Source organism: Tropicibacter sp. Alg240-R139 (assembly GCF_900537075.1).
Taxonomy (GTDB): Bacteria; Pseudomonadota; Alphaproteobacteria; order Rhodobacterales; family Rhodobacteraceae; genus Falsiruegeria.
In genome coordinates this window covers 115,344-163,826 of the sequence record NZ_UNRA01000007.1, presented here as the reverse complement: position 1 = coordinate 163,826, position 48,483 = coordinate 115,344, and the positions used below count along the sequence as shown (strand labels likewise).

The following is a 48,483-nucleotide window of genomic DNA, read 5'->3' as shown; positions in this document are numbered from 1 at the left end:
ACCGTGAACCTGCCCGAGGGCACCGAAATGGTTATGCCTGGCGACAACCTGAAGTTCGACGTTGAACTGATCGCACCGATCGCAATGGAGCAGGGTCTGCGCTTCGCGATCCGCGAAGGCGGCCGCACCGTAGGCGCCGGCGTTGTGTCGAAAATCACTGAGTAATCAGAGCTCTGCTCTGATAGTGGCGACAGGGGCTTTTGCCTCAGGCAAGAGCTCCCGAAAGCCACACCGGTGAGACAAACAAAGAAGGCCGCTCCAATCGGAGCGGCCTTCTTCTTTGTTTCCTTCTACCTGCAGTCATTCCGTGCGTTGCGTGTAACTTGGCTAGTTGGTTCGCCGCTGCACGAGGCAATATAGTGGAACTGGTCCGAGCCCGGAGTTTTTTGGACGTTGACTGGATGCAAGCCAACCGAGCTTTGCAGTTTAATGAGACACAAGGCAGAACTGAGCAAAAGCGCAGCGTTAAAGGCGTCGTTGCGGCCTAAATTCTTAGAGCGAATTTCAATTTCAAAAGGCTCATTGGCGGCCAGCTTAGTGTGCCTGAATGAGAAATGTTTGCCCAGAATTTCGCCGTCGCCCTCAGGCCGCTGCCCCTGACTTGTTTGTGGAACGACGAATTTGAAGCTGTTCATTATGTTTCCAGCCGGGATTTTGCCCTCGCTGGAATAAGCTGTAGAATTCAGGCAGCAGATGGTGGCGGTCACGGCGAGTAATTTTGAAATCGTCAAATGTATCTCGTTAGCTTGGGCTGTGGGTTCGGTTCGTAGCGCCAGAAGTGGTGGGAACACTACGGCTTTTGAACCGGAATTCATTAAATTACAACTCTCGCACAGTCCGACATGGGTTTCCCGCCGCAAAGACCCGCGCAGGCAGGGACTGTGTCACAATTGACCCCGCGCCAACTGTGGTGCCGTCGCCGATCTCAACCCCGGGCAGGATAATCGCATCCCCTCCGATCCAGACGCGCTTGCCGATGGTCACGGGCTGGGCGGACGTGCGATACTTGGGCAGACTATCTTCGATATAGATGCGCTCCTCGGCTTGGATCAGTTGGGAGGTGGCGTAGATATGAATCGACGGACCCAACAGGGTGTCTTCGCCGATGAGAATTTGATCGCCGTCCAGCATGGTGCAGTTGAAGTTGACGAACACGCCCGCATCCAGGTGGATGTTGTCGCCATAGTCGCAACAGAACGGCGGTTCCATCCAAGCACCTGGGCCGCAGGTGCCGAGCAAGTCGGATAGTATCTGAACGCGTGCTTCAGGCTCTTCGGTATCCGAAGCATTATACGCCTTGAGAAGGCGGCGCGCTTTGGTGTGGCGCGCCATGGTTTGATTGGTGCGGGTGTCGAATGTGTCTGTGACGGGTGGCCTTGGGTGTGGTGTTCTACTCGGCCGGAGCAAAGCCGGTGATCAGCTGCTTCAACCCAATGGCCGCGCCTGCGAAAATCGCCACAAACGCCACTGGCGCACTGTAGGCCAGCACCGAAAAGGCCGAGACGCCTTGACCCAAGCTGCATCCAACGGCGAGGATTGCACCGGGGCCCATGATGACGGCGCCCAGGATCTGACGACGCAGTTCGCGAGGGTCTTCGCAGGCTTCCCACCGGAAATGGCCCTTGGAGAATGACCCCAGACACGCGCCCAGGATGACGCCAACAACCGAACCGACGCTAAACGACAGTGTGTTCCCTGATGCGGTCATGCCGTAATAAATCGTGTCGCCGATCGGGGCGACAAAGCTGTGGGTTTCAATTGGTTCAGCGTCAAACCCAGTGTTGGCGACCCAATAGGTTCCAACCCAACCCGATACGACGGCCAATCCTACGACAGTGCCCCAGAAGATGTGTTTTGGAGAGGCGCGCAGGGCTGAATTGGATAGGGTGAGCCCGAGTATTGCTCCGCCGATGCCAAGTCCCGTGACGAGAGGCGATATGCCCCAAAACTTTTGTGCGTAAGCGCTGAAACCTTGTGGGGTTTCGGCGTTGAATTCGACAGGAAAGATCATGACCCGTGTGTGGGCCAAGGGGCCGGACATTACAAAATAGGCCGACAGGCCCATGACGATCACGATCACAAAGGCGCGCAAGTCGCCGCCGCCCAATCGGGCCAGCGCGCCGTAGCCGCAATTGCCGCTCAGCGCCATGCCATAGCCGAACATCAGCCCGCCGATGATTGTCCCCAAAGGGCTCCAGACGCGGTCCAGATAGGTGGTCTGGGCCAAATCCAAGGCGCCATAGGACATGGCGACATGTACGCCGATGATGGCCACGCCAATGGCAATGCCCCACATGCGCAGTCTACGGTCATCGGCGCCATAGAGAGCATCCTCTATCGCGCCAAGAGTGCAAAAACGGCCAATGCGGGCGGCCAGGCCAAGGGCGATTCCCCCGATAAGCCCGATCAGGGCCGCGGTGTTGGCCTCTCCCAGATATTCGAGCATGTCCGGCCTCCTCCCAAAAGGCAGACCAGCGATGGCCTTGATTCAGTCTTGCCTGCAAAAGAGGTCATAGACCACTTCCATGATTTGTTTGGGGCGGTCGTCTGTCAAGGAATAGTAGATCGTTTTGCCATCGCGACGGGGGGTGACCAGCCCTTCGAGCCGCAAGCGCGAGAGCTGTTGTGACACCGCGGCTTGACGGGCCGACAGCAGTTCTTCCAATTCGGTGACCGACTTCTCGCCAGTTGCGAGGTGGCACAGAATCATCAACCGTCCCTCGTGGCTGATGGCCTTCAGAAAGTTCGATGCCAGCTGAGCGTTGGTCATCATGCGTTCCATGTCTTCGGCGCACATGTTGGGGTCGAAAACGGGCAATCGCGGCGCAGCTTCGGGGCGGGTTTCAGGTGTCATGGTGCTCATCCTGTTGTGTCCAGGGGGATCCTTGCCTGTTCAAACATTTGATTGAGTAGGCCCCAGAAGAAATCTTCGCCCGGGTATCCTTCGACGCGGCCAACCTCGGCCCCATCCTGCACAAGAATGAAGGTAGGCGTGAAATGGACGCGGCTTACAAAGGCGACGCCGGGCGTGTCGCTGTGCAGATCGTAGCGCCGTAAAGGCGCAGTCCTGCCTTCGACCGTCTTGGGGTAGATGTGGGCAATTTCCTCGTTCCACTTGGCGCACCAATAGCAGCCATCCTCTTCTGCCATTAGCAGATAGGTCTCGGCGGTGGCAGCAATTGGCAGCCAACCCAGGGTTGCGATAAGAATGGTGCCCAGCAGTTTCACGTGGATTCCCAATTGACGAGTCATCGATTTACATCATAATCCTATGTTTGAATATTACAAGCGCGACGATTTGAGGTGCCCATGTTCGACGTCACGTATTTTGGAGCGCTGATCGCCGGACTTCTGTCCTTTTTGTCGCCCTGCATTCTGCCCATCGTTCCTTTCTATCTAAGTTACTTGGCTGGTGTGGGCATGAACCAAATCTCGGCAAATGCGGCAATCACGTCAGACGTGCGGCGACGCGCCTTTATGGCGGCGTGCTGCTTTGCGCTTGGGGTGATCACGATCTTTATGGGGCTGGGGGCGACTGCCAGCGCGTTTGGGCAGATGGTGCGTGAATATTTCGATATCCTGCGGTGGGCGGCTGCGGTGCTGATCATCGCGATGGGTTTGCATTTCCTGGGCATAGTTCGGATCGGATTTCTTTACAGGCAGTTTCGCACGGATGCAGGTGACACAAACAACGTCGGTTACGTCGGGGCCTATGTTATTGGGCTGGCCTTTGCGTTTGGGTGGACGCCCTGTGTTGGTCCAGTTCTGGCAGCGATCCTGTTTACGGCGGCGGGCCAGGAATCGGCCACGCAAGGGGCGACGCTGTTGTTCGTTTATGGGCTGGGGATGACCCTTCCGTTTGTGATCGCCGCGCTGTTCATCGGGCCGTTCATGTCGTGGATGTCCCGGTTCCGTCGCCATCTGGGGACGGTGGAAAAGATAATGGGTGGGATGCTGGTTCTGTTTGGCGTTCTGATCGCAACCAATTCAATCAACCTGATTGCGCAATGGATGCTGGAGCACATTCCGTGGTTCAGCGCCATTGGGTGATCCAACGGGAGTAAAGTCATGTTTCGTGCGATTGTAATAGCTTTGGCAGTATTTATCGCTGCACCACTTGCGGCAGAAGTGGGGGACGACGGCCTGCACAAGGCCCCTTGGATGCGCGACACCTTCAAAGACCTGCGCGAGGATCTGGATGAGGCCAACGCCGAAGGCAAGCGCTTGATGCTAATCATCGAGCAGCGTGGGTGCATCTATTGCAAGAAAATGCACGAAGAAGTCTTTGTCGTCGAAGAGATTGCTGACTACATCGACGCCAATTATTTTGTGGTGCAGATCAACATGTTCGGGGATGTCGAAGTGACCGACTTCGACGGGACAGTGCTGCCGGAAAAGGACATGGTGAAACGCTGGGGTGCCTTGTTCACGCCTAACATTTATTTCCTGCCGCAAGAGGTGCCCGACACCGCCACTGCCGCGCAGGCTGCAGTGGCCAACATGCCCGGAGCCTTCGGCAAAGGCACAACCTTCAATATGCTGAACTGGGTGGTTGAAAAAGGTTACGAAGAAAGCGAAGCTTTTCAGAAGTACCACGCGCGCAAGCTGCAAGAGCAGGGTGGCTGAGATCATTCTGCGGGCGCGAAAGAAATGTTCAGAATATTCTGCCAATGCGAACAGATATAAAAATTCATGTAGTTGAATTTGATATTGCGAAGACGCCTCGGTGTGCACTAGTGTGCAACAGACGACGGATAAGAATCGTCTGAGGGAGGACATATGAAACGCGCACTCATCTTGACGCTTTGCACCGCTTTTGGCGCGACTGCGGTTGCAGCCGGTGACGTAAAGCCTGCGGACGTCGTATATGAAGACGGGGTGGTGAGCGCCTCGTTGACGGGACAGGCCGGCGACGCAGTAAACGGCCGAATGGTCTTTGCCAATCGCAAACAGGGCAACTGTTTGGCGTGCCACGCGAACTCTGACATGCCGGAAGAGGGGTTCCACGGTGAAGTTGGCCCCATGATGGACGGCGTCGGTGAACGCTGGACCGAGGCGGAACTGCGCGGCATCGTATCCAATTCCAAGATGGTCTTTGAGGGCACGATCATGCCCGCCTTTTACATCGACAGCGGCTATGAACGCCCGCTCGATAAATTCGCAGGCCAAAGCATTCTTTCGGCGCAGCAGGTCGAAGATATCATCGCCTACCTGTTGACGCTGAAAGACAGCTGACGCCCCCGAACCTAGGAGAAACTCATGAAACTAACTCGGCGCAATCTGCTGATCCTGAGCTCGGCCGGTGCTGCGGCTACGGCGATGGGGTCCCTGCCTGCATTCGCCACGCTGACGGATGATGAAATCGGCAAGCTGACTGGCGGTGCGGATCTGGGCGAGGGTGCAATCACCATCACCGCGCCCGAAATCGCGGAAAACGGCAACACCGTTCCAATCGAAGTAGACGCACCCGGCGCGGTCGCGATCACGCTGTTTGCTGACGGCAATCCGGTTCCGAATGTGGCGACCTTCAACTTTGGTCCTTTGGCTGCTTCGCGCAGCGCATCGACCCGCATTCGTCTGGCCTCGACGCAGAACGTTGTTGCGATCGCGAAGATGGAAGACGGCTCGTTCCAGAAGGCATCGGCCAACGTCAAGGTAACCATCGGCGGCTGCGGCGGCTGACCCGGAACACGAGGAGAAATAACATGGCATCTGGTGTAAAACCCCGCGTCAAAGTCCCCAAATCAGCGGCGGCTGGTGAAGCGATCACCATCAAGACCCTAATCAGCCACAAGATGGAAAGCGGTCAGCGCAAGGACGATGATGGTAACGTCATTCCGCGTTCGATCATCAACCGTTTCACGGCTGAATTTAACGGCGAAAACGTGATTGATGTGACGCTGGAACCGGCGATCTCGACCAATCCCTACTTTCAGTTCGAAGCAATCGTGCCTGAATCCGGTGAGTTCAAGTTCACCTGGTATGACGACGACGGCTCTGTCTACGACACAAGCAAGAAGATCAAAGTCCAATAAGAAAATGGACGATCTCGCCAGGGAGGAGGGACGGGAATGACCAATACACTGTGGACAACACTTGCGCTGATCGGGCTGGGAACGGCCGTTGGCGCACAGGATAGCAACTCGCTGTCTATCGAAGGTGAAAGCATCGTGACCGAGGTCGCGGCACCGGCGCATATGGAAAACGTCGACACGATCTATTCGGGTTGGCGCTTCCGTTCGGCGGAAACGCAGGCGTTGGAAATGGACGATTTCGACAACCCCGCGTTTGTCTTTGTCGAACAGGGCATGGACCTGTGGGACAAGGTGGATGGCGCGGCTGGCAAAGCCTGTTCGTCCTGTCACGAGAACATCGAGGATTTCGCAGGTCTGCGCACACAGCTGCCTCGCGTCGATGACGGCGAGTTGGTCACGATGGAAAATCTGATCAATGAATGCCGGACCGACCGGATGGAAGCCGAGCCTTGGAAATGGTCCAAGGGCAAGATGACTGCGATGACCGGTTTGATCGGGGTGCAATCCCGCGGCATGCCGATGAACGTGGCCATCGATGGCGATGCGGCGCCCTTCTGGGAAAAGGGCAAAGAGCTCTATTACACCCGGGTAGGCCAGTTGGATATGGCCTGTTCGAACTGTCACGAAGACAACTATGGCATGATGATCCGTGCGGACCATCTGAGCCAGGGGCAGATCAACGGCTTTCCGACCTATCGTCTGAAGAACGCCAAGCTGAATTCGATCCACGGACGGTTCAAGGGCTGCATGAAAAACATCCGTGCAACTCCGTTCAAAGAGGGAGGCGATGAATTCAAGGCACTGGAATTGTACCTCGCATCGCGCGGGCAGGGCCTGTCTGTCGAAACCCCGTCGGTGCGTAACTGACCTGACTGTGGCCCCGCGCCTTACCGGTGCGGGGCTCTTTTCCACATATTAAATTCATACATGCGCATATGAATGAAAAGAGGTGCACATGATTTCGCGGCGGGATTTCCTTCAGGTTGGCATGGCGGCTTCAGCCATTGTCGGGGCTTCGGGTTTTGGCAACTGGGCCAGGTTGGCGGCACAGCAGCGTTTGACCCAGGATCAATTGCTAGAGTTTGACACCTTCGGGAATGTCTCTCTTATCCACATCACCGACATTCACGCGCAGCTCAAGCCGATCTATTTCCGCGAACCCTCGGTCAACCTGGGCGTTGGCGGCAACAAAGGTGCTGTGCCCCATGTGACGGGTGCCGATTTCCGCAAGCTCTATGGCATCGCGGATGGCTCGCCTAGCCACTATGCTCTCAGCTCTGGCGACTTTTCGGCGCTGGCGGACATGTATGGCCGCGTTGGTGGGTTGGATCGAGTGTCTACGGTGGTCAAGGCGATCCGCGCGGATCGACCCGACGCCATTCTGCTGGACGGTGGTGACACCTGGCACGGCTCCTACACCTGTTATCACACCCAAGGGCAGGACATGGTCAATGTCATGAACGCCCTGAATCCCGATGCCATGACCTTCCACTGGGAATTCACGCTGGGATCGGATCGGGTCAACGAATTGGTCGAAAGCCTGCCGTTTGCCGCCCTGGGTCAGAACATCTTTGACGCCGAATGGGACGAACCCACAGACCTGTTCCCACCCTACAAGATCTTTGAGCGCGGCGGATCCAAGATCGCCGTCATTGGTCAGGCTTTCCCCTATATGCCGATCGCGAACCCGGGTTGGATGTTTCCGGAATACTCTTTCGGCATCCGGGACGAGAACATGGCTGCGATGGTCGCAGAAGTGCGTTCCAAGGGCGCCGATTGTGTTGTTGTTCTCAGCCACAATGGCTTTGACGTCGACAAGCAGATGGCAAGTGTTGTTCCGGGCATTGATGTCATCCTGTCGGGTCACACACATGATGCGCTGCCGGAACCGGCGGTGGTTCGGAATACGATCATCGTGCCGTCAGGGTCGAACGGCAAGTTCGTGTCGCGGGTCGATCTCGATGTTCGCGATGGCCGGATGATGGGTTATCGCCACAAGCTGATCCCGATCTTCTCGGACGTGATCACGCCGGACGCGGACATGACCGCTCTGATCGACGAGCAGCGTGCGCCCTATCTGGATCAGATGACCGAGGTGATCGGCCAGACCGACAGCCTGCTGTACCGTCGCGGCAATTTCAACGGCACCTGGGATGACTTGATCTGTGACGCGCTGCTGTCCGAGCGTGAGGCCGAAATCGCACTCAGCCCCGGCGTGCGCTGGGGGCCGTCGCTGGTGCCCGGTCAGGACATCACGCGCGAGCACATTTGGAGCGTTACTTCGATGAGTTATGGAGAGGCGTACCGCACGGAAATGACAGGCGAATTCCTGAAAGTCGTGCTTGAAGACGTGGCCGACAACATTTTCAACCCCGACCCCTATTACCAGCAGGGCGGTGACATGGTGCGCACCGGTGGCCTGGGCTACCGCGTGGATGTGGGCCAGCCGCAAGGTTCGCGCATTTCCAACATGACCTTGCTGAAAACCGGCGAACCAATTGATCCGGCACGGTCTTACGTCGTGGCTGGCTGGGCCTCGGTCAATGAAGGCACCGAAGGGCCGAAGATATGGGATGTGGTGGAAAACCACGTGCGCAAGCTGGGCACCGTCCGGGTCGAAGACAACAACAGCGTCGAAGTGATCGGCGTTTGACGATGGAGACGATGAGAGATGGATGAATCCGTGAAACCAACCTCTCGCCGCGCCTTTCTGAAAGGCACGGCAGCAGCGGCGGTGGGCTCGGTCGCTGGTGCGGCGGCTGCTGGTACCCCGGACCCGCTGATCACCGAATTGCAGGATTGGGCCTCGATCACAGGCGCGGGCGTGGACGAAACCCCCTATGGCCTGCCGATCCGGTTCGAGGCTGACGTGATCCGGCGCAATGTGGAATGGCTGACCGCCTCGCCCATTTCGTCGATCAACTTTACCCCCATTCACGCGCTGGATGGCACGATCACGCCGCAGGGCTGTGCGTTCGAACGGCACCATTCCGGCGCCATCGAGCTGACCAAGGGCGACTATCGCTTGATGATCAACGGGCTAGTCGACCGGCCCTTGGTGTTCACGTATGAGGATCTGGAGCGCCTTCCGCGCGAAAACCACGTCTATTTCTGCGAATGCGCCGCGAACACCGGCATGGAGTGGGCAGGTGCTCAGCTGAACGGTGTGCAGTTCACTCACGGCATGATCCACAACATGGAATACACCGGCGTCCCGCTGCGCACGCTGTTGAACGAAGCGGGCTTGGGTGCGACCAGAGATTTCGAGGACAAGTGGGTCTATGTCGAGGGGGCTGATGCCTCGTCGAACGGGCGTTCGATCCCGATGGAAAAGGCGCTGGATGATGTTCTGGTGGCCTTCAAGGCCAATGGCGAGGCGCTGCGGATGGAGCACGGATACCCCGTGCGCCTGGTCGTTCCCGGTTGGGAAGGCAACATGTGGGTCAAATGGCTGCGCCGGATCGAAGTGACCGATGCTGCCGTCGAAAGCCGCGAAGAGACCTCCAAATACACCGATGTGTACGCCGACGGTACTGCGCGCAAATGGACATGGGTGATGGATGCCAAATCAGTCATCACCTCACCCAGCCCGCAGATGCCGATCACCCATGGAAATGGGCCGATGGTCATATCCGGTCTGGCGTGGTCAGGCCACGGGCAGATCACCCGTGTTGATGTGTCCAAGGATGGCGGCATCACTTGGGAAACCGCGCGCTTGGGTAAGCAGGGCGACACCAAGGCGCTGGCCCGCTTTTATCTGGACACCGTTTGGGACGGCGCGCCGATGCTGCTGCAATCGCGTGCGATGGATGAAACCGGATATGTCCAGCCGACCAAGGACCAACTGCGCGAACAGCGCGGGGAAAACTCCGTCTACCACAACAACTGTATCCAGACCTGGTACGTGAACGCAGAAGGGATCGCCGAGAATGTCGAAGTCTCCTAACCTTGTGCTCCCCGCAATCGGCGGGATCGCCCTGATGCTTGGGGTGGCCTATGGGTTTTCGTCTCGCAACTATGGCGCGGATACCTTCGCACTGCTCGAAGATCGCGTGGAAAAGGCCGAGGCGCGTATGTCATCCGCCAGCGATCAGGCAAAGGCTGCAGCCGAGCGCGTCACGGCGCTGGAACTCGCCGTGGCCGAGGCGCAGGAACAGGGGGCCAAGGGCACAAACCTGACCGCCCCTGCGCCCCAAATGGAAGGCACCTATGGCCTGGGCCGCGTGGCCATGACCGAAGAGATCGCCGCCTGGGACGTCGACGTTCTGCCCGATGGGCGGGGCCTGCCCGAGGGGGCCGGAAACGCCTTTGTCGGCGAAGAGGTTTTTGCAGACAAATGCGCCTCTTGCCACGGTGATTTCGCCGAAGGTGTGGACAATTGGCCGGTTTTGTCGGGCGGGTTTGACACGCTGGCGGACAAAGACCCGGTCAAGACCGTGGGCTCATATTGGCCGCACCTGTCAACGGTCTATGATTACGTTTACCGTTCGATGCCCTTTGGCGAGGCCGGAACACTGACCCCGGATGAAACCTATGCCATCGTTGCCTACATTCTGTATTCGAATGACTTGATTGATGACGAGTTCGAGCTGACCCACGAAAACCTGGGTTCCTTTGAAATGCACAACAAGTATGGCTTTGTCATCGACGACCGGCCCGAGTTGGAATACGCAGCCTGGCGGGCCGAGCCGTGCATGGAAAATTGCAAGGATGCCGTTGAGATCACCATGCGCTCTGTCTTTCTGGTAGAAACCCCGGCTGAGGGTGGCACCAACTCTATGATGAATCCGGCTAAGGTCGAAGGCCTGCCAAGCTTCTCGGCGGCTGGCCCGTCCTTTATCCGCGAGGCTACGCCGAAACCGGTTAAAGCTGCTGTAGAGCCAGCGCTTGAAACGGAACAGGTCGACGATGGGGAAGCCATGATCGCCGCTGGCAAAAAGGTCTTCAAAAAGTGCAAGGCCTGCCATCAGGTCGGGGAGGGTGCCAAGAACAAAACCGGCCCGCATCTGAATGACCTGTTCGGGCGCACCTTTGGTTCGGTGGATGGGTTCAAGTATTCCAACACCTTCAAAACGGCCCTGGATGAGGGCCGCGTCTGGGATGAAGCATCGCTGGCTGAGTTCTTGGCCAAGCCCAAAGCTTACATGAAGGGCACCAAGATGTCGTTCTCGGGTTTGAAAAAGGGCGGCGACATAGAGGCAATCAACGCCTATTTGGCGGCGTTCGGGAACTGATAGATGACGCGGTTTTCTCGGTTCCTTTCAATGGGTGTGGCGGTCCTGCTTGGGGCATCCGCCACAGCCGATGAATTCGGCGACCCAAGGGCCGGCGCCAAGGTTTATTCCCAATGCAAAGGGTGCCATCAGGTCGGGGCGGGGGCGACACACAGAATCGGTCCGCATTTGAATGATCTCTTTGGTCGTGCGGCTGCGGGGATGGAGGATTTCAAGTATTCCAAGAGTTTTCAGCGCGCCGGTGCCAGCGGCTTGGAATGGCATGCCGAGACGCTGAACGCATTTCTGGAGAACCCGCGCTCTTATGCTTCTGGAACCCGGATGAGCTTTCGAGGGCTCAAAGATGAAACCGACCGTCGAAACGTGATTGCCTATTTGCGCGATTTTTCGGACGACCCGGCCAACATCCCCGAGGCCGACCCGACCGCGACGCCGACCAATCACGATATAGACCCCGCCATACTGGCCCTTCAAGGCGACCCCGAATATGGCGAGTATCTGAGCAGCGAATGCACGACATGCCATCAGGCCAGCGGGGGCGACGATGGCATCCCGTCCATCGTCTATTGGCCAGAAGAGGATTTTGTCCTCGCCATGCATGCCTACAAGAACAAACAACGCCAGCACCCGGTCATGCAGATGATGGCAGGGCGGTTGAGCAACGAAGAGATCGCCGCCTTGGCGGCATACTTCAAGAACCTCGACAACTGAGGTTCCAGTGGGAGGAGAACGCGAAATGACACTGAACAGACGCATGTTTTTGGGGGCGACTGCTGTCGCCTCGGCAGCTTTGGCCGCGCCCATGGTCTTGGCAGATGGTCACGGCAAACCTCGTGTTGTTGTAATCGGTGGTGGCGCCGGCGGTGCAACTGCCGCCCGTTATATCGCCAAAGACAGCAAAGGCGCGGTCGATGTCACCCTGATCGAACCGACGCGCACCTATTACACCTGCTTCTTCTCGAACCTCTATCTGGGTGGCTTCAAACAGATGAGTGATCTGGGCCACAGCTATGGTGGCCTGGCGGCCAGTGGCGTGAACGTCGTGCACGATTGGGCCGTGGGCGTGGACCGCGACACCAAGACGGTGACACTCGCCGGTGGCGCACAGATTAAATACGACAAGCTGATCCTCAGTCCCGGTATCGATTTCGTCGACATGTCTGTGCCCGGCTGGGACATCACCACCCAAAACGCGATGCCGCACGCCTATAAGGCCGGATCGCAGACTGAATTGCTTAAGGCGCAGCTGATGGCGATGCCAGAGGGCGGCGTGTTTGCCATGGTCGCCCCCCCGAACCCATATCGCTGCCCGCCTGGACCGTACGAGCGGATTTCGATGGTTGCCAATTACCTGAAAAACAACAATCCCACGGCCAAGATCATTGTGGCTGACCCCAAGCCTAAGTTCTCGAAGATGGCGCTGTTCCAGGAAGGTTGGGCCAACCACTACGAGGGGATGGTCGATTGGATCGGGGAGGACTTTGGCGGCGGCAATGTCAGCGTCGATGCCAGTGCCATGACCGTCACAATTGATGGAGAGGAAACCAAGGTCGACGTCTGCAATGTCATCCCGGCGATGAAGGCGGGCCGCATCGCGGATATCGCGGGTGTCACCGACGGTAACTGGGCGCCAGTGAATGCCGCCAATATGTCCACCAATGTCGATCCGGATGTCTATGTACTGGGTGATGCCTCGCAACAGGGTGATATGCCGAAATCGGGCTTTTCGGCCAACAGCCAGGCCAAGGTCTGCGCCAACGCTGTTCGAGGTGCCCTTACGGGTTCCAAAGTCTTCCCTGCCAAATTCTCGAACACGTGCTGGTCGCTGATTGCCGCCGATGATGGGGTCAAGGTGGGCGCGACATACGAGGCGACACCGGACAAGATCGCCAAGGTTGACGGCTTCATCTCGCAAACGGGTGAAAGCGCAGACGTGCGCAAGGCGACGTATCAGGAATCCGAGGGCTGGTACTCGGGTATCACGGCCGACATGTTGGGCTAACCTTTCGCGCCCGTGTGCCTGACATGGCTCAAGGACCGGGGCGGGTAGGGATGCCATCATACGGCGACGGAAGAGGAGGAGAGAACATGAAAGCGTTGAGTTTTGCACTGTCTTTGGGGTTGGCATCTTCGGCTTGGGCCGAGGGGCCGGTCACAGTCCCGTTTGATGGGTCGTTCGAGGACGCGACATTTGCGGTCGAAAGCGCCATCGTCGGCGAGGGGCTGGTGATTGATTATGTCAGCCACGTTGGCGAGATGTTGAACCGCACCGGCGCAGATGTGGGCAGCGATACGCAAATCTTTGCGGCGGCGGATGTTTTCCTTTTCTGCTCGGCAGTCCTGTCGCGCGAGATGATGGAAGCTGACCCGATGAATATCATGCACTGCCCCTATGGCATTTTCGTGTCAGATCAAGAGGGTGCGGTGACGATCGGCTATCGCCCCTATCCCGAAGGGCAGATGCAAAAAGTCGAAAGTTTGCTTGCTAAAATCGTGGCCGAGGCGACGGATCAGTGATGGACTTTGACGCGTTTTTCAGGGCCGAGCTGGATCAGCTGAAGGATGAGGGAAACTATCGCCAGTTTGCCGATCTGGAACGGCAGCGGGGGGCCTTTCCCCGTGCGATTTGCTACGACCTGGATCGTGACGTGACGGTGTGGTGCTCGAACGATTACCTGGGGATGGGCCAACACCCCAAGGTGGTTGAGGCAATGCACAGCGCCATCGACCGTAGCGGCGCCGGGGCCGGCGGGACGCGCAACATTTCCGGCACCACGCACGACCATGTCACGCTTGAGGCGGAACTGGCGGATCTGCACGGTAAAGAAGCCGCGTTGCTCTTTACTTCAGGCTACGTGTCGAATTGGGCTACGCTGGGCACATTGGCAGCGCACATACCGGGGTGTGTGGTGCTATCAGACGAAAAAAACCACGCCTCTATGATCGAAGGAATCCGCCACAGTCGCGCGCAAAAGATGATCTGGAAACACAACGACGTGGCTGACCTTGAGGCAAAGCTGGCGGACTTACCTGCCAACCAACCCAAGCTTATTGCCTTTGAAAGCGTCTATTCCATGGATGGTGACATCGCCCCCATCGCGGAAATTTGCAATCTGGCGGAGCGTTATGGCGCAATGACTTATCTGGACGAAGTCCACGCCGTCGGCCTTTATGGTCCACGCGGCGGTGGAATCGCCGAGCGTGAGGGGCTGGCACACCGCTTGACGGTGATCGAAGGCACCTTGGGCAAGGCATTTGGTGTCGTGGGCGGCTATATCGCCGCCTCAGCCGAATTGTGCGACTTTGTGCGGTCCTTTGCGTCTGGCTTTATCTTTACCACTGCGTTGCCGCCTGCCATAGCGGCGGGTGCTGCGGCTTCGGTCCGGCATCTCAAACACAGTGGCGTGGAGCGGCAGGAACATCAAACCCGTGTGGCGCGGGTGCGTCGACGGTTGGATGACATTGGACTGCCGCATTTGGACAACCCCAGCCACATCATCCCAGTGATGGTGGGCGATCCAGTGAAGTGCAAATACATCTCGGACATCCTGCTTCGAGAGTATGGGATCTATATTCAGCCGATCAATTATCCGACGGTGCCGAAAGGGACAGAGCGGTTGCGGATCACGCCGTCACCGGTGCATTCGGATGCGGACATTGACGCGTTGATCGACGCGCTTGAGGCGCTGTGGGCGCAGTGCGAACTGGCTCGCCGGCCACTGGCCGCGCAGTAGTCAGGCGCTTCGGCGTCTGGCCACGACGTTCAACGCGGTATGGGTGGCAACCGCGCCAACCCACATGGAAAACACGGCAATCCAGGCGGTCAGCGCGAATATTGCGCCGCCTGTCATGCCGGCGCCAACCGCGCAGCCACCGGCCAACATGCTGCCAAACCCCATCAGAACCCCGCCAATCAGATAGCGTTCCATTGGTAGATCCGCTTCAAAGCGTTGAATGCGCGCCTCGCCCTTGATCAGGGCCACAGCCATGGCGCCAAGAAATACGCCGGGAACCAAGCCAAGGCCAAAGGTCAGGGGGATCGAGCTTTCGTTGATCAGCGCCATGAGCGTGTCGGTTGAGGGGCCGGTGAAGGTAACGGACTGCACCGCGACAACCTCGAACGAGGTGGTGGCGACTGCGTAGCTCATCAACCAACCGCCGCATACCGCTAGACCGACAATGGCCGCATACGCCAGTTCCAATTTCGATAACCCGCGCTGGCGCCCAAACCAAAGAGCGGCCAGAAAGGCAAGCGTGACAAGGGCGACCACGGCAAAGAACATTGGTCCCTGCGGGTCAAACAGCACCCGGTCAGGACCGCCAGGAATGATCCAAAGAGTACTCAAACTTTCTCGTAACGGGGACAGGACACCACGCAGTGAAGCCTGTGCCGTCAACGTCAGAACCAGACCGGTCACAATTGCGCGCAGGTTGCCAGAAGCCGAAAGAACCAACAGGCGGCTGGCGCAGCCTCGGGCCAGGATCATGCCCGCGCCAAACATCAAACCGCCGATGATCGCGCCGGACAGGCTGCCGGTCGAAGCGATCTGTCGGGCGTTGCCGACATCCAGTATACCCGACAAAATGGCAAGCTGAACCGAAGCCAAGGCTGCAAGAAATGCGGTCAGCCAGATTGCCAACTTTGGCCCCAGAACACCACCTGCTACTTCGGCACAAGCGGCGCGCAGGCAAAAGCGGGACTGGTACGCGGCCGCGCCAAAGACCAGACCTACGGTCGCGCCAGCGGTCAGCAAAAGCCAGCCTTCTCCGTATTGATCGATCAGGGATTCCAGCATGATTTGGCGACCTCTTGCCGTTCCGACACGGATGCCACATCGCCGCCTCAAGGACCTTGATGCGGCTCAATTGGTGCTATTCGAACTCCATCTGTTCATAAACGCGGCCCGCGTTCTTGGTCGCCAGCTCGTCGTAGGTGTCGAGATGTTTGTAGGGGGTTTGATCGACATAGTAGGCATCGGCTAGTTCACCGCCATTATCGATGTGCTCGCGGATTTGGGCGCGCAGATAGACAAGGTAATCTTTGGTGTAGCGGCGCACCTGATCCATGTTGGTCGGGTGGCCGTGACCGGGGATGACATAGGTGGCGTTCAGCGGCTCAAACGCGGCGTCCCAGGTTTCCAGCCACTCGGCCGTCATCGTGTCGCCAAAGATCGGCAACATCCGCTCGTGAAACGCCATGTCACCGGCGATCACCAGACCCTGCTCGGGCAACCAGACCGAGACGTCTCCGGGGCTGTGTGCAGGGCCGAGGTGCAGCACTTCGAGCCGGTAATCCCCCATCTCGATGATGTACTCATTGTCAAAGGTCTCGGTCGCTCCAGCCAGTACTGTCCCTTCTGCCTTGTCCTGATTATAGCGCTGCATGCCTTGCAGGATCTGTGCGCCATACTCCTCGAACTCGTGGGCCGCGTCAGTGTGAGCCACAATCGGCACGCCCTGTTCCGACCAGTAAGAGTTGCCGAGCATGGCGTGCCCCTGACCGTTTTCATTGACCACGATCTTGACTGGTTGATCGGTGATCATTTTGATTTCGTCGTGCAACGCTTTGGCCAGCCCATACGCGGCCCCGCCGTTTATGACCACGACGCCGTCACCCGTGACCACAAAGCTCAGGTTGTTGTTGTGGCCCGCATTCTCATAGGTCGGGGGTGCCGTGGCCCCAATTGCTGACCAGATGCCGGGGATCACCTCGACCGGTTTGGAATAGAGCATCGAGCCGGGGTATTGATCGGCAATATCCTCGTCCGCCCACAAGGGCGCGGCGATGCTGGCAGCCAGCAAAAGGGCAATTTTTCTCATCGTTCAAATGTCCTGAATGAAACGGTAACTGTCTGATGCCTTCTCGGTGCGCCCGATGCCTCCGTTCGGCAGATGAAAGCCGATCAGGGTCATGTCGTCCGTGACAAGTCGATCGCACAACTGAGCGCGGGTCTTAGCGGCCAGAGCTGGGTCCTGATCCGATGCGCTCAGCCAGCCTGGCTTGTGAAAGGCGACGTGGTGGTTGCCAATGGCGTCGCCAGCAATCAGGGCGGAGGTGCTGCCGCTGCGGATCTCAAAGCTCATGTGCCCCGGCGTATGCCCATATGAGGCTACGGCAGCGATTCCTGGAAAAATCTCCTGACCGTCGTCAAAACGCTCGATCTGATCTTCGATAGCTTCCAACCGTCGTTTGGCGCCTACGGCAAAGGCCGCGCGCGCCTCGCCTATGGTGTCGACGGTGTTGGGGTTCCACCAATAGTCCCACTCATCGCTGCCAATCATATAGGTGGCGTTGGCGAATACCGGGTCGTCAAAGTCATCCAGCAGCCCCCAGATGTGATCAGGATGGGCGTGGGTAAAGACCACATGCGTGATGTCATCAGGCGCAACGCCAATCGCGTCGAGGCTTTCGGTGACATTGCCCGCGGTCGGCATGAAATCTGGGCCAGACCCCACGTCGAACAGCACCGTGTTCCCACCCCCTTGATAGAGGGTCACGTTGCATTCAGGTGCCAGCCGGTCGCGCGGCACGCCGGCTTCTTGCAGTACCTTGGCTAGCTCTACCTCGGGCATGTGTTGAAAGATGAAATCACCGGGCAGCAATAGCGACCCGTCACTGACCGTGGACACCTTGGCGTTGCCAAGCGCAAGTTCAGCCCAAACGCGGGCGGGGGCAAGGCCCATTGCAGTCAATCCAGCACCAGCTCCAAGCAATCGTCTTCTGGTAAAATGCATTCGGTGATTCCCAACTAATTCTCACATTAGAATATGATTAATCGTCGGTATGCAGCAAGGCATTTGTGAGCGGGTTAGTTCCAATATAGGTCCAGGAATGGGCGTTGGTTTCGCCCGAAAAGAGGCAAAACACGCAAAGAAACGCCCTTGACGGTGGTTCAGATCATGATGTCTTGGAAATGGCAGGGGCACCAGGGCTCGAACCCGGGACCTACGGTTTTGGAGACCGTCGCTCTACCAACTGAGCTATACCCCTATCGTGGCGATGGAGATATGCCAGCCGCGCGCGGGACTCAAGAGGCTTTTTTCAATTCACCGTCTAAACTGCATACGGACCAGAAACGAGTTGCACCGATGGGTGGTTTGAGTATCACGATAGAAACCTAACCGGAGGATCCAAGGTGAGCCTGCGCAAGAAAATCGCAGACAGCGAGGCCGTACTCAACTGGGTGGCGCGGCGCATCGCGGGCTATGCTCGCAAGGTGTATCGTAACACCAAATGGCAACGGATAGGGTTTGAAGAAGTCGACCGTTTGGCCGAGGCCGGTGAACCGGTTGTTGTCGTGCTGTGGCATCAACGTCTGGTCATGTCGCCGTTCCTATATCCGCTGGACAAGGGGCGCATCTGCACGATCACCTCGGCTGCGCGAGCGGGCAGCATGGTGGGGCGGGTGCAGCATCTTTTGGGGATGGATACGATTGCCATGTCCAGCCACAAGCGCCACGTTGCTTTGTCGCGCGAGGTGTTGGGGATGACCCGGCAAGGGGTTTCCATCGGAATCGCCGCAGACGGCCCGCGCGGGCCGGAACGGGTGCTGTCGACCGTGCCGTTGATCTGGGCGCGCACGACGGGCACACGCGTTTTTTGCATGACATTTTCGGTCAAGCACGGGCGTGAGGCGAACAGTTGGGATCGCATGCTGTTGCCGCGTATTTGGGGAAACGAGGGTGTATTTCTGTGTAAGGAATGGCCGCACGAGGTGCCCCGCAAAGCGACCGATGAACAGACCGAAGAGCTACGTCTGTCGCTGGAAACTGCGATGAATGATCTAACGGCAGAGGCAGATGTGATGGTTGGGCGGACGCCGTGGGACCCTCTGGCAGAATAAGCGTCTTCGATTGAATTTTCTCAGCTCTTCAAATGCGATACCTTTGTATAAAGGTATCGCATACGGAGGGGACGATGCGGAAACTACAGGTTCAGGGTGTTCATCACATCACATTGACTGGCGCAGGCCGTCAGATTTCGCTCGACTTTTGGGAGGGCGTGCTGGGCATGCCCTTTGTCTTTGATCAACCCAACCTGGACAATCCTGACGAGGGGCACCTGTATTTTGATCCAGGTGACGGGCGGTTGATCACGGTCTTTACCAATGAGACGCGCCAACCTGTGCATGACCGCACACCGACCGATCCGGGGTGTGTGCATCATCTTGCGTTTTCGTTGAGCCAAGCGACGTTTGAGCAGGCCGTCCAGCGCTTGGATGAACGCGGGATTGCCCATTCAGGGGTCAAGGACCGCGGTTTCATGAACTCAATTTACTTCACCGAACCCATGGGCCTGCTGATCGAGCTGGCGAGCTATGTGTTCGAACCGCCATTTGGTTGCAGTCACGCGGACGTCCTGATCGAGGCGCACCGCCAGCGGGTGGCACGCGGCGACCACAACATCGGTCGCGTTCACCTGGCCGACGCGATCGAGATTTTGGTGGAGCGGCGGCAAGATAGCCTGTCATCTGATCGTGGGCCGAAAAACCCGTATTGATCACTTCACCAAAGTTGCTGGAATGCGCGCCGTGACTGAAATGCCACGAATGAACTCCGAACAAGCGTCAGGATCGGTGATCGGGATCATGTGACCTCGCCCTTCGAGTACCTGATAGCTCAGCCCGTATTTGATCATGGTTTGACCGTGCCCTTCGGCTGCAACGATCGGGTCTTCGGCTCCAAACAATATGCCACCCGGCGTTCGCAGATGCGGGTACTGGCTGGCTTGGTCACGAATGGACTGCTCGGCCCAGACCAGATCGGCCGAGGCGGTGACAAAAGCCTGCGGGCGCAGTCCTAGAGCACCCCCGGCCTTGTCCAGAAAATCCTCGGGGCAGCTTTCAGGTGCAAATACTATCTGTAGGGTTTCGGCTGCGTTGCGTTTGCCCACAGGCACCGCCAGCGTGTTGCCGATCCAGCGACGCACACGGGGTGAACGGATTTCCAGCGGTTTGAACGCAGGTGCCGCGCTGTCCATCGGATGCGTTAATGGGCAGATCAGAGCCAGAGCGGCGACCTCACGCGGACGCTGCAATGCGATGGCCAAAGAAATGGCGCCACCCAATGAATGGCCGACCAGAACCGGATCCTTGATCCCCTTCTTGTCGAGAAATTCACCAATCATGCGCGCCTGTTCCGGCAGCTCGGCCAGTGCGTCATTATCGCGTGTCGAGTATCCGCAACCAGGACGATCCAGTGCGATGATATGGTGATCCTGCGCCAGGTCCTGCGCCAGGGCATAGGTGAAATGCTGTAGTTGCCCCGACAGCCCATGGATCATGACCAGCGTCTGTTTGCGGGGATTGCCCATCTCGACATAGTGAATGCTGCCGCCCCGTACGGGTATGATCTCTCCGGTTTGGGGCACCAATTCCTCGCCCAGGCGGGCCAACCTTTGGGTCCAGAGGTAGAAAATGACTGGCAGTCCGACCAAAAGGATCAGTATGCAAAGAAAGATCGCAGCAAGTAGGGACATCGGGTCAAGCTCCTGGCGTGCGTCATCTTTCGGACAGGGGTCGCGCTAGTGCAAGCCCCAGGTTTGTGTTGTGACAGAATTTCGGGCCTGCGTTGCAGATCGCGCAAGGATCAAACAGGGGCGTTCAATGCGTTCAGGTCCGGTTTTGGCAGAGTATCCAGCAGCGCAAAGACCGAGGCACGGCAATCCTGTCCGCGCCAGTCATCCGGGAAGAACATCGGCGGCAGGTCCGGGTTGCGCAAAGCCACGCGACGCCATCGGTGGACAATGAGCGTACGAAGGGTCGCGACTTGCGCGGCAGTCAGGTTCAATTCGGCAGGCCTGGAGCTTGGTACATCTTTCACTGCATCGGCAAGAGAGCCGCAAGCTTTGATCAAATCGGGTGGGCAAAGGCGCGATTTCAGCCAACTCGGTACATTGCGGGCCGTGACATTGAACACCACCATGTCATCGCAATTCGGTGGAATTGCGCCTGATCCAAGGGCTGCGTTGCGTCCGATACTGATGTAGTTTTCGGTCAGTAGAAGATCGTCCAGCGATCCGCTGCCTTCAGACATCAGCAGATGCCAATCGTGGGGAATATCTGGGTCTCGATCATAGATCCGCGGTGTGACAGCCGCAGATTGCGCCCTGCCAAATTCGGTCAGATGGTGCACGCTTGAGCGACCTGATCGGGCGCTGTCCACCCAACCATCCTTGCGCAACCGGTGCAGCGCCACACGGATGGCTTCGGGTTTGACATGCATCGGCTGAATGATACGGGTCAAAGCGGCACCGCTGATCCGGTCGTCGGGGCCTTGCGCGAGATCACCAAAAAGGGAAACGATGATCGACCACACGCGCTGGTTCTGAGGATCTGCCAGACGCAGGATCGCGCCGTCGAACCATTGGTCTTGAATTGTCATGGGATCAGTCTACGCCGCAACCCTGGGCAAGACCACGCAAAAAGGGCCTGGGGTCCCGCTTTTCGCTCATTCGCCAACTGCTTGCGATTACTGCCCCAAATCGCTGAACGGACAAACGTCGTCTTCGAACGGCACGTGCCGGTGCCTGAAGGAGGCCCCCTCGATTGCCTGCGGGCTGCTGATCCGGTCCATCCGAAAATGCCGAAAATCTGCGCGCTGCGGGTCCCAAGCCACAAGATACCACAATGGGGGCAGGATCAGCATGGCCTGTGGCTCGACCTTACGCAGGGTCTTGCGCTGTTTGGCGTCAAGATAGTCGAACTGGATCAGGCGGCGATTTAGGAATGCGCTCTGAAAAACTGGCAAAAGGTCCGGATCCATTGTTCCTATATCAGACAGATCCTGCAGTGGTGAAAGTTGCCCGATGTACAGGCGCTCCAGAAACGCACGCAAATCTTTGACCTTGTCCGAGGGTAGCGCTTTTTCAATCTTCTCCAGCCCGGCATCGGCCAGATCAAAGAAGGGCAGGTTTCCCACTGCACGCATCGCCGCGACGCTGATCAACAGGGCGAAAACCTCGGGCACTGACAGCCGCGCGGTGGTTTGTATGGATTGCGGGTCTAACTGAAGGCCGCCGCCGCGCCCCACGTCAGAGTGAATGACAAACCCCTCATCCCGCAGCGTACTGATGTCGCGCAAGACCGTCCGACGTGAAACGCCGACTTCATCGGCCAGGTGATCAACCGTGGCGGTTCCGTTGCGGCGCAGGCTGCGCACGATGGCATCGTGACGGGTGCGGATATTCATAAGGCAACTCTAACATAAACAGTGACAGATTTTGGCACTATTCCGATCTACCCCGGATTCAGCAATGTCAAACAAGGAGCATCGAACAATGAAACGCACTGCTGTTAATCCGTGGAACTGGTCTCTCAGGCTCGGCTACAATCAGGCCGAAATCGTCGAAGGGGGCACCCGTCAGTTGATTTGTGCAGGGCAGACGTCTGTGGACGAGACGGGCACTCCCCAGCACGCGGGCGACATGCGCGCCCAGATCAGCCTGGCGCTCGATAATCTCGAGGCGGTTTTGTCAGACGCCGGGATGGACCTGAGCAACGTCACCCGGCTGGGCGTCTATGCCACGGATGTGGATGAGGTGTTGAAGAATTTTGATCTGATGGGCATGCGGTTCGGGCCACATCACGTTGCTCCGCCGATGACCCTATTGGGTGTTACGCGACTGGCCGTCCCTGGTCTGCTTTTTGAGATAGAGGCCACAGCAATGTCCTGAGAACAGGCGCGCGGGGTCAAGCCGCGCGCCCTTGCATCAGTAGGCGTTCATGGTCAGCAGTTCGTATTCCGCAACCATTTCATCGTCCTGATTGGTCAGGATAACATGCCAGCGGACCTCGCCATAGTCATCCGTGCGACGGGTCTTTTTCTTGACGCTCAGGCGGACCTTGATGCTGTCGCCTGCGCTGACCGGCTTCATGAAACGCAGGGTGTCCAGACCTGTGTTGGCCAGAACCGGGCCTTCGTTCGGTTCGACAAACAGGCCAGCCGCAAAGCTGAGCAGCAGATAGCCGTGCGCCACGCGACCGGGGAAGAATGGGTTCCGTTTGGCGGCATCATCGTCCATGTGGGCATAGAAGGTGTCGCCGGTGAAATTCGCAAACAGCTCTATGTCGTCCATCGTGACCGTGCGGCTGTGGGTGTTCAGAGTCTGGCCAATCGACAGTTCGCCGAACTTGCGGGTGAAGGGGTGCGCAGGGCTTTCGATCTCGGGCGCCCCAGGAACCCAGGTGCCGCCGATGGCGCTCAGCATCTCGGGTGAGCCCTGGATCGCGGTGCGCTGCATATAGTGTTTCACACCGCGCACGCCGCCCATTTCCTCGCCACCGCCTGCGCGCCCCGGACCACCGTGTACCATGTGCGGCAACGGCGAGCCGTGACCGGTCGATTCCTTCATCGAGGTGCGGTTGTTGATATAGATTCGCCCATTATAGGCACCGGAACCCAACACCACGTTTCGCGCGACAGTGGTGTCATTGGTGATGACGGAGGTCACCAGCGAGCCTTGGCCACGGTTGGCGATGTTGATCGCGTGGTCTAGATCGCGGTAGCCCATGATGGTCGAGACGGGGCCAAACGCCTCGGTGTCGTGCACGCGCTGGGCGTTGTCCGGGTCTGCGCAGTGGAACAGCATCGGCGGCAGGAATGCGCCCTTGTCCTTGTCGGCGCCCTCGACGGTGAAATTCTCGGGGTCGCCAAAGACGCGCTCGGCCTCTTGCCCGATGATCGCAACCTTTTCCAGAACGTCCTGTTTCTGCCCGTTTGATACCAGCGCGCCCATGCGAGTGGTTTCGAGCCGGGGATCACCGATCAGGGTTTTGGACAGGCGCGCCGACAAAGCCTCGATCACCGCCTGAACAGAGGTTTCGGGCGCGATGATGCGGCGGATGGCGGTGCATTTCTGGCCCGCCTTGGCCGTCATCTCGCGGCTGACCTCTTTGACGAACAGATCAAATTCGGGCGTGCCGGGGTCGGCGTCAGGGCCAAGGATCGACGCGTTCAGGCTGTCTTGTTCCGCCACAAATCGCACGGCGTTGTTGATGATGGCCGGGGTCTGGCGCAGTTTCAGCGCAGTGTTGGCAGAGCCGGTAAAGCTGACCACGTCCTGCATGCCCAGACGGTCGAGCATGTCGCCTAGTCCACCAGAGACCAGTTGGAGCGCACCGGCGGGCAGGATGCCACTGTCGAGCATGATCTTGACCGCCAGTTCAGTGACATAGCAGCTATTGGTGGCGGGTTTCACGATGGCCGGGACCCCGGCCAGCAGTGTAGGAGCGAGCTTTTCCAACATCCCCCAAACCGGGAAGTTGAAAGCGTTGATATGCACCGCGACGCCGTGCAGCGGGGTGCAGACATGCTGGCCCAAAAAGGTGCCATTGCGGCTGAGTTGCTCGATATCGCCGTCAACATAGACCTGCCCATCGGGCATTTCACGGCGGCCCTTGGAGGCAAAGACAAACATCGTGCCGATACCGCCGTCGATGTCGATCATGTGGTCGCTTTGGGTCGCACCGGTTTCAAAGCTCAGGTCGAAGAGCGCCTGTTTCTGCGCGTCAAGCGCGTTGGCCAGCGCCTTGAGCATCTTGGCGCGGTCATGAAACCCCAACTGGCGCAGGGCAGGCCCGCCGACGTTGCGCGCATAATCCAGCATGCCTTGAACATCCAAGGCGCTGTTGCCTGCGCTGGCAAAAGCCTCGCCCGTGATGGCGGATGCGATGGTGCGGGCCCCGGTTCCGGGGGCGATCCATTCACCGGCGGCAAAGCTGGAAATCTGCTGCAAACTCATCGGAAGTCTCCTTGGTGTCGATCAGGCAGAGTCGCGCCCGGTTTTTCTCATATTATGATTAACCGAATGATCGGTCAATTAATTGAGTCAAAAAAGTCCACCGAAGCGGAAATAGGCCGGACGCGATTGCATCCGGCCCAAAAGTATTAGTGACCCAAAGCGCCCATTTGTTGCGGCAGGTAAAGCACCACGATGGGGACCAATACGATCAGGGCAAGCCGGAAGATGTCGGCGATCCAGAACGGGGTCACCCCGCGAAAGATCGTGCCGGTGGATACATCGCCGACCACCCCTTTCAGGATGAAGACGTTCAAGCCAACGGGCGGTGTGATCAGCGAGATCTCGGTGACAACAACCACCACGATGCCGAACCAGATCGGATCATAGCCAAGCGAGGTCACCAGCGGAAAGAAGATCGGCACCGTCAGCAGCAGCATCGACAGCGATTCAAATACACAGCCCAGGATGATGTAGATGCCCAGGATCATCAGGATCACCACAAACGGCGGGACATCATAAGCCGTGACCATGGCAATCAGCGCCTCGGGTAGGCCTGCAAGGTTGATGAAGTTGGAAAAGATCTGCGCCCCGATCAGTACGGCGAACAGCGCCGCAGCGGTGAATGTGGTTTCCTTCAGAACTTCAAAGGTCGAGCCAATTGTCAAACCACCCCGGAACAAGGCGATCAGGAATGCGCCCGCAGCGCCCATGCCCGCCGCCTCGGTCGGTGAAAAGGTCAGGTTCAGCGGTTCAAAGTCGAACGCGCCATAAAGACCGCCGATCACCAAGAAGAACAGCAAGAGCACGGCCCAGACCGAGCCGAGCGCCTTGAACCTCTCCCCCCAGCTGGCACGTTCACCAGCAGGGCCCGAGCTCGGGTTGCGCCAGACGGTCCAGCGGACAGCGAACAGGTAAAACAGGATGCCCAGAATACCCGGAATGATCCCGGCCATGAACAGCTTGCCGATCGAGGTTTCGGTCAACAGCCCATAGATCACCAGGATCACGGACGGCGGGATCAGGATGCCAAGTGTACCACCTGCCGCAATCGATGCGGTCGACAGCTCGTCCGAGTACCCATAGCGGCGCATTTCCGGCATCGCGACCTTGGACATGGTGGCTGCTGTGGCCAATGACGACCCGCAGATGGCTGAAAAGCCACCACAAGCGGCGACTGTCGCCATCGCAATACCGCCGCGCATGTGACCCATAAAGGCGTTGGACACGGCATAAAGCTCGCGCGCCATGCCACCTTTGTTCACAAACAGGCCCATCAGGATGAACAGCGGGACAACCGACAGGCCATAGTCCTGCGCGGTGTCCGTGATCTGACGGCCAACCATCGACATCGCGGCCTTCAGGCCCCGTTCGTCAAAGATTGAACCGCCACGCTCGTAGGCGAAACCAAGGGTACCAACCAGACCCATGGCAAAAACGATGGGCATCCGGATCAGGACGAGCACCAGAACAAGGAAAAATCCGATCAGGGCGGCGGTCATTGGTTCGGCTCCGCAAGTAGGTTAGGGGCAAAGAAGGTTAACAGGCCATTGATGATCATCGCGATGGCCGAAACGGCGACGGTGAGGGCGATGAACCAACCGACATAGAAGACCGGAATCGCCAGGTATTCCGTCACATCCCCATAGTCGCGTGCACGTTCGGCCAAAATCCAGACGCGCTGAATCGGCCAAAACAGGATTACGCCACAAAAGACGTTGAGCAGCCCGTCGCGCAGGCGGCTGAGACGGAAACGGTTGAACAGGCCATCGGTCAGGTCAACGGCGATGTGCCCGTTCTGGACCGAGATGATGGGCAACACCGAAAACACCAAAACAGCCATCAGGATGCGGGTCAGTTCGGTAGCGGCCTCGATCGGTGAATTAAACACCGACCGCAGGATGACGTCGCAAAAGGTCATGATCATCAGGATGAACAGGGCAACGCAGGCCACCACAACGGGTACGATGCTGGCGCTGCGGGCGAGCTTGAGAAGGGGAGACATGTGGGCTCCTTTGCAGGGGTCCGAAGGGTGGGGCGGCAAGACCCGCCGCCCCGGTGGACGGGCTTAGTTTGCGGCCATGTCCGATTTGATTTGGTCATATGCGGCTTGCGCGTCGATGCCCGCATCGGCCACTTCGGCCAGAACTTTGGCGCGAACCTCTTCGGCGATGGCGTTAAACTTCGCCAAATCCGCATCCGAAGCCGCGTTGATCGCGTTGCCCTCGGTCGATTTGGTCGCTTCGCGGCCAATGCCGTCGATCTCGTCCCAGATCTTGCCGATCTCGCGGCTCAGTGGCTCCCCAAAGACCTGTTCGTCCAGTGCCTTCTGAAGGTCGACGGGCAGGTCGGCAAAGGTGTCTTCGTTCATGATGAAGGCAAACGAACCACGGTACAGACCGCCGGGAACTTCATAGACGTTCTTGGCAACCTCGGTCAGCTTGAAACCCTTGCGGGACTCAAACGGCATGACAACACCGTCCGCCGCGTTCGACGCTAGGGTTTCGTATACTTTGGGTGCGGGAACTTTGATGCCGGTTGCACCCAGGGCCGCACCAACGTCGCCCCCCACACCGCCGGGGATCCGCACCTTGAGGCCAGAAATCTGGTTCATATCGGTGACGGCGGCGTTCGAATGCAACTGCGCGGGGCCGTGTGTGTGCAGCGCGATCAGCTTGACGCCGCGGTGCTCTTTGGCCTTGAACAGGTGGCTTTCATAGGCGCGCCAGTAGGCAACCGAAGCGGCCTCAGCCGAGCCTTCGTAGCCGGGCAATTCGATCAGCTTGGTGGTGACAAAACGTCCGGGCTGGTAGCCGTGGAAGATGATCGAGGCATCAGCAGCGCCGTCCTGGATCAGGTCCATCTGCGCGGGGGGCGGTGCGATGCCCAGCTTCAGTTCGGCTGTGACCTTGCCGTCGGTGGCCTCCTCGACCATCTCGACAAACTTGGGCCACATCTTGGCGTTGATGCCGTGGGTTGGCGGTGCCCAGCTGGAAATCGTCAGAGTGTAGTCGGCCGCAAATGCTGCCGCGCCTGATACGGCCAAGGCCGCCGAGGCCAGCAGAGTGCCTAGTTTCGTGAATTTAACCATTGGGTTTCCTCCCTCGTAGAATGGTGTTGGTGAACGCGGATAATGGTTGTTTTTGTAACCATCAACGCATTGTAGGCGGTCTAATGATCGGTTCATTTTTCCGATTTGATGAGTTTCCTAGGTGCTTAAACGCCGCTTAAGATGCAGATTTTATGCAGCTTTTCCCCGCTTGGCTTTGGCCAGAAACATCGGCCCCCCGCGCCAGCGCGGAAAGCCGTAGCCAAAAAGTTTCACGACATCCACATCTTCAGCGCGATCGGCGATTCCCTCGTCGACGATCTGCTGACCCTCGCGGGCCAGCACCTCCAACAGCCGGTCCGCGATGTCGTTGGGCGTGAAGTTTTGGCGGGGCAAACCGTTGTCTTTGGAGTAGGCGACGATCAGTTCTTCGACGTCCTCGTCGCGGATCGGCGCGCGCGATGCGTCCTTGTAACGATACCAGCCTTTGCCGCTGCGCTGGCCCAAGCGGTCCATTTCGCACAGCGTGTCGGCGATGCGCTCATAACGCTCGTTTGGATCGCGGGTTGCAGCTTGTCGCTTGCGGTTGGCCCAGGCGATTTGCAATCCCGTGAGGTCCTGCAATTCAAATGGCCCCATTGGCAGGCCCGCCTCGCGCATGGCCGAGTCAACCTGATGCGGCAGAGCGCCGTCGGCCAGCAGGTATTCCGCCTCGCGCCTGAAAGCGGCCAGCATCCGGTTGCCGATGAATCCGTCGCAGATGCCCGACAGCACCGAAACCTTGCGCAGTCGTTTGCCCAGGGCAAAGCCGGTTGCGATCACCTCGGGCGTGGTGTTTGGCGTTTTGACGATTTCCAGCAATTTCATCACATGCGCGGGGCTGAAGAAATGCAAGCCCAGGCAGCGTGATAGATTGGGCATACCGTCAAAGATCAGAGTCGGGTCCAAATAAGACGTGTTGGTCGCCAAAATCGCGTCCGGCCCGATGACCGCGGCCAGTTGCCGGAACACGTCGCGTTTGACATCCAAATCCTCGAACACGGCTTCGATCGCCAAATCGGCGTCCGCGGCATCCGCGTAACTGTCGGTGGTGGTCAGATGCGCCAGCATGTCGGCCTGTTGATCGACCGTGAATTTGCCGCGCTTCACGCCCCCTTCGATCAGTCCGTCAACGCGTGTGCGGGCAGCATTCGCCGCTGCATTGTCCCGTTCAATCAAAGTGACCGACAGGCAACCGCTCAGGCAAGCCATGGCTATCCCAGCGCCCATCAGACCACCGCCCACGATGGCGATTTGGTTCAACGGGCGCGGTTCAATCCCGTCGATCAACTTGGGTTTGCTGACGGCGCGTTCCGCAAAGAATGCATAGCGCAGGGCGCGGCTTTCGACCGAGTGGCGCAGTTTCAGGTGCAACGCGCGTTCAACCGGTTGGCCCTGTTCGAACGGCAGCGCTGCCCACTGCAACGCCTCGAGGTTCAGAATGGGCGACTGTTGGCCCTTGGCGCGCTTCTTGAGCGCGGTTTCTGTCGCGGCGTATTCATCCAACGGCAACGCTGCGACCACACGGTCGCGTACTTTCACCGGGCGGTTCGGCAAGTTTTGGGCAAACGTGCGTGCGGCATCTTTCAGATCGCCCTGCGCAATCTGGTCCACCCCACCCAGGTCCAGCAGCGTCTCCGCAGGTAGGATTTTGCCCGAACATGCCATGTCGATGGCCGCCTGCATCCCGATCAGGCGGGGCGCGCGTTGGGTACCTCCCGCGCCTGGGATCAGGCCTACGTTCACTTCGGGCAGGCCGAACTTGGTGCCGGGCGCAGCAATCCGCCAGGCGCAGCCCATGGCAATCTCGAACCCTCCGCCCAGAACGTTGCCATGCATCGCCGCGACAAAGGGGGTTTCGCTGTCCTCGATCATCTGCACCACGTCGGGCAGGTGTGGTTCCTCAGGCGCACGGTCAAATTCGGATATGTCACCGCCTGCCACAAAGGTGCGACCGGCGCAGGTTAGAATGGCAACGCGCGCGCCTTGGACCTGTTGCGCGGCCGCAGTAAGGCCTGCTCGAACAGCGGTGGAGGTCGCGTTTACCGGGGGATTGTCAATCTCAACCCAGGCGATGTCGCCCTCATGCGTGACCGTAACTACCGAGCTGTTCGTCATGTGCCTTGCCCTCAAAACCAGAGAATCAACATATTCGAAAAATTTATTGACCAACCGTTCGGTTAATGCAACTATTTTGTAGAAACATTTGCAAAGCGGACCTGACATGAGTGATACGATTCTTGCGCAAGATCATGGAAATTGGGTTGAAATCACCCTGAACCGCCCTGATCGCCTGAACAGTTTCAACGACGAGATGCACTATGCTCTGCGCACGGCGTTGGAAAATGCGCGGGAAAACGGCGCCCGTGCAGTGCTGTTGACGGGGGCGGGACGCGGATTCTGTGCCGGTCAGGATTTGGGCGATCGCGACCCGTCAAAAATGGATGGGCCGCCCGATCTGGGCAACACGGTGCGCACCTTCTATGCGCCGCTGGTCACTCTGATCCGCTCACTGAACTTCCCCGTCATCTGCGCCGTGAACGGTGTTGCAGCCGGGGCAGGGGCCAACATTGCGCTGGCTTGCGACATGGTGCTGACCAGTGAAAGCGCCAAATTCATTCAGTCATTTTCCAAGGTCGGTCTGATCCCGGACACCGGTGGCTCATGGCATCTGCCCCGCTTGCTGGGCGAGGCGCGCGCCAAAGGGTTGGCGTTCACCGCGCAACCTTTGCCTGCGAAACAGGCCGAGGATTGGGGACTGATCTGGAAAGCGTTGCCAGATAATCAACTGATGGCCGAGGCCCGCGCGATGGCCGAGCAATTTGCCAACGGCCCGACGCTGGGGCTGGGCCTGACCAAACAGTGCATTCAGGCAGCCGCGACCGACGATCTGATCGAGCACCTTGAAATGGAAGCCGATGCCATGAAAACCTGTGGTGAAAGCGCGGATTACGCCGAAGGTGTCACCGCGTTTCTGGAAAAGCGAAGCCCGAAGTTTCAAGGTAAATGACAATGATGCCGAAGACGCGTGCCGAACGTTCTGCTCAGGCGATGTGGGATGCGGACCAGGCCTCTAAATGGGCCGGAATGGAAATCACCCACATTGACGAGGCGACCGCGACCCTTGAGATGACCGTGGAGGCACATCATTGCAATGGGTATGGCATCTGCCACGGCGGCGTGACCTTCATGCTTGCCGACAGCGCATTTGCTTTTGCCTGCAACAGTCGCAACCAATCGACTGTCGCCCAACACAACGTGATCAGCTTTATCGCGCCCGGACAATTTGGTGACCGGCTGACCGCCACCGCAATCGAGCTGAGCCTGACCGGGCGCAGTGGGATTTATGATGTAACCGTGACCAATCAGAACGGCCAGCAGATCGCCGAATTTAGGGGCTTTTCCCGGGCGATCAAGGGCACCCTGTTTGACGAAGATTAAGGTGTGGAGGACGCTATGAAGGACCTGACCCCAAACAAAGCCGACCTGGAACCGATCGAGACCGCCTCGATCGACGAGATCCGCGCGACACAGCTAGAGCGGATGAGGTGGTCACTGCGTCACGCCTATGACAACGTGGCGATGTACAAACAGCGGTTCGACGCGGCGGGTGTGCATCCCGATGATCTGCAAAGCCTGTCAGATCTGGCCAAGTTTCCGTTCACCTATAAAAACGACTTGCGCGACAATTATCCCTTTGGCCTGTTTGCGGTGCCGCGCGAACAGATCATGCGCTTGCATGCCTCGTCCGGCACCACCGGCAAGGCGACAGTGGTGGGCTATACCGCCAATGACATCAACAATTGGGCCGACTTGCTGGCGCGTTCCCTGCGCGCCTCGGGCCTGCGCCGGGGTGACATGGTTCACAACGCCTATGGCTATGGCTTGTTCACCGGTGGCCTGGGCGCGCATTACGGGATCGAACGGCTGGGTGCGACCGTCGTGCCTATGGGTGGCGGGCAGACCGAGAAACAAGTCGGGTTGATCAACGATTTCAAGCCGGACGGCATCATGGTGACGCCGTCCTACATGCTCAACATTCTGGAGCAATTCCACAAGATGGGTCTCGATCCACGCGACAGCTCGCTGTCGGTGGGTGTATTTGGCGCCGAACCCTGGACCAACGCCATGCGGGTCGAGGTCGAAAAGGCATTCGACATGCACGCGGTCGACATCTACGGCCTGTCCGAAATTATGGGGCCCGGTGTTGCCAACGAGTGTGTCGAGACCAAGGATGGTCTTCATGTGTGGGAAGATCACTTCTACCCCGAGGTGATCGACCCCGAAACCGGCGAAGTGCTGCCCGATGGTGAGATGGGAGAGCTGGTTTTCACCACCCTCACCAAAGAGGGCCTGCCGATGATCCGCTATCGCACCCGCGACCTGACACGTCTGCTCCCAGGCACTGCGCGCTCGCTGCGGCGGATGGAAAAGATCACAGGCCGCTCGGATGACATGATCATCCTTCGTGGCGTCAACGTCTTTCCGACCCAGATCGAAGAGCAACTTATGGCAACCGGCGGCCTGGCCCCGCATTTCCAGATCGAACTCTACAAATCCGGGCGCATGGATGCTATGCGGGTGTTTGTCGAAGCCAACCCCGATGCCGCTGACGAGCTGAGCAAGACCGCCGCCGCGCGGATGCTGAGCAAGCGGATCAAGGATATCGTGGGGGTTTCAACTGAAATCGTCGTGGGTGATCCCGGCGAGGTGGCGCGGTCCCAAGGCAAGGCCCAACGTGTCGTCGACAACCGAGATAAGGAGTAGGCCTTGGCCCGCACGATTGCAAAAGACCATGATCAGAAACGGGCTCAGATACTGAAATCCGCCGCGCGCGTCTTTGCGCGCGAAGGGTTCGACCGCGCCTCGATGACCCAATTGGCGCGTGAATGCGGGATATCCAAGGCGAATATCTATCACTACTACGACAGCAAGGATGCCATCCTGTATGACATCCTTGAAACCTACCTGCGCGAGCTTCGCGACCTGATCTGCGGGATTGAACTGGACGGACTGTCCAGTGAGGAGCGTTTGCACAAGGTCGTTGCTGAAACATTGCTGGCTTATCAGGGTGTCGACGATGAACACCGCGTACAAACCAGCGGCTTGTCGGCCCTGCCGGAAGAGCAGCAAAAGGTATTGCGCCGCTATCAGCGCGACATGGTGGAATTTGTGAGCGGGATCATTGCCGAGAACGCGCCACAGAGGATTGCGAGCGATGGCGAGAAACTCCGCTCTGCAACCATGTCCGTGTTCGGGATGCTGAACTGGTATTACATGTGGAACACCGGGGCCGGGGCCAAAGCGCGCGAAGATTACGCTGCGGTGGTTTCCAATCTGACGCTTGGTGGCCTGACCAAAATCTAAGAACACCTAGGTTATGTTAGCTGTGAAGTAGAAGAAGCTGCGCGGCCTGTTTGCCTTGCGTCCTGCGGGCGGTAGGGGCCAAGCCCACGTGAGCTTGGCCCAACGGGAGGAGATGTTTTACTGAAACGTCGACGACGGGAGGGAGCGGCTTTGCGCCGGTCAAATAAACCGGAAACTCAACACGGCTTCTCCGCAAACCCTGTAGTGACCCTAAGCCAAAGTGTTGTGCGCAGGTTTGTTTTTCCGGGTTAAGCAGGTTGGAGCGACAGGGAAAACACTCCACAACATTTACAGATTATCAGGACAGTATTTTTTGAATCTCGCACTAAAAGACGAGGTTTTTGGGGGCTGTATGGCGCTTAGGAAAACAGATCCGTCAACTAATTGATCGCCATTGGTTGAACGCTGGGATCACGACGCTGCAACTGAGTTATTCTGGGAGGAACTCCGTCACCAAGGGGGTCGTAAGCCAAATTGTGCTAATCCCAGCCCACTCATCCGCAGGCCGTAGGCTGGGATGTTTGATCACGGGCGCTTCAGGCCGAGGCTTTCGAGCACAGTAGCGGCTTCCACCTCCCAGCGTGTTTTCAGTTCGGCGTTTGTGGAGCGGCGCAGGCCCATGTCCTTGAGCGCACCCGCCTTGTTAGACGCGCCAGAGCCAAAGCTTGCGGCGACACGCGGCCACCAATAGTCGACCGATTTTTGCATGTCCGACGCGGCGCCCTTTTGCGCCAGCTTTAGTGCACCTTCGACAGCGAGTTCCGCATGGCGTGTTTCCACAGGCAGGATGGTGCGGAAAGCCTCGGCCAGGGGCTGGTACGAGATCAGCGAAAACTCGGTCAACTGAATCACCACGGCCCTGCTCATCAGCACGTTCATCACCACGGAATCGACCCAACCATCAAGCGGGTAATTGAATACTGACAGGCGCATGTCGTGATCGCTGCGGGACATCCCAATATCGGCGTCCCGTTCCAGCCGGGCGGTCCAGGGGTGGTGCGAGGCATAGCGATCTGCATCCACACCAAATTCGGCCATGACGCGTAACACGCGGTCGGCATTGTCTGTCTTTTCCAGCACGATCTTGGCGGCGGCAATGCGCTCCTTGATACCGGGGCCTGCGTTGATTACATCAGCAAAGCCCGCGGCACCAGCCAGTTCACTGTCGACAAACGTCGCCATCAACTTCATCAGCTCGGCACGATAGCGCGGCGGCACGTTAGTGGGGTTGGTTAGCACCCCGCCGGCGGCCAGGTAGCTTACGATTGTCATATCTTCTGCCATGATCGCTCTCCTTACTGATCAAAGTCGACTGTGACGGAATCCGTCAGCGGGAAGGCCTGGCAGGACAAGACATAGCCTTTCTCGACCTCATAATCCTCCAGCGCGTGGTTCGCGACCATTTCGACCTCGCCCTCGAGCACCTTACAACGACATGTTGAACAAACTCCTGCTTTGCAAGCGTAAGGCGCGTCCATCGCATTTTCGAGCGCACCGTCCAGGATCGACATGTCCTTGGGCAGGGTGATCGTCTGGGTCGAACCGTCCAGCGTGATGGCTGCCTTAGTCTGGTTGGCGCTGCTTGCAGCATCGCCCGAGGCGGTCTTGCGCTTGGCGCGACCCGGTTGGGCGCTGGCAAACAGTTCGAACTTGATCTGTGCATCGTCCAGCCCGTGATCGCGTAGAGCAGCGGCAATGCCCAGCATCATCGGCTCGGGTCCGCAAATAAAGGCGGTGTCCACGGTCTTGATATCGATCCAGCGTTTGAAGAGCTCGGCACATTTTTCTTGCGTCACCAGACCGGTGAAGAGATCAATATCCTGCGCGTCGCTTTCCAGAATGTGGATCACATTGAGCCGCCCCATGTAGAGGTTCTTGAGATCCTCCAACTCCTCGCGGAACATGATCGTGTTGACGCCCCTGTTGGCATAAACCAACGTGAACCGCGCCTTTGGTTCGCGCGCCAGTGTGGTCTTGAGGATGGACAGCACGGGCGTCACACCGGAGCCACCGGCAAAGCCAAGGTAATGCTTGCTGGAATCCGCATCGAGCGCCGTAAAGAAGCCGCCCATGGGCGGCATCGCCTGAATGGTGTCCCCCACTTTCAGCTCTTCATTGGCCCAGGTCGAAAAGGCGCCGCCGTCGACGCGTTTGATGCCAACCTGCAAAATGCCTTCGTCCTTGCCGGCGCAGATCGAATAGGACCGCCGCAGCTCTTCGCCGTCGAAATCGCGGCGGAAGGTCAGGTATTGGCCTTGGGTGAAGTCGAATTCTTCGGCTGCGCCGTTGACGGGTTGCAGTGTGACCACGACAGCGTCGCGGATGGTTTTGTGAACGTCTGTGACGGTCAGATCGTGAAAGCGCGCCATGGGGCGTCTCCTCTTATCTGGGGCTCAGATGCATTTGAAATAGTCGAACGGTTCCAGGCAGTCGGTGCAGCGCCAATGCGCCTTACAAGGGGTTGAGCCGAACTGGCTGACCTTTTGCACATTGCCGCTGCCACAATGGGGGCACCGTTCCGGTCCGCCTGCGGGTTGCGGTGGGGCGATCCCATAATTTTCCAGTCGGGCCTTGCCGCGCTCTGTCAACCAATCGGTGGTCCAGGCCGGGCTCAGCTGCTGTTTGAGCTGCAGCTTTTCGATGCCGTGATCTCGCAGGGCGGTCTCGATATCCATGTTGATCACGGACGTCGCGGGGCAGCCCGAGTAAGTTGGCGTCACTGTGATGATCAGCGTGTCATCGTTCCATGCGACGTCTCGAATGACGCCGAGATCGATGAGTGAGATCACTGGGATCTCAGGGTCAGGAACGGCGTCAAGCCATTCCCAGATCTGATCTATGCTTGCATGGTTCATTTGGCTTGCCTTGCGTCGTTCGATCGCCACCCGCGGACAGAATTTTTCGAAAAATTCTGGTTCAATTTCTTTGAAAGAAATTGGTCCCCCGTGGCATCGGTTGTCACCAATTTCCGCCGGGGTAGGCACGTTGCAACCACTGCATCGAGCACAGCAGATGACCCAGATGTTCGGTGTGCATGGCGCCGGATTTGCCGCCCTTTTGGGCAAAGCGGTTCCCAGGCACGGTGAGTGTTGCCTCGTCCAGAACCTTCTGCACCAGCAGATCATACTCATCGCGCAACGTGCTTGGGTCCGGGGCAATGCCTGCCGCGGCCATCTCGGCATCCACCTCGTCAGAGAGAAACATCTCACCCACATAGGGATAAAGGTAATCCAGTGCCTTTTGCATGCGGGCATGGCTTTCCTCGGTCCCATCACCCAAGGCCACAACCGTGTCGGCCGAACGCTCCAAGTGATAGGCGATTTCCTTGCTGGCCTTTTCGGCGATCTCGGACACGCGCTTGTTGCTGCTTTTGATCAGGCGCGCGACATAGATCGAATGCCAGGCGTCAAACAGGAACTGCCGCATAATGGTCTGACCAAAATCGCCATTCGGCATTTCGACCAACAAGACATTACGGAAATCCCAGGCGTCGCGGTGGAACGCCAGACGGTCCGCATCCCTGCTTTCGCCCTCAATCTCACCGGCATAACCCAGCCAGAACTGTGTCTGACCGATGAAGTCCAGCGCGGTGTTTGACAGTGCGATGTCCTCTTCCAGAACCGGGGCCATACCGCACCATTCACTGATCCGGTGACCCAGGATCAGGGTGTTGTCCCCCATACGTTGGAGGAATTCGAACAGAGCCTCGTTACGCGTCATCACATGGCCCCCACTTCATCAGGAATGTCAAAGAAGGTCGGGTGACGATAGACTTTGCTTTCGCTGGGCTCATAAAGCGGGCCTTTGTCCGAGGGCGACGAGGCGGCGATATGCACGGCCTCAACCACCCAGATCGACACGCCTTCGTTGCGGCGGGTATATACATCGCGGGCGTTCTTGATCGCCATTTCGGCGTCCGGTGCGTGCAGGCTGCCAACGTGACGGTGGCTCATGCCGTGCTGGCCGCGAATGAAAACTTCCCACAGAGGCCATTCGTTGTTCATAGCTTGGGTCTCCTCCTAGCTGGGCACAAGGGCAGACACCGGTGGCTAAAACCGGGCTCCTCGCACAGCAGATATGTCTACGTTTGTTACTCGGCCGCGACTTTGGCGGCTGCTTTCTTGCGGGCGTGGGCCAACATGCCTTCACGCACCCAGGCACCATCGTCCCAGGCCTTGTTGCGGTCGGCCAAGCGATCGACGTTGCAGGGGCCGTTGCCCTTGATCACATCAAAGAACTCGGACCAATCGGGTTGGCTGAAGTCATAATGCCCGCGCTCTTCGTTCCATTTCAGGTTCTCGTCCGGGATAGTCAGGCCCAGGAATTCCGCCTGCGGCACGGTCTGGTCCACGAACTTCTGACGCAGTTCGTCGTTGGTGTTGATCTTGATCTTCCACGCCATCGACTGTTCCGAATGCACCGAGTCCCCGTCTGGCGGGCCGAACATCATCAGCGACGGATACCAATAGCGGTTCAGCGCATCCTGAGCCATTTTCTTCTGCGCGGGTGTACCTTCGGCGCAAGCGCGGATGGAATCGTACCCTTGACGCTGGTGGAAGCTTTCTTCCTTGCAGATGCGCACCATGGCGCGGGCGTAAGGGCCATATGATGTCCGCTGCAGCGGTACTTGGTTCATGATCGCAGCACCGTCCACCAGCCAGCCGATGGCGCCGATGTCGGCCCAATTCAGCGAGGGGTAGTTGAAGATTGACGAATACTTCATGCGGCCATCCAGCAGCATCTCGGTCATTTCATCCCGGCTAACACCCAATGTCTCGGCCGCGCAGTAAAGGTACAGACCATGGCCCGCCTCATCCTGCACTTTGGCCAGCAGGATCGCTTTACGCTCCAAAGTGGGTGCGCGTGTGACCCAGTTGCCTTCGGGCAGGGTGCCGACGATCTCGGAATGGGCGTGCTGACCGATCTGGCGGATCAGGGTCTTGCGGTATCCTTCGGGCATCCAATCCTTGGGTTCGATCCGTTCACCTGCGTCGATGCGGGCCTGAAAGGCTGCCAGCTTTTCAGGATCTTCCTGCGACGCTTCGGATTTGACCATCTGTGCATACATGGCAGTTCCCTCCTTACACTCGTTCCAGGATCAGGGCTGCGCCCTGACCGACGCCAACACACATGGTGCACAGCGCATAGCGCCCACCGGTGCGTTGCAATTGATAGGCCGCGGTCAATACCAGACGTGCGCCCGACATACCCAGCGGGTGACCGATAGAGATAGCACCACCGTTGGGGTTAACATGGGGTGCATCATCGGCCACGCCAAGCTCTCGCAGGGTGGCAAGACCCTGGCTGGCAAAGGCTTCGTTCAATTCTATCACATCCATCTGCTCGATGGTGAGCCCCGCACGTGCCAGCACCTTGCGGCAGGCAGGAACCGGACCGATGCCCATGATGCGAGGGGCAACGCCCGCCACGGACATGCCCACAACGCGCGCCATCGGCGTGAGGTTATTCTTGGCAGTTGCAGCCTCGTTCGCCATCAGGATCGCCGCCGCCCCGTCGTTGACGCCTGACGCGTTGCCTGCGGTGACCGTCTTGCCCGGACCGTTGATGCCCTTGAGACCCGAGAGCTTTTCGGCGGTTGAACTGGGGCGCGGGTGCTCGTCCGCGTCGAATATGATCGGATCGCCTTTGCGCTGCGGGATGGTGACTGTCGTGATTTCGTCTTTGAAAATCCCGGCTTCATGCGCAGCGGCCCACCGGGCCTGACTGCGCGCCGCAAAGGCGTCCTGATCAGCACGGTTTACGCCGTAATCCTCGGCCACGTTATCAGCGGTCTGAGGCATAGTATCGGTGCCGTACATTTCGTGCATCTTCTTGTTCACGAAACGCCAGCCAATGGTGGTGTCATAGACGGTGTTGGCGCGGCTGAAGGCGCTGGTGGCCTTGGGCATCACAAAGGGCGCGCGGCTCATGCTTTCGACGCCACCGGCGATAACCAAGTCATAGTCACCGGCCTTGATCCCGCGTGAAGCCATTCCAACGGCGTCCATGCCGCTGGCACACAGGCGATTTACGGTTGTACCCGGAACGTCGGTTGGCAGCCCAGCCAACAGTCCGGCCATCCGCGCCACGTTGCGGTTGCTTTCACCCGCTTGGTTGGCATCGCCAATGATCACATCATCGACGTTGGACCAGTTTACATCGGGGTTGCGTTCCATCAGGGCGGCAATTGGCAGCGCAGCAAGGTCGTCCGTCCGGACCCCGGACAGGGCTCCGCCGTATCGTCCAATTGGGGTGCGCTGTGCGTCGCAGATGAAGGCGTCCATTCAGAAAAGTCTCCACTCGTTGGCGTCACTATAAGGTGACCGCTTGGTCGGGTAATACGTGTGATTGTGATTCGCAGCAAGTGAAATGTAACACATAATTGTAAAGTTGATGATTTTAGTAACACGTTGTCGAGTGTGAAAACAAAAAACCCGCCGTCCCAAGGGCGGCGGGTTCGATGATTTCGGTGTGGATTACCGTCAAAGCTGCCCGGCCTCTTCCAGCACTTTGCGGGCCACGCGGAAGCACTCTAATGACTGCGGAACCCCGCAGTAGATGCCGATTACGTGGATTATGGCGCGAACTTCCTCTTTGCTGACACCGTTGTTCAGCGCGCCGCGGCAGTGGATCTCCCACTCGTGCATCTTGCCCAATGCACCGATCATGGCCAGATTCATCATAGAGCGTGTCTTGGGTTCGATCACGTCATCACCCCAACCAAAGCCCCAGCACCAGGCCGTCATCGCTTCTTGAAAGGGGCGGGTGAATTCATCTGCTGCGGCCAGGTTCTTTTCGACGTATTCTGCACCCAAGGTGTCTTTGCGCTGTTCCAGGCCCTTGAGGAACAGGTCTTCGTTGAACAAATCGGCCATGTAAGTCTCCGTATCGGTCTTTGCTGTTGGTCAGCCCTCAGACAGCCCGGTTTTGGGTGTAGCCTGAAAGCTTTGGTGTTTTGGGATGTCATCGGACAGGCGCAGCCATGCAACGCCATCTTCCAGTTTCACATGCGCGTCTGGGGCATAGTCTGCTTGCTCATTCAGGGTCGCGGCGTGGATGTGGATTTCACCCGGCCACTTGGCGGACCGGAAATAGAGCCGCGTGCCGCATTCGGGGCAGAACCCACGATGGGAATCCGGCGAGCTTTCGAAGTGGTTGATATCGCCGGTCCAGGTGACGGTGTCGGGTGCTAGTCCGACAAATGTGGTAAAAGGCGATGACGTGGCTTTTTGACAATCGTCGCAATGACACGACAGGCGCCTAGTCACAGGTCCGGCGGACGACCAAGTAACCGCGCCACACATGCATTTCCCCGATAGATTGGTCACATGTCACCTCCATGCACACGCCTTGTTACAGATCAACGGCCTCGCGCATCCATTGTTGCAACCTGGCAATGGAATGCTCGGACATCACCCCGCCGGATGGGTCCAGGACCAGCGGTCCAGGTCTGTAGCCCCGCGATTTAAGGCCGCGATAGACCGATTCCACAAGGTGAATGTCTTCTTCCACAGTCGTCTCACGATCTTGAACCGCAAGTTGTCGGATAACAGCGCTTTCCGATCCGCCCTCGGTGTACCAGCCACGCCAGACGGCGCAGTGATCCGTGCCCTCGGCGCGCCAGTGATAGGTGTTGAGAACATTGCCCGGGTAACACTGGAAGGAGAACATCGGCCAAAGGAACCAGGACTGATAGTCACCGGCATGGGGCACGGACATGTCGATGGGATAGGTCATCCTGTCGAGGCTCTGACACTCGGTCGTGTGACGCAGAACATAGCCGCCGCCCTCGTCGGGCTTGATGTCATAGGTCTCGGGCTTGACCACGCCTTCGGCAAAGGTGGGGTGGTTGGTGGGACAGTGATAGCATTCTGAATAGTTCTCGATGCTGACTTTCCAATTGCAGTTTTCAGGCACCTCGACCCATTCCAGCGGTTCCAGCGCGTCGATGTGGGGCACATAGGCGCGGATTTCCTCGCGCACGCCGGGATACCAGTCGTCCATCGGCGTGGCCTCGTCATCGAGATTAACGAAGATGAAGCCGTTGAACACTTCGGTGCGCACCGATGTCAGACAGATGGCCGAGCGGTCAAATCCCGGTACCGACTTGATGTTGGGCCCTGCGCGCAGCTCGCCCGACAGCTCGTAGGTCCACGAGTGATAGGGACAGACCACGACGCGCGTGTTTCCCGCACCCGTGACCATTTCATGGGCACGATGCTGGCACACGTTATAGAAGGTGCGGATTTCGCCATCACGCCCCCGGATACAGAACAGGCTTTCATCCGCGATTTCAAAAGCAAAGTAGTCCCCGATCTCGCGCACCTGCGCGATGTGGCCCGCGAACTGCCATGTCCGGGCCAACAGACCCCGCAGTTCCTGCTCGAAAATCGCAGGATCGGTATAATAGCGCGCGTCCAGAGACTGCGTCAGGGGTGCGTTCATTCAGGCTCCTCCGCATATAGGCCCAATTGATGGCGACGACGATGAAACCGCTCGACCCGTTCGACAATCTCGTCACTGGAAACGGCCACGACAAAGGACAGCAGGGTTTCCAGCAAAGCGATGGTCGACACGGACGAGGGGAAGAATTGCGGGGTATCGGCGGCGACAACAAAGCCGTGATTGGCGTTCAGGATCACCGGGCTTGCCGGGCTGTCCGACAGCCCCACGACGGTCATGCCTTGCTCGCGCGCCAGTTTGATCGCCTCGATTACCTCGGTGCGATAGGGATGGCAGGTTATGGCGATTAATACGTCCTGCTCGTCGGCCCACGCCAGATCATCAATTGCGGTGGACCCTGGTCGCGGGATCGCGTGAAACTGCTTCATGCCGGTCGAGGCAAGATAGGTGAAATTGCGCGCGTTTGAATTGTTGACGCCGACGCCCAATGTGAAAACTTGCCGTGAATTCCATATGTCTGTCGCTGCGGCTTGCAGCGATTCAGGGCTGATACCGCCAAAGGTCTCTTCGATGTTTCTGATTGCAGCGCCAACCATGTCGGCATACAGCCCGCCCAGTTCGCCCGACTTGCCAATGTCCTGCAACCAGCGGGCGCGATCAGGAAAGGATACAGCCCCCCGCCTGATCGCATCGCGGAAGGGCGCGCGGAAATCCTCGTACCCATCAAAGCCCACCTGCCGGGCCATCCGCACAAAGGTGTTTGGCTTCACATTGGCGGCCTCGGCAATCTCGCGCACGGTCGAAACCCCCACATCTGTGGGGTTTTCCAGCACGTAACGCGCGGCTTTCTGCGCCTCAGGCGTCAAGGCGTCCCATTCCTTGGTCAGGCGGTCGAGAACGATTGATGATACATTTGTTTCATTCATGATTGACGATGGTACAAATGTGGAATTAGCCTGTCGAGCAGAATCGTGATGCATGAAGTGGAAAAATCATGTCCGAGAATAAACTGCCGTCGCATGCCCGAGTTGTCATCGTAGGCGGCGGTGTCATGGGGGTGGGTCTTGCCTATCACCTGGCGCACGAAGGCTGGAGCGATGTCGTCTTGCTGGAAAAGGGCGAGCTCACGTCCGGCTCGACCTGGCACGCAGCAGGGCAGATCACCCATTCAACCAGTTCGTTCGGGCTGGGCAAATGCGTGGACTACAACATCGGGCTCTATTCCGGCGCGTTGGAGGCCGAGACCGGGCAGGCGGTGACATGGCACGGCTGCGGGTCGTTCCGGCTGGCCTATACCGAAGACGAGATGGACTGGCTCCGCCACACCCTGTCCGTGGGGCGGTCGCTGGGGTTCAACATCGAACTTGTTGGGCCGGAGAAGGTAGCCGAGCTGCATCCGTTCTACAACCTCGACGGTGTTCTGGGCGCGCTGCACACGCCGGATGACGGACACGTTGACCCGACCAATGTGACAATGGCCATGGCAGCAGGTGCACGTGCGCTGGGCGTCAAGATCATCCGCCGCTGCCGCGCCACCAACATCACCCAGGCTAACTCGGGCGAATGGATGGTTGAAAGCGAACAGGGCACCATCACCTGCGAGCATGTGGTGAATGCGGGCGGCACCTATGCCCGCCAGATGGGCGAATGGTCCGGCCTGCAATTGCCCATGACCTCGATGACGCACCATTATTTCGTCACCGACCCGGTGCCCGAGTTCGCGGGGCTGGACAAGGAACTCCCCGTCATCCGCGACGACAAAAAGGTTTCGGGTTACATCCGGATGGAGCAGAAGCGCGGCCTGATCGGCATCTATGAAAAGGCCAATCCCAACGCAGTCTGGCTGGATGAATGCCCGTGGGATTACGAGAACTGGCTTTTCGATGCCGACTATGACCGCGTCATGCCCTGGCTCGAGGAAAGCCTGAACCGCATGCCGATCTTTGCCGAGCTGGGGATTTCCCGCGACGTGCACGGCGCCATCTCGCACCCGCCGGATGGAAACCCGCTGATTGGTCCTGCGCCAGGCGTGCGCAACTATTGGTGCTGCTGTGGTACACAGATCGGCATCGGCTGGGGCCCCGGCCTGACGCGCGAGTTGGCGCGCTGGATGGTGCACGGCTCTGCCGACATATCTATACGCGAATATGATCCTCGCCGCTTTGGCAACTATGCCAACAAGGATTGGCAGGTCACCAAGGCCAAGGAAGATTACTGCCTGCGCCACGAAATCCCATTCCCGCATTTCAACCGACTTGCAGGGCGACCGATCAAGCCCTCGCCGCTGTATGAGCGGCTCAAGGACAAGGGCGCGGTCTACGAAGAGGTCTTTGGCCACGAACGCCCCCGCTGGTTTGCGCGGGATGGCGTGGAGCAGCGCGACCACTACTCGTTCAAGCGTAACGACGTGCACAACATCGTCGCAAGCGAATGCAAGGCCGTGCGCGAGGCGGTGGGCATCATGGACATCTCGGCCTTTACCAAGGTCGAAGTTGCGGGCCCGGACGCCGAAGCATTGCTCGACCGGCTGACAGCCAACCGCCTGCCGCAAAAGGTGGGGGGGATTGCACTGACCCACATGCTCAACCGCCGGGGTCGGATCGAGCTGGAAACCACAGTCGTGAAGCTGGACAAGGGGCGGTACTACCTCGTCTGCGCCGCCTTCTTTGAACAGCGCCTGCTGGATCATTTGGAACAGCAGCGTGACGGAGAAAATGCCGAGATCATCCTGCGCTCCAACGATTGGGCTGCCCTGTCACTCAACGGCCCCGCCGCCCGCGACGTGCTGGCCGCCTGCACCGATGCAGACCTGACGAACGCCGGGTTCAAATGGCTCACCGCGCAGGAAATTGAGGTCGCAGGTCACAAAATTTGGGCCTTCCGTATGTCTTATGCGGGTGAGCTGGGGTGGGAACTGCACATCCCCCGCGACAGCACACTGGCCGTCTACGATGCGCTTTGGGCCACTGGCGAGGCGCATGGCATAACCGACTACGGGTCCTTCGCGATGAACGCCCTGCGGATGGAGAAGGGGTTCAAGGGGGCTGGCGAATTGACCAATGAGGTCACCTTGGCCGAGGCCGACGTGCTGCGCTTTGCGCGCCAGAACAAGGACTATCTGGGCAAGGACAAGACGCTCAACACCGATCTGCCTTGGGTCTGCGCCTATCTCGAGATTGAACCCGACGGCGTCGAAGACGGCCATGGCGGTGAGGCCGTAATGCTGAACGGTCAGGTGGTCGGCTCGACCGCGTCGGTGGCTTATGGCCACACGGTCGGTAAGATCCTGGCCTTCGCCTACATCAAACCCCACGCCAACCAACCCGGCACCGAGGTCGAGGTTATCATCGCAGGCAACCCCCGCAAGGGCCGCATCCTGGGCGAACCGGCCTACGACCCGCAAAGCCTGCTGCCCCGCACCGACGCCACCAAGGCGGCCGCAGAATGACCAAAGCTCTTCTTTTTGTTCCAAATACGGCGGAGGGAGCCGAAGGCGGGGGGCAGCGCCCCCTCTCACCTTGAAAGGAAACCTTACATGACCATTCCCGCAACGATGAAGGCCATGGTTCTGACCGGCCACGGCGATCTGGACAAGTACGAGTGGCACGAGGATTGGCCCACGCCCCAGGCCGGGCCGATGGAGGTGGTGATCAAGGTCGGCGCCTGCGGTCTCAACAACACCGACGTGAATACCCGCACGGGTTGGTACTCCAAGGCGGTGGACGAGGCCACAACCGGCAGCTCCTATGGCGAAGTCGACGACGAGGACAGCACTTGGGGCGGCGCGCCGCTTACCTTTCCCCGCATCCAAGGCGCGGATGCAGTCGGCGAGGTTGTGGCGGTCGGCGAGGGCGCTGATCCGGACCTCATTGGCAAACGCGTCATGGTCGCAGGCTGGTTGCGGGATTGGGACGAACCGATGAACCGCGATAAGGCAGGCTACTTCGGCTCTGAATGCGACGGTGGTTATGCCGAATACACCAAAGCCGACGTGCGTGGCATTGCCCCTATCGACTGTGACCTCAGCGACGCCGAGTTGGCGACATTCGCCTGCTCCTATGTCACCGCCGAAGGCATGATGGACCGCGCCAATGTCGGGGCAGGAGACACGGTGCTGATCCCGGGGGCATCCGGCGGCGTGGGCGGCGCGCTAATCCAGCTGGCCAAATTGCGCGGCGCGCGTGCCATCGCAATGGCGTCTGAGGCCAAACATTCCGAGGTCGCCGAGTTGGGTCCGGACGTGATCCTCCCGCGGAGCCCCGAAAACCTGCGCAAGGCGCTCAAAGGTGAGAAGGTCACGGTGGTTGCAGATGTGGTCGGGGGCGACAACTGGCCCAAACTGATCGACATCCTTGAACGCGGCGGGCGCTATACCTGTTCGGGCGCGATCGCTGGCCCCATGGTCGAGCTTGACCTGCGTACGTTCTACCTGCGTGATCTGACCTTTGTGGGCTCGACCGTGAACCGGCCCGAAAACTTCACTGATGTCGCGAAATACATAGAGGATGGCAAGATCAAGCCAGCTTTGGCCGCGACCTATCCGCTTAATCAGCTACGAGAGGCCCAGCAGGCCTTTATCGACAAAGCCCACACCGGAAACATCGTAGTGATCCCATGACCCTCGACGCAGTCCTCGAAGCCGCCCGGCAATTGCACAACCTTCACCCCGATCTGAACGGGTTCGCCCCCTGGCCAGATGATCTAACCCCATCCGGCTTGCAACCGCGCGCTGTCCCCGCCACCGACCTTGTGGCGAACTTGGCCCTACCGGGAACCCCTCAGACGGACGCCTTGGTTCAGGCGGTCAAGGCGGCCACGCATCTGGCAAGCTGGAAACGCACCTACACCGAGGAAGAAGTCGGCACCGATTTCCGCAACCGTTATGGCTATTTCGAGCTCTTCGGCCCCACGGGTCATTTCCACTCAACCCAGTTGCGCGGCTACATCGGCTATTGGGGCGAGCGGCTGAGCTATGACTGGCACAGCCACGAGGCTGAGGAACTCTACCTCAGCATCGCCGGCGAGGCGACATTCTACGCGGATGAGGATGAGGCCAGCTTCCAAGCAGGCCAAACCCGTGCACACACCAGCTGGCAAAGCCACGCCATGGTGACCAACGGCCACCCCATCCTGACCTTCGTGCTTTGGCGCGGGGCAGGCATGGCCGATCTGCCGAAGATGGACGCCGCATGAAAATTACCCGCATCCGCATCTTTCAGATGGACCTTCCTTACGTAGGCGGGGCTTACGTCTGGGGCGCGGGCAATGCGATCAAGTCCGCACGCGCGTCGGTCGTTGTGATCGACACAGATGCGGGGTTGCAAGGCTGTGGTGAGTTCACACCTTGTGGCGAGAACTATATGGTTGCGCACTCCGAAGGGGTGCCCGCGCTTTCCCGACTGGTCGCGCCGCATCTGCTGGGCGAGGACCCTTGCAACGTGGCCCGGATAGAGCAGGTCATGGATCATCTGGTGCAGGGGCACGGCTATGCCAAAGCACCTTTTGACGCGGCCTGTTGGGACATTCTGGCACAATCCCTGAGCGCGCCGCTTTGGGCGGTCTGGGGTGGCAAGCTGACCGATGGCGCGCCGATGTACCGTGTGGCCCCGCAGAAAGGCACCAACGAGACCATCGCCGAGATGGAGGGCTATCGCGCCCAAGGGTATCGCCAGTTTCAGATCAAAGTGGGCGGCGATTGGGCCGCCGACATCGACCGTATCCGTGCGACCGTGCCACTGTTGAAACCGGGTGAAAAGGCGATGGCCGATGCCAATCAGGGCTGGCGCGTTGATAATGCGATACGCGTGGCCCGAGCCACGCATGACTTGGATTACATCCTGGAACAACCCTGCCGCACCTACGCTGAATGCCTCCAGGTGCGCGCCCAGACCGACCTGCCGATGAAGCTGGATGAATGCGTGACCGGCATGGCTGTGGCGCAGCAGATCGTGGCGGATCGTGCGGCAGAGCTTGTGTGTCTCAAGATCTCAAACCTTGGTGGGTTGTCCAAAGCCCGCCGTGTGCGCGATTACCTTGTCGAGAACCGAATTCCGGTTGTGGCCGAAGACACTTGGGGCGGAGAGATTACCAGCGCTGCTCTTGCACATTTCGCGGCCACCACGCCGACCGAGTATCTGCACAACACCACCGATCTGATGAACTACAACACCCGATCAACCGGCATCGGCGGGCCAGAGGCACGCGACGGCAAGCTGTACGCCACAAACACGCCGGGGCTTGGTGTTGCCGTTGATTTCGATAGTCTCGGCACCCCGGTAGAGGAGTTTGTCCAATGACAGAGCAAGCCAAAGCCACACAGATGATCGACGACAACCGGGTTCGGGTCACTCGGTTCGATTTCGCGCCCGGCGCAGAAACCGGCTGGCACCGCCATGCCATGGATTACGTCATCACCGCTGTCACCGACTGTCACATGCGGCTGGAACTGCCCGACGGCACGACAAACGAAGTTACTGTCCCTGCAGGCACCTCATATCGACGCGACGAAGGTGTCGAACACAATGTCATCAACGCCTCGGATCAGCCGATGAGCTTTGTTGAAGTGGAATTGAAATGAAAATCACCCGCATCACGGTCTATCACGTCGATTTGCCGCTC

At 58.7% G+C, this 48,483-nt stretch carries 53 protein-coding genes, 1 tRNA gene and 1 pseudogene (1 of these 55 cut by a window edge); 27 read left to right on the top strand and 28 right to left on the bottom strand.

What is annotated here, in order from left to right; genetic code table 11:
• Positions 1–165, top strand: a pseudogene (gene tuf, locus G6R15_RS21110) (elongation factor Tu); the annotation flags it as partial.
• Positions 166–290: 125 nt separating this feature from the next.
• On the opposite strand, the gene G6R15_RS21105 reads toward tuf, so the two are convergent.
• The 5 genes from G6R15_RS21105 to G6R15_RS21085 all read right to left on the bottom strand — a co-directional run bounded on the left by G6R15_RS21105 (position 291) and on the right by G6R15_RS21085 (position 3,252).
• Positions 291–707: a hypothetical protein gene (locus tag G6R15_RS21105; RefSeq protein WP_164661958.1), complete on the bottom strand. Its 417-nt coding sequence runs from the start codon at positions 705–707 to the stop codon at positions 291–293.
• A 112-nt stretch (positions 708–819) separates the two neighbouring features.
• On the bottom strand, positions 820–1,332 hold the full coding sequence (locus G6R15_RS21100; protein WP_164661971.1) for a sugar O-acetyltransferase: 513 nt from the start codon (positions 1,330–1,332) through the stop codon (positions 820–822).
• A gap of 58 nt (positions 1,333–1,390) precedes the next feature.
• The gene (locus G6R15_RS21095) at positions 1,391–2,446 is read right to left on the bottom strand and encodes a YeeE/YedE family protein (protein WP_164661957.1); all 1,056 of its coding nucleotides are present in this window, start codon (positions 2,444–2,446) and stop codon (positions 1,391–1,393) included.
• 42 nt (positions 2,447–2,488) lie between these two features.
• Positions 2,489–2,854 (bottom strand): helix-turn-helix transcriptional regulator, encoded by a 366-nt coding sequence (locus tag G6R15_RS21090; RefSeq protein ID WP_164661956.1) that lies wholly within the window; start codon positions 2,852–2,854, stop codon positions 2,489–2,491.
• Positions 2,855–2,859: 5 nt separating this feature from the next.
• On the bottom strand, positions 2,860–3,252 hold the full coding sequence (locus G6R15_RS21085; RefSeq protein ID WP_373456023.1) for a hypothetical protein: 393 nt from the start codon (positions 3,250–3,252) through the stop codon (positions 2,860–2,862).
• A 57-nt stretch (positions 3,253–3,309) separates the two neighbouring features.
• Between G6R15_RS21085 and G6R15_RS21080 the strand changes: the two genes are divergently transcribed.
• From G6R15_RS21080 to hemA, 13 genes are all read left to right on the top strand, one after another.
• Positions 3,310–4,050, top strand: coding sequence for a cytochrome c biogenesis CcdA family protein (locus G6R15_RS21080; protein WP_164661955.1), 741 nt, complete (start codon positions 3,310–3,312; stop codon positions 4,048–4,050).
• An 18-nt stretch (positions 4,051–4,068) separates the two neighbouring features.
• Entirely contained in the window at positions 4,069–4,626 is a 558-nt protein-coding gene (locus G6R15_RS21075) for a thioredoxin family protein (protein ID WP_164661954.1), read from the top strand.
• Between the two features lie 153 nt (positions 4,627–4,779).
• On the top strand, positions 4,780–5,235 hold the full coding sequence (gene soxX / locus G6R15_RS21070) for a sulfur oxidation c-type cytochrome SoxX (RefSeq protein ID WP_164661953.1): 456 nt from the start codon (positions 4,780–4,782) through the stop codon (positions 5,233–5,235).
• A 24-nt stretch (positions 5,236–5,259) separates the two neighbouring features.
• Complete coding sequence (gene soxY, locus G6R15_RS21065) at positions 5,260–5,682, top strand: thiosulfate oxidation carrier protein SoxY (protein ID WP_164661952.1); 423 nt, start codon at positions 5,260–5,262, stop codon at positions 5,680–5,682.
• A gap of 23 nt (positions 5,683–5,705) precedes the next feature.
• Entirely contained in the window at positions 5,706–6,035 is a 330-nt protein-coding gene (gene soxZ, locus G6R15_RS21060) for a thiosulfate oxidation carrier complex protein SoxZ (RefSeq protein ID WP_164661951.1), read from the top strand.
• A 36-nt stretch (positions 6,036–6,071) separates the two neighbouring features.
• Positions 6,072–6,902, top strand: a complete 831-nt coding sequence (soxA, locus tag G6R15_RS21055) for a sulfur oxidation c-type cytochrome SoxA (RefSeq protein ID WP_164661950.1) — start codon at positions 6,072–6,074, stop codon at positions 6,900–6,902.
• Between the two features lie 88 nt (positions 6,903–6,990).
• A complete protein-coding gene (gene soxB / locus G6R15_RS21050) occupies positions 6,991–8,688 on the top strand; it encodes a thiosulfohydrolase SoxB (RefSeq protein ID WP_164661949.1) in 1,698 nt (565 codons plus the stop codon).
• An 18-nt stretch (positions 8,689–8,706) separates the two neighbouring features.
• Positions 8,707–9,981: a sulfite dehydrogenase gene (gene soxC / locus G6R15_RS21045; RefSeq protein ID WP_164661948.1), complete on the top strand. Its 1,275-nt coding sequence runs from the start codon at positions 8,707–8,709 to the stop codon at positions 9,979–9,981.
• Positions 9,965–11,269, top strand: coding sequence for a c-type cytochrome (locus G6R15_RS21040; RefSeq protein ID WP_164661947.1), 1,305 nt, complete (start codon positions 9,965–9,967; stop codon positions 11,267–11,269). The genes soxC and G6R15_RS21040 overlap by 17 nt, the downstream gene beginning before the upstream one ends.
• A gap of 3 nt (positions 11,270–11,272) precedes the next feature.
• Entirely contained in the window at positions 11,273–11,980 is a 708-nt protein-coding gene (locus G6R15_RS21035) for a c-type cytochrome (RefSeq protein WP_164661946.1), read from the top strand.
• 25 nt (positions 11,981–12,005) lie between these two features.
• Entirely contained in the window at positions 12,006–13,271 is a 1,266-nt protein-coding gene (locus G6R15_RS21030) for an NAD(P)/FAD-dependent oxidoreductase (RefSeq protein WP_164661945.1), read from the top strand.
• A gap of 86 nt (positions 13,272–13,357) precedes the next feature.
• On the top strand, positions 13,358–13,786 hold the full coding sequence (locus tag G6R15_RS21025) for a DUF302 domain-containing protein (protein ID WP_164661944.1): 429 nt from the start codon (positions 13,358–13,360) through the stop codon (positions 13,784–13,786).
• On the top strand, positions 13,786–15,003 hold the full coding sequence (gene hemA, locus G6R15_RS21020) for a 5-aminolevulinate synthase (protein ID WP_164661969.1): 1,218 nt from the start codon (positions 13,786–13,788) through the stop codon (positions 15,001–15,003). Before G6R15_RS21025 ends, hemA begins: the two co-directional genes overlap by 1 nt.
• Here the strand turns inward: hemA and G6R15_RS21015 are convergent, their stop codons facing one another.
• From G6R15_RS21015 to G6R15_RS21000, 4 genes are all read right to left on the bottom strand, one after another.
• On the bottom strand, positions 15,004–16,065 hold the full coding sequence (locus G6R15_RS21015) for a YeeE/YedE family protein (RefSeq protein ID WP_164661943.1): 1,062 nt from the start codon (positions 16,063–16,065) through the stop codon (positions 15,004–15,006). It lies immediately after the preceding gene.
• Between the two features lie 76 nt (positions 16,066–16,141).
• Positions 16,142–17,089: an MBL fold metallo-hydrolase gene (locus tag G6R15_RS21010; protein ID WP_164661942.1), complete on the bottom strand. Its 948-nt coding sequence runs from the start codon at positions 17,087–17,089 to the stop codon at positions 16,142–16,144.
• Between the two features lie 3 nt (positions 17,090–17,092).
• Positions 17,093–18,004 (bottom strand): MBL fold metallo-hydrolase, encoded by a 912-nt coding sequence (locus tag G6R15_RS21005; RefSeq protein WP_164661941.1) that lies wholly within the window; start codon positions 18,002–18,004, stop codon positions 17,093–17,095.
• Between the two features lie 180 nt (positions 18,005–18,184).
• Positions 18,185–18,260: transfer RNA gene (locus G6R15_RS21000), tRNA-Trp, on the bottom strand.
• A gap of 145 nt (positions 18,261–18,405) precedes the next feature.
• Between G6R15_RS21000 and G6R15_RS20995 the strand changes: the two genes are divergently transcribed.
• On the top strand, positions 18,406–19,113 hold the full coding sequence (locus G6R15_RS20995; RefSeq protein WP_164661940.1) for a lysophospholipid acyltransferase family protein: 708 nt from the start codon (positions 18,406–18,408) through the stop codon (positions 19,111–19,113).
• 74 nt (positions 19,114–19,187) lie between these two features.
• Positions 19,188–19,769, top strand: coding sequence for a VOC family protein (locus tag G6R15_RS20990; RefSeq protein WP_164661939.1), 582 nt, complete (start codon positions 19,188–19,190; stop codon positions 19,767–19,769).
• Here G6R15_RS20990 and G6R15_RS20985 read toward each other — a convergent pair whose 3' ends face one another.
• The 3 genes from G6R15_RS20985 to G6R15_RS20975 form a co-directional block, all read right to left on the bottom strand.
• The gene (locus tag G6R15_RS20985; protein ID WP_164661938.1) at positions 19,770–20,747 is read right to left on the bottom strand and encodes an alpha/beta fold hydrolase; all 978 of its coding nucleotides are present in this window, start codon (positions 20,745–20,747) and stop codon (positions 19,770–19,772) included. It abuts the gene before it with no gap.
• Positions 20,748–20,857: 110 nt separating this feature from the next.
• Positions 20,858–21,652: a PaaX family transcriptional regulator C-terminal domain-containing protein gene (locus tag G6R15_RS20980; RefSeq protein ID WP_164661937.1), complete on the bottom strand. Its 795-nt coding sequence runs from the start codon at positions 21,650–21,652 to the stop codon at positions 20,858–20,860.
• An 87-nt stretch (positions 21,653–21,739) separates the two neighbouring features.
• Complete coding sequence (locus G6R15_RS20975) at positions 21,740–22,459, bottom strand: YafY family protein (protein ID WP_164661936.1); 720 nt, start codon at positions 22,457–22,459, stop codon at positions 21,740–21,742.
• Positions 22,460–22,547: 88 nt separating this feature from the next.
• Here G6R15_RS20975 and G6R15_RS20970 point away from each other — a divergent pair, with 88 nt between their 5' ends.
• On the top strand, positions 22,548–22,943 hold the full coding sequence (locus G6R15_RS20970) for a RidA family protein (protein WP_164661935.1): 396 nt from the start codon (positions 22,548–22,550) through the stop codon (positions 22,941–22,943).
• A 36-nt stretch (positions 22,944–22,979) separates the two neighbouring features.
• On the opposite strand, the gene paaZ is transcribed toward G6R15_RS20970, so the two are convergent.
• From paaZ to G6R15_RS20945, 5 genes are all read right to left on the bottom strand, one after another.
• A complete protein-coding gene (paaZ, locus tag G6R15_RS20965) occupies positions 22,980–25,010 on the bottom strand; it encodes a phenylacetic acid degradation bifunctional protein PaaZ (RefSeq protein WP_164661934.1) in 2,031 nt (676 codons plus the stop codon).
• Positions 25,011–25,156: 146 nt separating this feature from the next.
• Complete coding sequence (locus G6R15_RS20960) at positions 25,157–26,509, bottom strand: TRAP transporter large permease (protein ID WP_164661933.1); 1,353 nt, start codon at positions 26,507–26,509, stop codon at positions 25,157–25,159.
• On the bottom strand, positions 26,506–27,012 hold the full coding sequence (locus G6R15_RS20955; RefSeq protein WP_164661932.1) for a TRAP transporter small permease: 507 nt from the start codon (positions 27,010–27,012) through the stop codon (positions 26,506–26,508). Before G6R15_RS20955 ends, G6R15_RS20960 begins: the two co-directional genes overlap by 4 nt.
• A 63-nt stretch (positions 27,013–27,075) precedes the next feature.
• A complete protein-coding gene (locus G6R15_RS20950; RefSeq protein ID WP_164661931.1) occupies positions 27,076–28,098 on the bottom strand; it encodes a TRAP transporter substrate-binding protein in 1,023 nt (340 codons plus the stop codon).
• A 150-nt stretch (positions 28,099–28,248) separates the two neighbouring features.
• Positions 28,249–30,213: an FAD-dependent oxidoreductase gene (locus tag G6R15_RS20945; RefSeq protein WP_164661930.1), complete on the bottom strand. Its 1,965-nt coding sequence runs from the start codon at positions 30,211–30,213 to the stop codon at positions 28,249–28,251.
• A 106-nt stretch (positions 30,214–30,319) separates the two neighbouring features.
• Between G6R15_RS20945 and paaG the strand changes: the two genes are divergently transcribed.
• The 4 genes from paaG to G6R15_RS20925 are packed head-to-tail and all read left to right on the top strand — an operon-like array spanning position 30,320 to position 33,462.
• Complete coding sequence (gene paaG / locus G6R15_RS20940) at positions 30,320–31,105, top strand: 2-(1,2-epoxy-1,2-dihydrophenyl)acetyl-CoA isomerase PaaG (protein ID WP_164661929.1); 786 nt, start codon at positions 30,320–30,322, stop codon at positions 31,103–31,105.
• Between the two features lie 2 nt (positions 31,106–31,107).
• The gene (paaI, locus tag G6R15_RS20935) at positions 31,108–31,536 is read left to right on the top strand and encodes a hydroxyphenylacetyl-CoA thioesterase PaaI (RefSeq protein ID WP_164661968.1); all 429 of its coding nucleotides are present in this window, start codon (positions 31,108–31,110) and stop codon (positions 31,534–31,536) included.
• A 15-nt stretch (positions 31,537–31,551) separates the two neighbouring features.
• Positions 31,552–32,862 carry a phenylacetate--CoA ligase PaaK gene (gene paaK, locus G6R15_RS20930; protein WP_164661928.1) on the top strand — a complete coding sequence of 437 codons (1,311 nt, stop codon included), beginning with the start codon at positions 31,552–31,554 and terminating at the stop codon, positions 32,860–32,862.
• Between the two features lie 3 nt (positions 32,863–32,865).
• Entirely contained in the window at positions 32,866–33,462 is a 597-nt protein-coding gene (locus G6R15_RS20925) for a TetR/AcrR family transcriptional regulator (RefSeq protein ID WP_164661927.1), read from the top strand.
• Between the two features lie 525 nt (positions 33,463–33,987).
• Here the strand turns inward: G6R15_RS20925 and G6R15_RS20920 are convergent.
• The 11 genes from G6R15_RS20920 to G6R15_RS20870 form a co-directional block, all read right to left on the bottom strand.
• Positions 33,988–34,746 carry a Phenylacetic acid catabolic protein gene (locus G6R15_RS20920; RefSeq protein ID WP_164661926.1) on the bottom strand — a complete coding sequence of 253 codons (759 nt, stop codon included), beginning with the start codon at positions 34,744–34,746 and terminating at the stop codon, positions 33,988–33,990.
• Between the two features lie 11 nt (positions 34,747–34,757).
• Positions 34,758–35,831, bottom strand: coding sequence for a 1,2-phenylacetyl-CoA epoxidase subunit PaaE (paaE, locus tag G6R15_RS20915; protein WP_164661925.1), 1,074 nt, complete (start codon positions 35,829–35,831; stop codon positions 34,758–34,760).
• Between the two features lie 24 nt (positions 35,832–35,855).
• Entirely contained in the window at positions 35,856–36,317 is a 462-nt protein-coding gene (gene paaD / locus G6R15_RS20910; protein WP_164661967.1) for a 1,2-phenylacetyl-CoA epoxidase subunit PaaD, read from the bottom strand.
• 103 nt (positions 36,318–36,420) lie between these two features.
• On the bottom strand, positions 36,421–37,182 hold the full coding sequence (paaC, locus tag G6R15_RS20905) for a 1,2-phenylacetyl-CoA epoxidase subunit PaaC (protein WP_164661924.1): 762 nt from the start codon (positions 37,180–37,182) through the stop codon (positions 36,421–36,423).
• Positions 37,182–37,466 (bottom strand): 1,2-phenylacetyl-CoA epoxidase subunit PaaB, encoded by a 285-nt coding sequence (gene paaB, locus G6R15_RS20900; RefSeq protein WP_164661923.1) that lies wholly within the window; start codon positions 37,464–37,466, stop codon positions 37,182–37,184. The genes paaC and paaB overlap by 1 nt, the downstream gene beginning before the upstream one ends.
• A gap of 86 nt (positions 37,467–37,552) precedes the next feature.
• Complete coding sequence (gene paaA / locus G6R15_RS20895) at positions 37,553–38,530, bottom strand: 1,2-phenylacetyl-CoA epoxidase subunit PaaA (protein ID WP_164661922.1); 978 nt, start codon at positions 38,528–38,530, stop codon at positions 37,553–37,555.
• A 13-nt stretch (positions 38,531–38,543) separates the two neighbouring features.
• A complete protein-coding gene (gene pcaF / locus G6R15_RS20890; RefSeq protein WP_164661921.1) occupies positions 38,544–39,746 on the bottom strand; it encodes a 3-oxoadipyl-CoA thiolase in 1,203 nt (400 codons plus the stop codon).
• 198 nt (positions 39,747–39,944) lie between these two features.
• Positions 39,945–40,337, bottom strand: a complete 393-nt coding sequence (locus tag G6R15_RS20885; RefSeq protein ID WP_164661920.1) for a carboxymuconolactone decarboxylase family protein — start codon at positions 40,335–40,337, stop codon at positions 39,945–39,947.
• A gap of 30 nt (positions 40,338–40,367) precedes the next feature.
• Positions 40,368–40,790, bottom strand: coding sequence for a GFA family protein (locus G6R15_RS20880; RefSeq protein WP_164661919.1), 423 nt, complete (start codon positions 40,788–40,790; stop codon positions 40,368–40,370).
• A 25-nt stretch (positions 40,791–40,815) separates the two neighbouring features.
• Positions 40,816–41,907 (bottom strand): aromatic ring-hydroxylating dioxygenase subunit alpha, encoded by a 1,092-nt coding sequence (locus tag G6R15_RS20875; RefSeq protein ID WP_164661918.1) that lies wholly within the window; start codon positions 41,905–41,907, stop codon positions 40,816–40,818.
• The gene (locus G6R15_RS20870) at positions 41,904–42,791 is read right to left on the bottom strand and encodes a MurR/RpiR family transcriptional regulator (RefSeq protein ID WP_164661917.1); all 888 of its coding nucleotides are present in this window, start codon (positions 42,789–42,791) and stop codon (positions 41,904–41,906) included. The genes G6R15_RS20875 and G6R15_RS20870 overlap by 4 nt, the downstream gene beginning before the upstream one ends.
• 68 nt (positions 42,792–42,859) lie before the next feature.
• On the opposite strand from G6R15_RS20870, the gene G6R15_RS20865 reads away from it, so the two are divergent.
• The 6 genes from G6R15_RS20865 to G6R15_RS20840 all read left to right on the top strand — a co-directional run.
• Positions 42,860–45,313 carry an FAD-dependent oxidoreductase gene (locus G6R15_RS20865; RefSeq protein WP_164661916.1) on the top strand — a complete coding sequence of 818 codons (2,454 nt, stop codon included), beginning with the start codon at positions 42,860–42,862 and terminating at the stop codon, positions 45,311–45,313.
• Between the two features lie 87 nt (positions 45,314–45,400).
• On the top strand, positions 45,401–46,483 hold the full coding sequence (locus G6R15_RS20860; protein WP_164661915.1) for an alcohol dehydrogenase family protein: 1,083 nt from the start codon (positions 45,401–45,403) through the stop codon (positions 46,481–46,483).
• Positions 46,480–47,058 (top strand): dimethylsulfonioproprionate lyase family protein, encoded by a 579-nt coding sequence (locus G6R15_RS20855; protein ID WP_164661914.1) that lies wholly within the window; start codon positions 46,480–46,482, stop codon positions 47,056–47,058. Before G6R15_RS20860 ends, G6R15_RS20855 begins: the two co-directional genes overlap by 4 nt.
• A complete protein-coding gene (locus G6R15_RS20850; RefSeq protein WP_164661913.1) occupies positions 47,055–48,161 on the top strand; it encodes a mandelate racemase/muconate lactonizing enzyme family protein in 1,107 nt (368 codons plus the stop codon). Before G6R15_RS20855 ends, G6R15_RS20850 begins: the two co-directional genes overlap by 4 nt.
• Complete coding sequence (locus G6R15_RS20845; RefSeq protein WP_205520604.1) at positions 48,158–48,442, top strand: cupin domain-containing protein; 285 nt, start codon at positions 48,158–48,160, stop codon at positions 48,440–48,442. Before G6R15_RS20850 ends, G6R15_RS20845 begins: the two co-directional genes overlap by 4 nt.
• Positions 48,439–48,483, top strand: partial view of a mandelate racemase/muconate lactonizing enzyme family protein gene (locus G6R15_RS20840; RefSeq protein ID WP_164661912.1) — the beginning only. It continues 1,065 nt past the right edge of the window; only the first 45 of its 1,110 coding nucleotides appear in the window; its start codon is at positions 48,439–48,441; its stop codon lies beyond the right edge, outside the window. Before G6R15_RS20845 ends, G6R15_RS20840 begins: the two co-directional genes overlap by 4 nt.

Coding starts and splice junctions, on each gene's coding strand:
- G6R15_RS20980 (WP_164661937.1), bottom strand. CDS start 21,652: ATGACAATTCAAGACCAATGGTTCGACGGCGCGATCCTGCGTCTGGCA.
- G6R15_RS21080 (WP_164661955.1), top strand. CDS start 3,310: ATGTTCGACGTCACGTATTTTGGAGCGCTGATCGCCGGACTTCTGTCC.
- G6R15_RS20920 (WP_164661926.1), bottom strand. CDS start 34,746: ATGGCAGAAGATATGACAATCGTAAGCTACCTGGCCGCCGGCGGGGTG.
- pcaF (WP_164661921.1), bottom strand. CDS start 39,746: ATGGACGCCTTCATCTGCGACGCACAGCGCACCCCAATTGGACGATAC.
- G6R15_RS20885 (WP_164661920.1), bottom strand. CDS start 40,337: ATGGCCGATTTGTTCAACGAAGACCTGTTCCTCAAGGGCCTGGAACAG.
- soxC (WP_164661948.1), top strand. CDS start 8,707: ATGGATGAATCCGTGAAACCAACCTCTCGCCGCGCCTTTCTGAAAGGC.
- G6R15_RS21090 (WP_164661956.1), bottom strand. CDS start 2,854: ATGACACCTGAAACCCGCCCCGAAGCTGCGCCGCGATTGCCCGTTTTC.
- soxY (WP_164661952.1), top strand. CDS start 5,260: ATGAAACTAACTCGGCGCAATCTGCTGATCCTGAGCTCGGCCGGTGCT.
- G6R15_RS20990 (WP_164661939.1), top strand. CDS start 19,188: ATGCGGAAACTACAGGTTCAGGGTGTTCATCACATCACATTGACTGGC.
- G6R15_RS20970 (WP_164661935.1), top strand. CDS start 22,548: ATGAAACGCACTGCTGTTAATCCGTGGAACTGGTCTCTCAGGCTCGGC.
- G6R15_RS20850 (WP_164661913.1), top strand. CDS start 47,055: ATGAAAATTACCCGCATCCGCATCTTTCAGATGGACCTTCCTTACGTA.
- paaA (WP_164661922.1), bottom strand. CDS start 38,530: ATGTATGCACAGATGGTCAAATCCGAAGCGTCGCAGGAAGATCCTGAA.
- soxX (WP_164661953.1), top strand. CDS start 4,780: ATGAAACGCGCACTCATCTTGACGCTTTGCACCGCTTTTGGCGCGACT.
- hemA (WP_164661969.1), top strand. CDS start 13,786: ATGGACTTTGACGCGTTTTTCAGGGCCGAGCTGGATCAGCTGAAGGAT.
- G6R15_RS20875 (WP_164661918.1), bottom strand. CDS start 41,907: ATGAACGCACCCCTGACGCAGTCTCTGGACGCGCGCTATTATACCGAT.
- G6R15_RS20960 (WP_164661933.1), bottom strand. CDS start 26,509: ATGACCGCCGCCCTGATCGGATTTTTCCTTGTTCTGGTGCTCGTCCTG.
- paaE (WP_164661925.1), bottom strand. CDS start 35,831: ATGGCGCGCTTTCACGATCTGACCGTCACAGACGTTCACAAAACCATC.
- paaB (WP_164661923.1), bottom strand. CDS start 37,466: ATGAACAACGAATGGCCTCTGTGGGAAGTTTTCATTCGCGGCCAGCAC.
- G6R15_RS20975 (WP_164661936.1), bottom strand. CDS start 22,459: ATGAATATCCGCACCCGTCACGATGCCATCGTGCGCAGCCTGCGCCGC.
- paaG (WP_164661929.1), top strand. CDS start 30,320: ATGAGTGATACGATTCTTGCGCAAGATCATGGAAATTGGGTTGAAATC.
- G6R15_RS20855 (WP_164661914.1), top strand. CDS start 46,480: ATGACCCTCGACGCAGTCCTCGAAGCCGCCCGGCAATTGCACAACCTT.
- G6R15_RS21095 (WP_164661957.1), bottom strand. CDS start 2,446: ATGCTCGAATATCTGGGAGAGGCCAACACCGCGGCCCTGATCGGGCTT.
- G6R15_RS20870 (WP_164661917.1), bottom strand. CDS start 42,791: ATGAATGAAACAAATGTATCATCAATCGTTCTCGACCGCCTGACCAAG.
- G6R15_RS21100 (WP_164661971.1), bottom strand. CDS start 1,332: ATGGCGCGCCACACCAAAGCGCGCCGCCTTCTCAAGGCGTATAATGCT.
- soxB (WP_164661949.1), top strand. CDS start 6,991: ATGATTTCGCGGCGGGATTTCCTTCAGGTTGGCATGGCGGCTTCAGCC.
- paaZ (WP_164661934.1), bottom strand. CDS start 25,010: ATGAGTTTGCAGCAGATTTCCAGCTTTGCCGCCGGTGAATGGATCGCC.
- soxZ (WP_164661951.1), top strand. CDS start 5,706: ATGGCATCTGGTGTAAAACCCCGCGTCAAAGTCCCCAAATCAGCGGCG.
- paaI (WP_164661968.1), top strand. CDS start 31,108: ATGATGCCGAAGACGCGTGCCGAACGTTCTGCTCAGGCGATGTGGGAT.
- G6R15_RS20985 (WP_164661938.1), bottom strand. CDS start 20,747: ATGTCCCTACTTGCTGCGATCTTTCTTTGCATACTGATCCTTTTGGTC.
- G6R15_RS20845 (WP_205520604.1), top strand. CDS start 48,158: ATGACAGAGCAAGCCAAAGCCACACAGATGATCGACGACAACCGGGTT.
- G6R15_RS21035 (WP_164661946.1), top strand. CDS start 11,273: ATGACGCGGTTTTCTCGGTTCCTTTCAATGGGTGTGGCGGTCCTGCTT.
- G6R15_RS21030 (WP_164661945.1), top strand. CDS start 12,006: ATGACACTGAACAGACGCATGTTTTTGGGGGCGACTGCTGTCGCCTCG.
- G6R15_RS21015 (WP_164661943.1), bottom strand. CDS start 16,065: ATGCTGGAATCCCTGATCGATCAATACGGAGAAGGCTGGCTTTTGCTG.
- paaK (WP_164661928.1), top strand. CDS start 31,552: ATGAAGGACCTGACCCCAAACAAAGCCGACCTGGAACCGATCGAGACC.
- G6R15_RS20945 (WP_164661930.1), bottom strand. CDS start 30,213: ATGACGAACAGCTCGGTAGTTACGGTCACGCATGAGGGCGACATCGCC.
- G6R15_RS21005 (WP_164661941.1), bottom strand. CDS start 18,004: ATGCATTTTACCAGAAGACGATTGCTTGGAGCTGGTGCTGGATTGACT.
- soxA (WP_164661950.1), top strand. CDS start 6,072: ATGACCAATACACTGTGGACAACACTTGCGCTGATCGGGCTGGGAACG.
- paaD (WP_164661967.1), bottom strand. CDS start 36,317: ATGAACCATGCAAGCATAGATCAGATCTGGGAATGGCTTGACGCCGTT.
- G6R15_RS21040 (WP_164661947.1), top strand. CDS start 9,965: ATGTCGAAGTCTCCTAACCTTGTGCTCCCCGCAATCGGCGGGATCGCC.
- G6R15_RS20955 (WP_164661932.1), bottom strand. CDS start 27,012: ATGTCTCCCCTTCTCAAGCTCGCCCGCAGCGCCAGCATCGTACCCGTT.
- G6R15_RS21010 (WP_164661942.1), bottom strand. CDS start 17,089: ATGAGAAAAATTGCCCTTTTGCTGGCTGCCAGCATCGCCGCGCCCTTG.
- G6R15_RS20860 (WP_164661915.1), top strand. CDS start 45,401: ATGACCATTCCCGCAACGATGAAGGCCATGGTTCTGACCGGCCACGGC.
- G6R15_RS20865 (WP_164661916.1), top strand. CDS start 42,860: ATGTCCGAGAATAAACTGCCGTCGCATGCCCGAGTTGTCATCGTAGGC.
- G6R15_RS20950 (WP_164661931.1), bottom strand. CDS start 28,098: ATGGTTAAATTCACGAAACTAGGCACTCTGCTGGCCTCGGCGGCCTTG.
- G6R15_RS21075 (WP_164661954.1), top strand. CDS start 4,069: ATGTTTCGTGCGATTGTAATAGCTTTGGCAGTATTTATCGCTGCACCA.
- G6R15_RS21085 (WP_373456023.1), bottom strand. CDS start 3,252: ATGACTCGTCAATTGGGAATCCACGTGAAACTGCTGGGCACCATTCTT.
- paaC (WP_164661924.1), bottom strand. CDS start 37,182: ATGACGCGTAACGAGGCTCTGTTCGAATTCCTCCAACGTATGGGGGAC.
- G6R15_RS21025 (WP_164661944.1), top strand. CDS start 13,358: ATGAAAGCGTTGAGTTTTGCACTGTCTTTGGGGTTGGCATCTTCGGCT.